The 57,671-nt window shown below is 42.9% G+C and carries 58 protein-coding genes and 1 pseudogene; 51 read left to right on the forward strand and 8 right to left on the reverse strand.

Translation table 11 applies throughout. The annotated features are described in order from the left end of the window. Positions 1 to 456 precede the first annotated feature (456 nt). Positions 457 to 1,272 carry a hypothetical protein gene (locus tag R7E78_RS09230; protein ID WP_032073040.1) on the reverse strand — a complete coding sequence of 272 codons (816 nt, stop codon included), beginning with the start codon at positions 1,270 to 1,272 and terminating at the stop codon, positions 457 to 459. Positions 1,273 to 1,622: 350 nt separating this feature from the next. On the opposite strand from R7E78_RS09230, the gene R7E78_RS09235 reads away from it, so the two are divergent. From R7E78_RS09235 to R7E78_RS09285, 11 genes and pseudogenes are all read left to right on the forward strand, one after another. After that, positions 1,623 to 3,260 carry a DUF1566 domain-containing protein gene (locus tag R7E78_RS09235; protein ID WP_046224259.1) on the forward strand — a complete coding sequence of 546 codons (1,638 nt, stop codon included), beginning with the start codon at positions 1,623 to 1,625 and terminating at the stop codon, positions 3,258 to 3,260. Beyond that, positions 3,260 to 3,811 (forward strand): DUF1566 domain-containing protein, encoded by a 552-nt coding sequence (locus tag R7E78_RS09240; protein WP_014386830.1) that lies wholly within the window; start codon positions 3,260 to 3,262, stop codon positions 3,809 to 3,811. The genes R7E78_RS09235 and R7E78_RS09240 overlap by 1 nt, the downstream gene beginning before the upstream one ends. Before the next feature lie 56 nt (positions 3,812 to 3,867). Then, positions 3,868 to 4,359 (forward strand): hypothetical protein, encoded by a 492-nt coding sequence (locus R7E78_RS09245; RefSeq protein ID WP_318057868.1) that lies wholly within the window; start codon positions 3,868 to 3,870, stop codon positions 4,357 to 4,359. A 59-nt stretch (positions 4,360 to 4,418) separates the two neighbouring features. Further along, entirely contained in the window at positions 4,419 to 4,739 is a 321-nt protein-coding gene (gene tnpA / locus R7E78_RS09250; protein WP_004394070.1) for an IS66 family insertion sequence element accessory protein TnpA, read from the forward strand. Then, positions 4,736 to 5,089, forward strand: a complete 354-nt coding sequence (gene tnpB / locus R7E78_RS09255; RefSeq protein WP_025794881.1) for an IS66 family insertion sequence element accessory protein TnpB — start codon at positions 4,736 to 4,738, stop codon at positions 5,087 to 5,089. Before tnpA ends, tnpB begins: the two co-directional genes overlap by 4 nt. 59 nt (positions 5,090 to 5,148) lie before the next feature. Then, a complete protein-coding gene (gene tnpC / locus R7E78_RS09260; RefSeq protein WP_181382975.1) occupies positions 5,149 to 6,681 on the forward strand; it encodes an IS66 family transposase in 1,533 nt (510 codons plus the stop codon). Between the two features lie 100 nt (positions 6,682 to 6,781). Continuing rightward, positions 6,782 to 6,961 (forward strand): annotated as a pseudogene (locus R7E78_RS09265) (UvrD-helicase domain-containing protein); the annotation flags it as partial. 18 nt (positions 6,962 to 6,979) lie between these two features. Beyond that, positions 6,980 to 7,774 (forward strand): 3'-5' exonuclease, encoded by a 795-nt coding sequence (locus tag R7E78_RS09270; protein ID WP_318057876.1) that lies wholly within the window; start codon positions 6,980 to 6,982, stop codon positions 7,772 to 7,774. A 119-nt stretch (positions 7,775 to 7,893) separates the two neighbouring features. Further along, the gene (traF, locus tag R7E78_RS09275) at positions 7,894 to 8,898 is read left to right on the forward strand and encodes a conjugal transfer protein TraF (RefSeq protein ID WP_220769851.1); all 1,005 of its coding nucleotides are present in this window, start codon (positions 7,894 to 7,896) and stop codon (positions 8,896 to 8,898) included. A gap of 1 nt (position 8,899) precedes the next feature. Further along, positions 8,900 to 10,339 (forward strand): conjugal transfer protein TraH, encoded by a 1,440-nt coding sequence (locus R7E78_RS09280; protein ID WP_014386833.1) that lies wholly within the window; start codon positions 8,900 to 8,902, stop codon positions 10,337 to 10,339. 6 nt (positions 10,340 to 10,345) lie between these two features. Further along, entirely contained in the window at positions 10,346 to 13,987 is a 3,642-nt protein-coding gene (locus R7E78_RS09285; protein ID WP_014386834.1) for a conjugal transfer protein TraG N-terminal domain-containing protein, read from the forward strand. A 50-nt stretch (positions 13,988 to 14,037) separates the two neighbouring features. On the opposite strand, the gene R7E78_RS09290 is transcribed toward R7E78_RS09285, so the two are convergent. Further along, positions 14,038 to 14,424 (reverse strand): hypothetical protein, encoded by a 387-nt coding sequence (locus tag R7E78_RS09290; protein WP_109320325.1) that lies wholly within the window; start codon positions 14,422 to 14,424, stop codon positions 14,038 to 14,040. Between the two features lie 702 nt (positions 14,425 to 15,126). Here R7E78_RS09290 and R7E78_RS09295 point away from each other — a divergent pair. The 4 genes from R7E78_RS09295 to R7E78_RS09310 are packed head-to-tail and all read left to right on the forward strand — an operon-like array spanning position 15,127 to position 17,144. Continuing rightward, positions 15,127 to 15,384, forward strand: coding sequence for a transcriptional regulator (locus R7E78_RS09295; RefSeq protein ID WP_032073043.1), 258 nt, complete (start codon positions 15,127 to 15,129; stop codon positions 15,382 to 15,384). Between the two features lie 45 nt (positions 15,385 to 15,429). Next, on the forward strand, positions 15,430 to 15,972 hold the full coding sequence (locus R7E78_RS09300; RefSeq protein ID WP_014386837.1) for a transglycosylase SLT domain-containing protein: 543 nt from the start codon (positions 15,430 to 15,432) through the stop codon (positions 15,970 to 15,972). Position 15,973: 1 nt separating this feature from the next. Then, the gene (locus R7E78_RS09305; RefSeq protein WP_014386838.1) at positions 15,974 to 16,579 is read left to right on the forward strand and encodes a hypothetical protein; all 606 of its coding nucleotides are present in this window, start codon (positions 15,974 to 15,976) and stop codon (positions 16,577 to 16,579) included. Between the two features lie 37 nt (positions 16,580 to 16,616). Next, positions 16,617 to 17,144, forward strand: a complete 528-nt coding sequence (locus tag R7E78_RS09310) for a FlhC family transcriptional regulator (RefSeq protein WP_342749706.1) — start codon at positions 16,617 to 16,619, stop codon at positions 17,142 to 17,144. A gap of 76 nt (positions 17,145 to 17,220) precedes the next feature. On the opposite strand, the gene R7E78_RS09315 is transcribed toward R7E78_RS09310, so the two are convergent. Then, positions 17,221 to 17,496, reverse strand: a complete 276-nt coding sequence (locus R7E78_RS09315) for a hypothetical protein (RefSeq protein ID WP_014386840.1) — start codon at positions 17,494 to 17,496, stop codon at positions 17,221 to 17,223. A gap of 13 nt (positions 17,497 to 17,509) precedes the next feature. Beyond that, on the reverse strand, positions 17,510 to 18,487 hold the full coding sequence (locus R7E78_RS09320; protein ID WP_014386841.1) for a ParM/StbA family protein: 978 nt from the start codon (positions 18,485 to 18,487) through the stop codon (positions 17,510 to 17,512). A gap of 472 nt (positions 18,488 to 18,959) precedes the next feature. Between R7E78_RS09320 and mobI the strand changes: the two genes are divergently transcribed. Then, on the forward strand, positions 18,960 to 19,514 hold the full coding sequence (gene mobI, locus R7E78_RS09325; RefSeq protein WP_014386842.1) for a conjugative transfer protein MobI(A/C): 555 nt from the start codon (positions 18,960 to 18,962) through the stop codon (positions 19,512 to 19,514). A gap of 24 nt (positions 19,515 to 19,538) precedes the next feature. Next, the gene (locus tag R7E78_RS09330; protein ID WP_014386843.1) at positions 19,539 to 19,829 is read left to right on the forward strand and encodes a hypothetical protein; all 291 of its coding nucleotides are present in this window, start codon (positions 19,539 to 19,541) and stop codon (positions 19,827 to 19,829) included. 863 nt (positions 19,830 to 20,692) lie between these two features. Here R7E78_RS09330 and R7E78_RS09335 read toward each other — a convergent pair. Then, the gene (locus tag R7E78_RS09335) at positions 20,693 to 21,154 is read right to left on the reverse strand and encodes a hypothetical protein (RefSeq protein WP_014386844.1); all 462 of its coding nucleotides are present in this window, start codon (positions 21,152 to 21,154) and stop codon (positions 20,693 to 20,695) included. Between the two features lie 400 nt (positions 21,155 to 21,554). Between R7E78_RS09335 and R7E78_RS09340 the strand changes: the two genes are divergently transcribed. The 12 genes from R7E78_RS09340 to R7E78_RS09395 all read left to right on the forward strand — a co-directional run bounded on the left by R7E78_RS09340 (position 21,555) and on the right by R7E78_RS09395 (position 30,980). Further along, positions 21,555 to 22,367 carry a hypothetical protein gene (locus tag R7E78_RS09340; protein WP_318057869.1) on the forward strand — a complete coding sequence of 271 codons (813 nt, stop codon included), beginning with the start codon at positions 21,555 to 21,557 and terminating at the stop codon, positions 22,365 to 22,367. Positions 22,368 to 22,421: 54 nt separating this feature from the next. Continuing rightward, positions 22,422 to 22,811: a hypothetical protein gene (locus R7E78_RS09345; RefSeq protein WP_014386846.1), complete on the forward strand. Its 390-nt coding sequence runs from the start codon at positions 22,422 to 22,424 to the stop codon at positions 22,809 to 22,811. Further along, positions 22,801 to 23,205 carry a hypothetical protein gene (locus R7E78_RS09350; RefSeq protein ID WP_014386847.1) on the forward strand — a complete coding sequence of 135 codons (405 nt, stop codon included), beginning with the start codon at positions 22,801 to 22,803 and terminating at the stop codon, positions 23,203 to 23,205. The genes R7E78_RS09345 and R7E78_RS09350 overlap by 11 nt, the downstream gene beginning before the upstream one ends. 776 nt (positions 23,206 to 23,981) lie before the next feature. Then, a complete protein-coding gene (locus R7E78_RS09355) occupies positions 23,982 to 24,455 on the forward strand; it encodes a hypothetical protein (protein ID WP_014386849.1) in 474 nt (157 codons plus the stop codon). 10 nt (positions 24,456 to 24,465) lie between these two features. After that, a complete protein-coding gene (locus R7E78_RS09360; protein WP_014386850.1) occupies positions 24,466 to 24,759 on the forward strand; it encodes a hypothetical protein in 294 nt (97 codons plus the stop codon). A 5-nt stretch (positions 24,760 to 24,764) separates the two neighbouring features. After that, a complete protein-coding gene (locus tag R7E78_RS09365) occupies positions 24,765 to 25,895 on the forward strand; it encodes a hypothetical protein (protein ID WP_014386851.1) in 1,131 nt (376 codons plus the stop codon). A 2-nt stretch (positions 25,896 to 25,897) separates the two neighbouring features. Beyond that, complete coding sequence (gene sppA / locus R7E78_RS09370) at positions 25,898 to 26,860, forward strand: signal peptide peptidase SppA (RefSeq protein ID WP_014386852.1); 963 nt, start codon at positions 25,898 to 25,900, stop codon at positions 26,858 to 26,860. Positions 26,861 to 26,872: 12 nt separating this feature from the next. Then, a complete protein-coding gene (locus tag R7E78_RS09375) occupies positions 26,873 to 27,748 on the forward strand; it encodes a DsbA family protein (RefSeq protein WP_032073044.1) in 876 nt (291 codons plus the stop codon). An 18-nt stretch (positions 27,749 to 27,766) separates the two neighbouring features. Further along, positions 27,767 to 29,341, forward strand: coding sequence for a hypothetical protein (locus R7E78_RS09380; protein ID WP_046224250.1), 1,575 nt, complete (start codon positions 27,767 to 27,769; stop codon positions 29,339 to 29,341). A gap of 196 nt (positions 29,342 to 29,537) precedes the next feature. Continuing rightward, positions 29,538 to 29,948 (forward strand): hypothetical protein, encoded by a 411-nt coding sequence (locus R7E78_RS09385; RefSeq protein WP_131815226.1) that lies wholly within the window; start codon positions 29,538 to 29,540, stop codon positions 29,946 to 29,948. 10 nt (positions 29,949 to 29,958) lie between these two features. Beyond that, positions 29,959 to 30,468, forward strand: a complete 510-nt coding sequence (locus tag R7E78_RS09390; protein ID WP_041154785.1) for a thermonuclease family protein — start codon at positions 29,959 to 29,961, stop codon at positions 30,466 to 30,468. Continuing rightward, complete coding sequence (locus R7E78_RS09395) at positions 30,465 to 30,980, forward strand: hypothetical protein (RefSeq protein WP_032073046.1); 516 nt, start codon at positions 30,465 to 30,467, stop codon at positions 30,978 to 30,980. Before R7E78_RS09390 ends, R7E78_RS09395 begins: the two co-directional genes overlap by 4 nt. A 4-nt stretch (positions 30,981 to 30,984) precedes the next feature. Here the strand turns inward: R7E78_RS09395 and R7E78_RS09400 are convergent, their stop codons facing one another. Further along, a complete protein-coding gene (locus R7E78_RS09400) occupies positions 30,985 to 31,260 on the reverse strand; it encodes a hypothetical protein (protein WP_032073047.1) in 276 nt (91 codons plus the stop codon). Positions 31,261 to 31,639: 379 nt separating this feature from the next. Here R7E78_RS09400 and R7E78_RS09405 point away from each other — a divergent pair, with 379 nt between their 5' ends. The 4 genes from R7E78_RS09405 to R7E78_RS09420 are packed head-to-tail and all read left to right on the forward strand — an operon-like array spanning position 31,640 to position 33,590. Continuing rightward, positions 31,640 to 31,903, forward strand: coding sequence for a hypothetical protein (locus R7E78_RS09405; protein ID WP_226977602.1), 264 nt, complete (start codon positions 31,640 to 31,642; stop codon positions 31,901 to 31,903). 39 nt (positions 31,904 to 31,942) lie between these two features. After that, on the forward strand, positions 31,943 to 32,893 hold the full coding sequence (locus tag R7E78_RS09410) for a DNA-methyltransferase (RefSeq protein WP_046224247.1): 951 nt from the start codon (positions 31,943 to 31,945) through the stop codon (positions 32,891 to 32,893). Positions 32,894 to 32,918: 25 nt separating this feature from the next. Further along, positions 32,919 to 33,161 (forward strand): hypothetical protein, encoded by a 243-nt coding sequence (locus tag R7E78_RS09415; protein WP_014386860.1) that lies wholly within the window; start codon positions 32,919 to 32,921, stop codon positions 33,159 to 33,161. A gap of 57 nt (positions 33,162 to 33,218) precedes the next feature. Further along, positions 33,219 to 33,590, forward strand: a complete 372-nt coding sequence (locus tag R7E78_RS09420; protein ID WP_180827199.1) for a hypothetical protein — start codon at positions 33,219 to 33,221, stop codon at positions 33,588 to 33,590. A gap of 209 nt (positions 33,591 to 33,799) precedes the next feature. Here R7E78_RS09420 and R7E78_RS09425 read toward each other — a convergent pair whose 3' ends face one another. Beyond that, on the reverse strand, positions 33,800 to 34,174 hold the full coding sequence (locus R7E78_RS09425) for a hypothetical protein (RefSeq protein ID WP_052715035.1): 375 nt from the start codon (positions 34,172 to 34,174) through the stop codon (positions 33,800 to 33,802). Positions 34,175 to 34,523: 349 nt separating this feature from the next. On the opposite strand from R7E78_RS09425, the gene R7E78_RS09430 reads away from it, so the two are divergent. The 11 genes from R7E78_RS09430 (at position 34,524) to R7E78_RS09480 (ending at position 46,271) form a co-directional block, all read left to right on the forward strand. Beyond that, on the forward strand, positions 34,524 to 35,633 hold the full coding sequence (locus R7E78_RS09430; RefSeq protein ID WP_046224245.1) for a hypothetical protein: 1,110 nt from the start codon (positions 34,524 to 34,526) through the stop codon (positions 35,631 to 35,633). Continuing rightward, positions 35,630 to 36,715, forward strand: coding sequence for an AAA family ATPase (locus tag R7E78_RS09435; RefSeq protein WP_046224244.1), 1,086 nt, complete (start codon positions 35,630 to 35,632; stop codon positions 36,713 to 36,715). Before R7E78_RS09430 ends, R7E78_RS09435 begins: the two co-directional genes overlap by 4 nt. Before the next feature lie 496 nt (positions 36,716 to 37,211). Next, entirely contained in the window at positions 37,212 to 41,399 is a 4,188-nt protein-coding gene (locus R7E78_RS09440) for an RHS repeat-associated core domain-containing protein (RefSeq protein ID WP_181382978.1), read from the forward strand. A gap of 353 nt (positions 41,400 to 41,752) precedes the next feature. Further along, positions 41,753 to 42,637, forward strand: a complete 885-nt coding sequence (locus R7E78_RS09445) for an RHS repeat-associated core domain-containing protein (protein WP_318057870.1) — start codon at positions 41,753 to 41,755, stop codon at positions 42,635 to 42,637. After that, on the forward strand, positions 42,630 to 42,914 hold the full coding sequence (locus R7E78_RS09450; RefSeq protein WP_104975143.1) for a hypothetical protein: 285 nt from the start codon (positions 42,630 to 42,632) through the stop codon (positions 42,912 to 42,914). The genes R7E78_RS09445 and R7E78_RS09450 overlap by 8 nt, the downstream gene beginning before the upstream one ends. Then, positions 42,892 to 43,311, forward strand: a complete 420-nt coding sequence (locus R7E78_RS09455) for a hypothetical protein (protein WP_342749707.1) — start codon at positions 42,892 to 42,894, stop codon at positions 43,309 to 43,311. The genes R7E78_RS09450 and R7E78_RS09455 overlap by 23 nt, the downstream gene beginning before the upstream one ends. Positions 43,312 to 43,526: 215 nt before the next feature. After that, positions 43,527 to 43,781: a hypothetical protein gene (locus R7E78_RS09460; RefSeq protein ID WP_046224241.1), complete on the forward strand. Its 255-nt coding sequence runs from the start codon at positions 43,527 to 43,529 to the stop codon at positions 43,779 to 43,781. Between the two features lie 360 nt (positions 43,782 to 44,141). Then, positions 44,142 to 44,441 carry a hypothetical protein gene (locus tag R7E78_RS09465; protein WP_046224239.1) on the forward strand — a complete coding sequence of 100 codons (300 nt, stop codon included), beginning with the start codon at positions 44,142 to 44,144 and terminating at the stop codon, positions 44,439 to 44,441. Between the two features lie 303 nt (positions 44,442 to 44,744). Beyond that, entirely contained in the window at positions 44,745 to 45,377 is a 633-nt protein-coding gene (locus R7E78_RS09470; protein ID WP_128740502.1) for a hypothetical protein, read from the forward strand. Between the two features lie 83 nt (positions 45,378 to 45,460). After that, entirely contained in the window at positions 45,461 to 45,787 is a 327-nt protein-coding gene (locus tag R7E78_RS09475; RefSeq protein WP_226977600.1) for a hypothetical protein, read from the forward strand. Positions 45,788 to 45,995: 208 nt separating this feature from the next. Next, positions 45,996 to 46,271: a hypothetical protein gene (locus R7E78_RS09480; RefSeq protein WP_014386655.1), complete on the forward strand. Its 276-nt coding sequence runs from the start codon at positions 45,996 to 45,998 to the stop codon at positions 46,269 to 46,271. A gap of 36 nt (positions 46,272 to 46,307) precedes the next feature. Here the strand turns inward: R7E78_RS09480 and R7E78_RS09485 are convergent, their stop codons facing one another. After that, a complete protein-coding gene (locus R7E78_RS09485; RefSeq protein ID WP_046224237.1) occupies positions 46,308 to 47,402 on the reverse strand; it encodes a hypothetical protein in 1,095 nt (364 codons plus the stop codon). A gap of 231 nt (positions 47,403 to 47,633) precedes the next feature. On the opposite strand from R7E78_RS09485, the gene R7E78_RS09490 reads away from it, so the two are divergent. The 7 genes from R7E78_RS09490 (at position 47,634) to R7E78_RS09520 (ending at position 57,436) form a co-directional block, all read left to right on the forward strand. Further along, complete coding sequence (locus tag R7E78_RS09490) at positions 47,634 to 47,879, forward strand: hypothetical protein (protein ID WP_046224236.1); 246 nt, start codon at positions 47,634 to 47,636, stop codon at positions 47,877 to 47,879. Positions 47,880 to 47,898: 19 nt separating this feature from the next. Further along, complete coding sequence (locus R7E78_RS09495; RefSeq protein ID WP_046224235.1) at positions 47,899 to 48,159, forward strand: hypothetical protein; 261 nt, start codon at positions 47,899 to 47,901, stop codon at positions 48,157 to 48,159. 145 nt (positions 48,160 to 48,304) lie between these two features. Then, a complete protein-coding gene (locus R7E78_RS09500) occupies positions 48,305 to 49,024 on the forward strand; it encodes a hypothetical protein (RefSeq protein WP_032073007.1) in 720 nt (239 codons plus the stop codon). 62 nt (positions 49,025 to 49,086) lie between these two features. After that, positions 49,087 to 49,809, forward strand: coding sequence for an NYN domain-containing protein (locus R7E78_RS09505; RefSeq protein ID WP_041154780.1), 723 nt, complete (start codon positions 49,087 to 49,089; stop codon positions 49,807 to 49,809). Between the two features lie 192 nt (positions 49,810 to 50,001). Continuing rightward, entirely contained in the window at positions 50,002 to 52,872 is a 2,871-nt protein-coding gene (locus R7E78_RS09510) for an ATP-dependent helicase (RefSeq protein WP_181382979.1), read from the forward strand. A 42-nt stretch (positions 52,873 to 52,914) separates the two neighbouring features. Beyond that, on the forward strand, positions 52,915 to 54,756 hold the full coding sequence (locus R7E78_RS09515; RefSeq protein ID WP_181382980.1) for a site-specific DNA-methyltransferase: 1,842 nt from the start codon (positions 52,915 to 52,917) through the stop codon (positions 54,754 to 54,756). After that, positions 54,749 to 57,436 (forward strand): DEAD/DEAH box helicase family protein, encoded by a 2,688-nt coding sequence (locus R7E78_RS09520; protein WP_181382981.1) that lies wholly within the window; start codon positions 54,749 to 54,751, stop codon positions 57,434 to 57,436. Before R7E78_RS09515 ends, R7E78_RS09520 begins: the two co-directional genes overlap by 8 nt. Positions 57,437 to 57,671 lie beyond the last annotated feature (235 nt).

Genomic DNA, 57,671 nt, shown 5'->3' on the forward strand with positions numbered 1-57,671 from the left:
ATATCGAGTTCGCACATTTTGTTGTCTGATTATTGATTTTTGGCGAAACCATTTGATCATATGACAAGATGTGTATCTACCTTAACTTAATGATTTTGATAAAAATCATTAGGGGATTCATCAGTGCCAAGCCCCCAGTTAAATGAATCTGCATTAACACGGTTAGACATTTGCAAAGATAAAATCACCTGTTTCACAGGGCGGTCTAGTCAAAAGACTGGTCAAGGACTTGAGCATATTTCAGCGCGAAATCGTAATGACCCCAGAATGATAGCAAGTACATATCAAATGACACACTGTAGAACTGCCCGTTGAGGGCAATCAGGCAGAGAACTGATACATTCACACACATAAATTTGGTTCCCTCATAGATGAGGGAACCAAAATCCATCTGTTCAAAATCCAACCATCCGGAATTTCCGGATGGTTGGTAATTACGCAATTTGATAGTGGAGCCTATCCAAAGAGAGGTCTGTAAACACCAGCCAATACAGGGATGTTTCCTTCAATAGAACTTAAAAATTCCATAAGCTCATCTCGATCCATTACCTTATGATTGCCTTCACTATCAAAGTAAGCGAATTGCTCCACGGGAGAAAAATAGTGAAAGCCAATGCTGTGCTCCAGTTCCTCATTAAAAAAAGCACCAATGGCATTATCGAGACGGTAGTAAAGTGTATTAAGACGAGGGTTATCATAGACCCCAAAATAATCAAGCTGAGATTGTTTTTTCAGTTCATAAGAATCAGGTTCACGCTTTAATTGCGATAAAATGGATAACTTTGCTCGCTCCGCGATCTCTTCGTGAGTCATCATAAAACGCTTGGCAACAACAAATGAATGGATCACACCTCCATAGTTTTCGATATGGAAGTCGTACTCGTCATCCGGCCTCATATGCTCGATAGCTTTTTCTAGTGTAGACAGCACCTTACTACCACATAAATAAGCTATTTCGCTATCGTTAGCTCTAACTTCATCAATACAAGACGCATCTAAGAACTGAATTGGAGTGCGCTCCTCATGAGAAACAAAGAATTCATCATCCCCATTATCACCTGATAAATACATGAGATCAGATTTGGAGCTAAATGCAGAGCCACACCAGTGATTCCAGTTTTTATACCCGAGACATTTAGCCGTGGCGTGAAGCAGTTTTATTGGTTTGAGCGAGATGCTATGGTCTTGTTTCAAAACTGAGGAAAGGTTATCAGCAAATGAATTTGCAGCCTCTTTAGAGGCAAAAGTTACGTCATTAGATAGGTTTTTCATGTCAACTCCAATAGAGCGAGTTTATAGGATGCCCTGATTACCTAACATCGCTCCGGTTTACACGAAACATATTGGTTTAGATAAAAACACCTTTTTCACAGGGCGGTCTAGTCGAAGGACTGGTCAGAGATTTGAGCATCTTTCAGCGCGAAACCAAATTGACGATTAGATTTTCCTTTTCGTTACTCCATTTTTCCACTCCCAAACTGCCCAAAATGGACCATTACACGAAGTCTCTAACCTTTGCGACGTATTTGCCCAAAATGGGCTGATACAGAGTCATAATCTATGCACCTACCCTATTAGACTGGAAACCTCAAACAGGTCTAATTAAAGAGGGCAATACATTAATGAAACGTTCAGCATTGGCAATTGCTTTGATTGCAGCATTAAGCGGATGTGGTTCCGGTGGAGAAGATGGAGGAAGTAGTTCCAATACAAACACCAACCCAGGAACAAAATCTGGCTCTATTAAAATTGATAACATCTCGATAAAAGAAGGAAATTCAGGTAACAGTGATGCCAAAGTGCGTGTTACTCGTAGCGGTGGTAAAGATGGTGTAATTAAAGGTAAATACCGAACTACCCCTGGAACTGCATTATCAGATCAAGATTACCTGGAAACTGTTGGAGAATTTGAGCTTCAAGATGGCGTTACTCGGGTTGATTTGATCATCCCTATCATTGGTGATGTAAAGGATGAATATGATGAAACATTCTCCGTTCAAATTTTCGATGTTTCTGGTGCCTCCAGCATAGAGAGAGATACTGCTACCGTAACAATCACCAATGATGACTCCTCTCCAGAAATATCATTTACCTCAGAAATCAGAACCACATCAGAAGGAAGTGGTCGCGTTAAAATTCCGCTACAACTAAACACTTCATCAGGAAAAGATGTAAGCGTCAGTTACGAACTCAGTGGATTAGCTATTAACGGCCAAGATTATAGTGTCATCAGTGACAGCACTATTGTTTTCCCGGCTGGAACTACTGAGCAGTTTCTTGAGTTAAATATTGTTCAAGATGACGTTCCCGAAGGCGGTGAAACAATAAAAATTAAACTTACCGAGGCTAACAATGCCACACTCAGCAAACAGTTTGAGACCAGTGTTATTATCCTTGGAGACTTAGTGTTAAACGATACTGGCGTCACCAGATATGTAAATGGGAATGACTTCGATGCCCAAGGCGCACCTAATGATCTTCCTGGGCAAGATGCTGAATTTGGCGCTGATACTGACTCACCAAACTACTTAGATGGTTATGCAGGTTTCTCTTTTACAAAATTAGACGTTTCCGGAAACCACCTTCCTCATACAGCGACGGCATGGTCATGTGTCTTGGATAACCGAACAGGGATCGTCTGGGAAAACAAAGGTGATGCAATTACTGATATTCCATCTTCACTTTCGGAAGCAGAATTCAAAGCCCTAGTAAATGATGCTTGGCGTGCCAGCAGAAACCCAAGCTCAAAGGATTATGTTCCTTACCCTTATTATCACTGGCATCAAAACTGGCAAGCTAAAAACTACCTATACACCTGGTACAGCAAAGATAGAACTAATGACGGTGGCAGTGCTGGTGGCGCTTCACTAGAATTCCAAAACCGTAATGCTCCTGTTCACGATAAGGCACAATGCGCGTTCCCTACGACAGATAACGCTGGCTATGTAAAAGTCACATCATGTAGTACCGATGACTACATTCGTGCGGCCAACGAGCTAGCCGTTTGTGGCTATAAAGATTGGCGATTACCTTCCATTGAAGAGCTACGTTCTATTGCCAATTATGAAAACAGTCAAACACTGCTCGATACCGACTATTTCTATAACTACGAAGGTGGCGCACCGATTTGGTCTGGAACCCCGAGTTCAAATGGTGAAGGTACAGCATGGTGCATGGACTCAAGCAATGGACAAGCTAAGTTGTGTCATAAACAAAGCAACTCGGCGAGCATTCGTTTAGCAAGAGGAGGGAAACAGTGATGAAGTCCAAACTAACCGTTGCGGCAAGCATTCTTTGTCTTGTAGGGATATCAACTCAAACTTACGCACAGACTTGTAAGTCAGATATTATCGCTCCCACCACCAATATAGAGCAATTTACAGTACATAAAGACGGCACAGTTACTGACGCCGCAACAGGCTTGATGTGGACCACTTGCACTATGGGACAAAGATATAGTGCCGATAACTGCATTGGAACTCTAAAATCATTTCCTACTTGGTCTGATGCGTTACTAGCTGTGGACGACGCTAACAGCAGCAATTTACTAGGGTACTCTGACTGGAGACTACCCAACATTAAAGAGCTTGGTTCCATTGTCGAAAGGTCATGCTCAGCTCCTGCGATCAGATTGGAGGTATTCAAAAGCACCCCAAAAGTACTTTATTGGTCAAACACTCCTGACAGCAAGGTTAACCCTCAGTTGAAAGCGCGAGTTATTGATTTCAATGAAGGAACTGAGTTCGCATCGTTAGCACAATCTAATATATATCTGCGGCTAGTTCGTGACCTTAAAGAAACGTCCAACTAATTCCATCGTAAGCCCCGGATTTTATTCTGGGGCGTTCCCATAGTGAAGTACACGCGATGAACAAAACATTACCACCTGATACCCCAGAGCAAGCCCGAATCACCAACTATCAAGGAAACCAACTGATAGTTAGGGCCTATGCTGGCACGGGAAAGACAACAACCCTCATCAAATATGCTCTTGCTAATCCTCGCCTAAGAATGCTGTATATCGCGTACAACCGAGCGATAAGAGATGAAGCTGCGGAAAAGTTTCCCCGAAATGTTACGTGCAAAACCTCTCATCAACTAGCATTCGCATCTGTTGGACGTATGTTTGCGCACAAATTAGTGGGAAACATTCGCCTGACCGATATAGCACAAGCGTTAAACACAAAAAACTGGACTCTTGCAAGAGACTGCCTGGATACGCTAAATGCATTTATGTGCAGCGCAGATGACCAAATTCTGTATGACCATTTCGAAAGAGCAGATACTGGATTACTACTAACAACAAAGCAAGAGAGATACGTAATAGAAGGTAAGCGCATCATAAACCCCGCATTCTAATCGTCTAGCCCGAATAATAAGATCAAACCTCCAACCCAAAGCAGCAAAGGAGATTTGAAATGGCCAAACGACGCACTAACCAAGAATGGCGAACCCTGTTCGAACGCTATGAATCCAGCCAACTATCACAACGATTATTCTGTGAACGTAACGGCCTCAGCCTTTCCACTTTTTACGCTAAGCGCCAACAGTTAAAGCACATCGAAAAACCAAACACGGTTGGCTTTGTTAAAGCAGAAGTCGTTGAAAAGACCACAAAGTATCAAGCCACTCACCTTGCCGTTGCCAATATGACACTGCTCGTCAATGATGTTGAACTGAGCATCCCACAAGGCACGCCAGCGACCTATCTTGCAGAACTTATCGGTGCGCTGTCATGAAACGTATGCTCAGTGCTCCCGAAATCTATCTCTATCGCGAAAGCGTCGATTTTAGAAAGTCCATCAACGGCCTCGCTGCGATTATCGAAAATGACACCGACTTGCCCTTGGGCAGCGGTGCACTATTCCTGTTCACCAACAAACAGCGCGATAAAGTCAAAGTGTTGTACTGGGATAAAACAGGCTTTGCTCTTTGGTACAAGCGCCTTGAAAAAGCCAAATATAAATGGCCTTCCAAAGAGAAAAATGACGTGTTTACCCTGACTCATTTCGAGCTTGATAGGCTGCTTTCAGGCTTCACGATTATCGGCCATAAACCCGTTAAAATAGAAGATTTTACAATGACTTAATCGATAATATAGTCTTATCTACCAAGCGTTAACGGCATGATTTTAGTATAATAAATGCCATGAAAAAGACGCCAAATATCAACCCAGAAAGCCAAGATGTTGCCGAGCTACAAGCGATGGTGAAAGCGCTGTTGGCGTCAGAAATCCAATTGAAACAAGAGCGCCAATCGCTGCTTGAACAGCTCAAACTTGCCTTCGACCGTCAGTTCGCTAAACGCTCGGAGGCGTTAAAGCCTTACAATGAATCCCAAGGTGACCTCTTCAACGAAGCGGAGTGTGAAGCTGCTAAAGAAGAAGAGGTTGACGTTGTCACAACGACCATCACAACGAAGAAACGCGGTAAACGCAGACCACTGCCAAAGAGCTTGCCTCGTGAGGTTATCGAACTCGATTTAGACGACGATGAAAAGCAGTGCGCTTGCTGCCAACATAGTCTGCATAAAATCGGTGAAGACCGCAGTGAAAAGCTTGAGTTCACGCCAGCGGTACTCAAAGTGTTGGAATATGTTCGTCCTAAATATGCTTGCCGCCAATGCGAGCAAACTCAGGACAACAGCCGCATTGTTCAAAAGCCAGCGCCGCAAAGCATTATCCCGAAGAGCTTCGCCACAGAAAGCTTGTTGGCCAATATCATCCTCGGCAAATACCAATACGCGATGCCACTTTATCGACAAGAGTCGTTGTTTACCCAGTCGGGTATCGAACTCTCACGAACCACGATGGCAAGGTGGATTATCCAAGTCAGTGAGAAGTTCGCCCCGCTTTACGCGGCCTTGAAAGCGCACCTACTTGAGCAAGTGGTGATTCAGGCGGATGAAACGCCGCTCAATGTCCTCAAAGAAGATAAACAGTGTTACATGTGGCTCTACTGCTCGGGCGCAGACTCGCCAGATGCCGCACTCCCCAATGTGAAAAATATCGTCTTGTACGACTATCAAAACAGTCGCGCGAGGGCGTGCCCCGTTGCCTTCTTGGGCGACTATGATGGGTATCTGCAAACCGATGGCTATGGTGTTTATGATGGGCTTCATCTCGTCACCAATGTCGGTTGCTTCGCGCATGCTCGGCGCAAGTTCATGGAGGCGAAAAAGCTTCAAGGCAAAGGCAAGTCAGGTAAAGCGGATAAAGCGTTGGCCAAAATCCAGAAGCTTTATGGAATAGAATCACGCTTAAAAGGTGCCAGTGCCGAAAAACGGAAAGCAGAGCGCCAAGAGCATGCTAAGCCGATACTGGATGAGCTTTATGAATGGATAACAACTCAGAAAGTGCTTGAGTCTAGCCCGCTGGGTAAAGCAATAAAATACACGCTCGGTCAGTGGCCGAAGCTCACCCGCTATATCGATGACGGTCACTTATCGATAGACAACAACCGAGCTGAACGCGCAATAAAACCGCTGGTTATTGGGAGAAAGAACTGGCTCTTCTCGACCAATCCCAATGGAGCTGAAGCGAGCGCGATGCTTTACAGTATCGTCGAGACAGCGAAAGCCAACGGCCTTATCGTTTACGACTACATGGTCAAGTGCATGCAGGAGTTAGCGAAAGCGGAACCTGATATCGATGCACTCCTGCCTTGGAACTTCAAACACTAACAATATCGCCCCGTGGGTTCATGGCGCGGATACAATAGAAGTCGTTCAAAGTGCAGAAGATATTTGGAAGAGGATGTGTGAACCTCAAGATCCTTTCCCTATGGTTCATGATGGATACTTAAAGCTGTACCAATTATCTCACCCCAATTTATCATTGAGATACCAGGTAATCCTCTTTGATGAAGCACAGGACGCTAACCCAGTAACTAGTGACATTGTAATTAGGCAGCGCTCAAGGACTATTCTTGTTGGAGACGTCCACCAGCAAATCTATCGTTTCAGAGGTGCAAATGATGCGATGAATAACCCCCGCTTCTCGAACGCAGATCAACTCTACCTCACACATAGTTTCCGATTTGGGCCTAATGTAGCGATGGTTGCTAATGCCCTTCTCGAACTAAAAGGAGAGACCAAGCCGGTAATTGGGCGCGGAGCTAAAGATCAGGTTCTTATGATGCTACCTCAAAATATCGGGCATCATGCTGTGTTACACCGCACGGTAATGGGAGTTATTCAAACTGCTTTGGGCTACACAGGTGCGGGACATAAAGTTTTCTGGGCTGGTGGTATAGAGTCTTACCAAATCGACTATCTGGAAGATATCTTTTGGTTCTCACGTGAAGAAAGAGAACGTGTCAGAAACAAGCAGATACTTAATGATTATGAGGACTATCAAGAGTTCACCGAGATAGCTCGTGCGACTCAAGACAACGAGATGTTTAGAGCGATGGCAATTATCGAAGCCTACGAAGATCTTCCTGAACATCTTGCGATATTACGCCTTAACACCGTAAAAGACGAATTGGTTGCAAATGTCACTGTGTCTACCAGTCATAGAGCAAAGGGACTGGAGTGGGATTATGTCCAACTATTTGATGACTTCCCTGACGTTTTGGACCCCGAGCTAGAACCTGAGGCACGGGATGATGAGATCAATCTACTTTACGTTGCAAGCACGAGAGCCATGCGAGCACTTGCGCTTAACGCTTCAGTGGAAATGGTGATCAGGTACATCACCCATAAGCGTCAACTTGAAAAGATTCAGCAGGAAGAAGCAACTAACAATCAGTCAGAACACATAAAAACAGCCTAATCGACCAAAAATACAACAATAAAACCTCCCCTAATTGCCCTAAATGGGAGGTTTCAGATGCATTCCTTAATCCTCCCCCCCGTTACCATATGCCTGAATGGGAAAATATGTGTGGTGACATGAACAACAAGACTTTAAAGAAAGCTACTTTAGCGCTGGCATTGATAGCCTCAATGCCAAATATCTCCGTAGCAGAAGACAGTAGGCCCGGCTTTTACGATAGAAAGGCGGAAGGATGGTTTTTCTATGAAGTCGAGCCAGAAGAAAAAGAAGTACCTAAACCTAAGCCAGTAGCAGTGCAACCTCCCCCACCACCTCCTGAGCAAGAACAGATGGCCCAGAGTGAAGGACCTGAATATTTTTCTGCTGCGTGGTTTAGAGAGAACTTACCTAAATACAAAGATGCTTGGTGGGATAACCCAACCATTGAGAACGCTAAAGCTTTTGCTTACATGCAGCGATTCGCAATGGATCGTTCAGAACAAGCGCAAGATGCATATGAACTGGCTATTTTAGGTGATCCTTATCTTGATGAAGTGTCCAGAAGACCTTATGCCACGTTCGCATCTCAGCAAGTAGATAGTAAGGCTGGGAAGGAAAGGCAGACATTACTTGGGACTGTAGCAAGTCGTGTGGGTCTATTTTTCTTCTACCAGCCAAACTGCGAAATGTGCGAAATACAGGCTCCAATAGTCAAAATGCTTGAGCAAGGATATGGATTTACTGTCGTGGCAGTATCTTCTGACGGCACCCCTTTCCCAGGAAACATTTTCCCCGAGTTCAAAGTAGATAACGGCCATGCCGAACAGCTAGGTGTCGTCACCTACCCAGCTTTATTCTTAGCTTCACCAGATGGGAGTTTTGCTCCTGTTGGGCAAGGGGTAATGTCACTTCCAGATACAGCCAATCGAATTCTAGTTACTGCTCGCCGAGCAGGTTGGATCAGTGATGACGAATTCAACAAAACAAGAGCACTGGTTAATACCGACAACAACATTGCGGAAATTCTTACCGATAAAACAGGTGAGGCTTCCTTAGAAGAAATCATGACGGATGATAAAGGGAACTATATCCCGCCGGAACAATTGATGGACTTCATCCGCGAAAAAATTAAGGAGAAATAAGATGTTCAGAAAGAACAAGCTGCGGAAGAAAGCTCTCGCTATTTGCGTAGCATCCGTTCTGTGGACAGTACCGAGTATATCTACAGCTAACGGCTTAAAGTCTGAAATGGACGCCCTTTTCAATGAAATGAGCAATGTCACTCAACCAGGTGTATTTGAAACACAGCGTCGAGGGGTTCTGGCTGGTGGTCGATACACCACGAAAACACGCATATTTAATGAAAACCTAGTGTCATTCACACCTCCATCATGGAAAGCTGGTTGTGGTGGTGTTGACCTATTTGGGGGCTCATTGAGCTTTGTTAACGCAGAACAAATCGTCACTTTGCTGCGTTCGGTAGCTGCAAATGCAAAGGGATACGCATTCCAATTAGCATTGGATAACGTCTTTCCTGATGGTGCAAAATGGATAGAAAACTTCCAAAAGAAAATACAACAATTAAACCAATATTTGGGTAATTCTTGTCAACTTGCACAAGGTATCGTAAATGACGCTACCTCTTCATTCGATGTTAAACACAAAACTGACGCTTCCATTACAGCTACCACAACGGGTCTGTTTGACGATGTATTCTCATCTAAGCAAGAGCAAGGCGGTTCTACACCACTCGAACAATTGAAATCAAACAACCCAGATGAGTACAAGAAAATGATTGGTAATATCATCTGGAAGCAATTGAAGAAAAATAATGCAAACGCATGGTTCACATACGGAGACAACACATTACTAGAAGCCATAATGTCTGTGACGGGAACAGTAATAATCGGTGATATTGTTAATGATTCACACGCAAGTATTACGGAAAAAACGACACCAATCACCACTTTACCTGGCAATAAAATCCAAATTTCAGATCTAATCACTGGTAGTAACGTTGAAATATACTCATGTGGTTCAGATACTGAAAATTGCCTAAGCGCTGGGGCAACTGGTGGCGGTGTTAAAACCGTCAACATCACAGGCATAAAGAGCCAAATTGAAGATATGCTTATTGGTTCAAGTACATCTACAGGTATTATTTTCAAGTTTGCTAGTAATGCTGGAACACTATCAACTAGCGAGCAAAACTTTTTAGCTAGCTTACCTGTTGGTATAGGTGCAATCATCCGAAATCTTTCTGTTCTATCTAAAGACTCTGCAATGTTATTTGCCTCAGAGTCGTCTGGAGCGATTTCTCTAGCAATGATGTATTCATTTACTAATGAGCTTTTCAGAGCTGCATTTATTGCTATATCAAACAGTGATAGTCCTTATAAACAGCAAGCGTTGGAAGTATTACGTGAATCTCAAGCCAACATGAGAGCCGAATACTCAATTCTTACAGCTCAATATGGAGATCTCTCTTCTCAAATCGAAAAGTACAACAACCTCCTAAATAACGTTCGAAAGCAAAAATATATGTTATCGACGCTAACTAAAGCACCAAGAACAAAGGAGTAAAACTTCATGCCTGAATTTACTATTTACTCCATTGGCGACTCAGCATTTCTTGAGCAGATATTAATTGCTGTAGCCATGATCACGGGGACCAATGACTTCACCAAGATGGTCAGTGTTGGGTTGCTTATTGGTGTAGTGATGATAACCGTTCAATCTGTTTTCCAAGGGGCAAAACAGATCAATATTCAGCAAATTTTTATGGGGTGGCTACTATACGCCTGCTTCTTCGTACCGACTTCATTAGTCAAGATTGAAGATGCTTACACCGGGCAAGTTCGTCCTGTGGCAAACGTGCCGATTGGTATAGGCTTTGCCGGAGGTGTTATATCGAATGTTGGCTACACCCTAACAAAATTATTTGAGACTGGTTACGGCATTATCGTACCCAATGTTACTGAAACTCACTTTTCTGAAACACTCAAGCTACTGAATGATGTAAGACGCGGTGTGTACGATAGCGCTATTTTTACAGCCCTAAACCAAGAGCAAGGTGGTGGCTATGTTGATGTTCGTCGCTCAGTTTCTAATTACATTAGAGAATGTACGCTAACAAAAGTAGATCTCAACCTGATGAGCTTAGATGAGCTTCTAACACTCCCTTTAGATCAAGCCTTACAATTCAATTCTTCACTATACGGAACGCGTGTATATCTAAACGCGTCGAATCCCGATGGTGGTGATTTTACTTGTAGTGAGGCATGGTCTACAGCTGAGGGGGTTGGCATTGTTGGGGCATTAAATAACCTAAGTGGGTCCAATGTAAATAACGCTTTAAACAATCTACTTGGTGTAGATCCTACCTATACAGGTGTAAATGCTCTAACAAAGATAGCTGACTCATTACAAGCAGTAGGAGCAATTTCCACCTCAGCAGTAGAATATACAAAAGTCGCTCTACTAGAGCCTTTGTATTATGAAGCAGCTGCCGGACGATACCAGGACCTTCAAGACTATGGTTCTGCATTGATGATTAACCAAGCGATTCAACAGCGAAACACTCAATGGGCAGCAGAGCAATCTATGTTCATGTCAGTCGTCAGACCGATGTTAACGTTCTTTGAAGGTTTTGTTTACGCGATAACTCCTATAATGGGCTTTATCATCGTTATGGGTTCAATGGGAATGACGTTGGCAGGAAAATACTTCCAAACGGTTCTCTGGATACAGCTATGGATGCCAGTTCTATCTATAACAAACCTATTCATTCATACAGCAGCGACTAATGAAATGGCAAGCCTGTCTACACCAGGCTTAAACTCAATGTATGCATTATCCTCAACAGGAGACATTCTACAGAACTGGATCGCTACGGGGGGAATGTTAGCAGCAGCCACTCCTATTATTTCACTATTCATAGTGACAGGATCAACATACGCATTTACCAGTCTAGCTAACAGGGTTAACGGTTCTGATCATGTCAATGAGAAAATTCAGTCGCCTGACGCTTTGAATCAAGGCCCAGTAATGAACAGTCAACCTGCATATAACCACAACCAATTTAGTGGGACGATGGCAACAGGAGCGGAAAGCATGATCAGTTCATTTTCTCTTGGCTCATCTATTGGAAGCGGGGTTAGCTCAGCAAGGGCAGTACAAAGCCAGAAGTCAGAAGCATTCTCAGACACCCTTGGCCGAGGTTTTTCTCATGGCGTATCACAAGACCAAGCATACTCCCGTCTTTCTAGCATTGGCCGAACAATCGGTTCACAAAACACTCAACAAAGCCAGTTGGTTAATCAACAAGCTAAAAGCTTCATGGATAAGTTTCAAGTTGATGATCAACATGCCGATGCTGTAAAAGGCGCGTTCGCAATGCAGGCTACAGGCTCTTTAGATGTAAAAGAAGCTGCGGCAATGGTAATGCCACTGATGGGCACCGCTCGTGCAGCAGTAAAAAATGCAGTTAAAGGTCCCTCCAAAGGAACTGGTTTGGCAACTATACCTTCTCAAGAGGATGGAGCCAAAGGCGGTGGTGGTGATATTGTAGGTCTAACTGCTCAAGCCCAGGGAAAAACGGAATCGTCTGCAACAGATACGTCAACATGGTCTGCCAGTGATGTATCGCAATTCATGAAAAATGTTTCATGGGGGAAGACTGATTCTCAGGCACTTACCAATCAATTAGCTCATGGCATTAATAGACAAGGTGGCGAATCCTTTAAACAGTCATGGGGTGATAATTTATCTCAAAATCTATCTAAGTCTGCACAAGAGCTTGTTTCTGCCACTAATGCATATACAACAATGGATCAATTGCAAAACTCTATGGGCTCGATGACAAATAGCGACTTTAAAACATTGGGTGGCGAAGTCGCTCGCTCGCCAGAAGCAATGGATTACCTCAACCAACATTATCAAAATGCACCGGACTCAGTTCGAAAAGAAGCGGCAAATCTCGAACAAAGATATCGTGGTTATGGCATGGACCCAGGTGTAGCTAAAGCGGCAGCTAGACTGACAGCTATGACAAATACCAACAACTATCAGCCAGGGCAACAAGTTGGAGGCTTCCAAGCTGCTGTTAGTGCAATCAACTTAGCTACCGGGAGAAATAGCGGATTTGAAAGCGACCCTCTACAGTACAGCGGCCTCACTCCTCCGACTGTGCCAGAGAATTTAGGGCAGACAGTTGGCAGCAACGTTGGAAGCGGTCCTGTTTTACCTTCCAATTTTAGGGAGAACACAATCAGTACGTCTGGCACAGCTCCGGTAACAGAAACGCCACCAACACCTCCTGTTACTCCGGTAACTGGCGAACATGATGCAAACCTCCAACAATTAGGCAATCTTGCAAATCAGACTAACCGAGCTGTTTCTAGCCCAGAAGAGCAAAAAGCAAGAAATAATATGCTCAATGCTTTGCCGGATATGTCATGGAGCGCTTCCACTTGGGGGGCAGTAGACAATACTGGAGACTGGTTGGCTCGAAGAGCTGAGCAAGTTGGTGGTGCAGCAGTAGCTGGTGGACAGGCGACAGCGAGCGATTTTTCAAATGCAATGGATCAGTTGCGAACCATGACACCAGAACAAAGGGACCAGTTTATCGAAGCGACTCAACGTGGTGACGACTATATATCCGAAGAGTACGGCTTTGGCGGAGAAATGGCAGTTGCAGCGGCAAAATTAGGTCGTAATGTTATTGGCGCAGCAGCTAGCGGTTACAACGCAGCCAAAGAGTGGTTAACGGGAGAGTCGGATCTCTCAGAAGCAGCTAAAGGAATGAGCTTAGAACAACGAGGGGCATTCTACGCAGCAGCGGCAGCGTCGGCAGCGGAAGCTGGCGGTAGTGCAGCAGCTAATTTCATGGAACAATATGGAGATGAATTCAAGCAAACTATGGCTGAGCTCGGGACATCGAGATACGGTTTAACAAACGAACAAGCGGCTGTTTATGCTGAATCTTTTGATACTAACCAAGATAGAATGAGTCAAGCTGTTAACAACTTAAAAATGCAGTATGCTGAAACTGATGCTAATGGTTCAGTAATGATGAATGAAGATGGCAGCCCTGTTTTATCTCAACAAAACCAAGAGTTTACAGACCAACTTGTGAATGTTTTACAAAATGCAGGTGACGCTGGAGATAGATCAGGAAGTTATCTTACTGCCGTTCGTGGCTACAACATTGCAAATCAGCAATTCGATTAATTCTTCCCTTTCACCCGAATCCAAAAGGAGCACCAAGTGCTCCTTTTTATTTAGAAGGTATTAAAAGGATTACCATTTGAATCTACATCCATACCTTTGTGGCCCATCATTGGCAAACCTGTAGCGGGATTGTGTCGTTTTTTCTTTGCGCATCTCCCAGTTCCTATTTTATTAACACCACCAGAATAAACAGCGCGCATCCCAACGAAAAGAATAAAAGCCATCATTGCTACCAATGCTACTTGCCACTGTATGTATGCGACAGCAGACCAGAAAACAATCGCTGCAAATGGACTTTTATGAACCAATAACACAAACCCCAACGTCCAGTACATTACAGGAACAGACATCAAAGCCCATCCCCAAGCAGTATCCGCTGCCATAACAAACCCCAGCAGCAACAGAAACAAACCGATAATATTAATGACATGCTTCATGCTCTTACCCTCAACGAATTTCATAATACCAATATAACACAGAATCAAATAATGCAACCATGAATCCGTCTTCTACTACTCACTTTCACATGTGAAAGTGCCTATAACGCCATCTTCATATAGAAAAATATGAAAAATGTGACTTTCACTCAGCAAAAATGTGATGAATACGCTAAATATAATAAAGAACCATTTGTGAAATCAGTTGATTATAATTTTATTAGTGGTTAAAATGCACCCTATTCGGTCAAATGTAATGGTTGCAATTGCATCTGATCCCATCTGCAAGTCAGAGTATTAATAAGAATCACCCTTAGGGTTAGTTGTGAATTTATTAGGAACCAGCGCCCGCTCGGTTCCTAAACCTTATTTAGCTTACTACACACACGTAGAGTACATTCCTTTTTGGTACTCTGCCTCTTCGTACCACTCCCCCGAATGGTACGCCTATAGCCCATGACTCCAACCCAACTGGGCATAAAATTCTAGCAGGTCAAAAGCACCTGCATAAAAATTAAACTTCAAATTTCAATTCGCTTACTGCAAAAAACGTTACCACGCAAGATAAAACTATTTTTAAAGTTTTTTTCTGTTGATAGGCTCACTTTATGATCCTATAAATAAGGTCATAATACGTCAAGAAATGTCAACAAACGACAAGAAAGCAACTTTAAAAAGAGTTTGGTAATAGAGAGACAAAGGATGTATTTGAATAGCGAAATTCCCCAAAACGAAGAACAGAAACGCAGTTGGATAAAGTATCAATTAAAGATACAAGGGAAATCCCTGGCATCCCTGGCAAGGGAGCACAAAACATCTCGACAAGTACTTTCTAACACTTTGTACGAACCGTCCCCGCGCTGGGAGTACGTTATCGCACAAGCGTTAAACAAAAAGCCTACTGAGATATGGCCGGAAAGATACGAAGACGGATTACCAAAAGAAAAATTGAAAGTTTAAGGGATCACCCCGAAGGACTGGCTAGGAAAATAAGGGTTTTCATATATGGCAAGGGTCAAGAAGTTTATAGCAATTACGTTGCTCGGGATGTCTAGCGTAGCAAACGCGATTGACTTAACTGGTACAGTATTCGAAAAGGCAGCAATAAAACACGGTGTAGAAGCGAAGCTTTTGTACTCTGTTGCGTTGGCTGAGTCAGCTACAGGTCGAGGTGATGGAAACATTAGCCCTTGGCCTTGGGCATTAAGGACACTCAAAGGTGGTCCTCATTACGAGACCTCTCTCGAATCAGCCAAGTTAAAACTCGATGCACTTCTCGCTCAGCACGGAAGAAATGTTGACGTAGGTATGATGCAAATCAATCTGCGTTGGCATGGAGATAAAGTAAGTTCTCCAGATGAGCTCTTGGACCCTGCTAAAAACGTTGACGTCGGAGCTGGTTACTTAGCCCAGTGCATTTCGTCCGCTCCTGGAGATTTGGAGCTAGGCATCGGTCGTTATTACACCTGGTCTGATGAAGCTAGAGCAAGAAATTACGGCAGTCGAATCCTTGCCATTTATAGAAACTTGGATACTGAGGGCATTTAGGATGGACTACTCATGTTCTTACAATATGAATATTGCCTCTCTTAGTGAATCCCAGGCTGATAGAAATGTTTACGAATTTGATCTGTCTTTATGGACATTGTTGAAGCACCTAGCAGAAATCCACCCACGAGAAGTCTCGGAGCAATTTTCTCTTCCACTGGAAACAGTGGAAGCACTTGCGGATGCTACAAAGCATCAATTAGAGCTCTTATCATCAGGTGTAATCCTTTCTTTTAAGCTTTCCTCGCCAGAAAAAATCTATATCTCACACTTGGAGCAATCCTTCGATCAAATTTGTTTGACGCCTTCTTCTGACTCTGGATTTGGGGCTGCATATTGGCTGCTTATGGGAAAAGTGTCACAGCAAGACATTAATATTGCAGCGCAAACTTTCGGGGTCTCAGTCAACCTTACAAAAATCGTATCTCAAGCCTCTGATAATCAACTAAGAAACTTAGCATGTAGCCAGGACATGCCATTTTCGATCAGGTTTTCACCTGAGCTGGTGAGAGAAATTCTGGACAGTGACGAACAAAGGGTTACACACCTCATTTTAAAGAAGCATCAACAATCTATAACTACAACGGGAGGCGGCAATGAGTTGTAATTCAAACTCTTTGGCCCGATGGATATCGGCTAGGAACATGGCTTTGGCTGGATACATTACCAAGATCATCATGGTAGAAACAGGACTTACCTACAAGCAAGTACGTAGAATGTACAAAGAGCTAGAAGATGAAGGTCTTGAAATTTGCAGGAAGAGTAGAACTGCGCGTGGAGGTGCAACTTTGATTCATAGCCATACATCAAAGATTGAAGCGTCTCTATTGATGCAGCTTTATTACAATATAGCTGGCGAAGCGGCCCTTCGTTCAATAAACATTGATGCACTCCATGTGGCTTACCAAATGTATTGCGCTATTAGAAATGAGACGCCTGGAATGAAAGGAACTCGTTGGCAGATGCTCGACATCACCGATGCGTGGTGTTTAGCCCAAGAGCTGCGTTCTGGTGAAGCTATGATAGAAACTTGTCATAGCTGCAAGTGCAACTACTTCACATCAGTTAATCAAAGAACAAGTGTGGATTGCCCTTTCTGTAAAAACCAAGCATGTAGCGGAAAAAATGAAGAAGAATCGCTCACCCATGAAAGCAACTATTCTTATGCTTGATTTGCTCATTGATTAAAAAAGGGGTGAGATTTCTCACCCCTTTTCTATTGGAACAACGCTCTATTTACAATCTGCGTCATACACTTTGCAGCAATTTACCTTTCAACCCATTCCTAGCTTTGTCTAACTTATTATTTTTCTCTTCAACCTGCTCTTCAAGTGGAGGGCTAAAGTGTTGGACTGTAGTCATTGCCCCACCTCTAAGAGCATACATACCTAACATAGCTAAACATCTAAGACGGTCACAACGTTCCTTATGATGCATTTGAGATAGCTCTTGATAAAGCTCGGGAAATGCCTGCTCTGAGACTTTGAAATTACTAATTTTCCCATCCCAATCACTACTAGCCATATGTCCCCCTTAACTAGCCGCAGAACCAAAAACCACGAGCATTCGATGCCACTGCGTTGGAAGGAACCACAACCTTTGAATGAGGGAACAGTTCTTTTGCAGCTTCTTTGTAAGCCGAAGCTCCTCCACCAGCAAGCAACACAGCATCAGCAGCCATACCTTCTTCACGCATAGACTTCTTCATAGGCGTTAATGCATTTGGAGCAACCTTAGACGCAGCCTTATCGAAGTACTCACTAAGAGGAACTTTCGAACCGTGTAGAAGCAATTCTTTCTTATTCGAGCGGATAGCTTTTTCGATTTTTTCTAATCCAGGTCCCGTACCATAGTCCTCTTGTATTAGTCTATTTAGTTCCTGTAGAAGAATAGACATTGCTTTCAGAGACGTACCAGAAGATTGATAACGTACCTCCCCCTCTTCGAGAGCGACCCAATCAACACTAAAAAACCCAGGGTCAATAACAACTGTTCGACCTTCATTTATGATTTCTAACAGTTCCTCATCATCGCAAGAACTAACCACATCCATATACGCTCCGGCAGGCTGAGGCACGACTACAACTGATTTCACCAGCACCTTTCTTTTAGGTGAAATTTGATGCTCACCAGTAAGACGTTCAACAAGTGCATCTCTCTTAGACTTATCCATAAACTGATCAACAGGAAGACCAGTTACAAGAACATCAATCTCTGAACGTCCGCTCAAAAGTAAGCCAGCTAAAAATAAAGCCTTATACGATTTGGTTGAGGGATAATCACCATGTAACTCTCTTTCCCAACCCTGCAATCGATCTGGCTCTACCCCAGCGACCCATTTTTCTCCGTCTATGTCCACCAGGATACAATTAGACGCGCCTCCCATTAACTGCTGAGGCATAAGCTCTGCTGGCCCAGCGCCTACAGGCAGAACTTCAACCTTAGGCTCTTCCCCCTTCTCTCCGTATGCAAGTTTTAAGTTTGAGTATCCAATATCTAGACCAAGAACAAACATGCCCCACTCCTATTAAATCAAAAAGTAATCACAAGATGGCTTTTAGATGCAATTCAGCCGATGAGAGACAATTTACATCACGACATTTACCAAGACCGCCTCCACAATTGCCCAAAAGGGGCGTTTAGATTGCTTTTCGATTAAAAAAACCAAAAAAAAGCAACAATCGAAGCATTTGCTCAAGACTCTTTAATAACCTCGCTGGTGTATAGTGAAATATTTATGAGTAGAAATCCTATATCTATCTGGATAAAACCGATACATAATCATAAAGATTGCAATATCTAGGATATTGGTAACAAATTATCCAGATAGATAGAGCGTTGACAAAAATAATTCACGAGCTATCGTAAGAGAGTACCTATCTATCTGGATAAAAGAGTTAAATCCTCCAGATAGATAGGTATTTGGATAGGAATTGGTTAGGAATTTTGCTATTAGCCACGCTAAAGCCAGCTCAGGAGCCTAAGAAATGAGTACGGATAAAACCAGTAAGAAGGCAAATATAGACTGGGATCTTTTGTTAGATCCCAAAAATGAGGATGAAAGATCTGAACTGTACCTTGATGACATTGAAGCAATATCAAGAGACTTTGTTCTAGAGATACAAACCGCACTAGAGCAAGAGATGAAAGTTCTTATCGTTGAAGCAAAGAAAAGAGCAGACGTACATTGGGCATCAAACAGAATAGCCAGAGAAGAAGAGGACGAAAATAATCAATGGCGATTCGGAACTAGGGCAAGAATGAATGGAAGAAGCCTATCTGCCGAATGGTTTTTAAACCGTTTCAAGCCAGATCCAAAGGGGGGTAAATCCCAAGTGTATTCAACATACCTCAAGAAAGGGACAGGCAATCAATACGACTTGTCAGCATTCAAAAAAGCCACTGACGATGAGTTCAAGTCCATAAAAATGACCGAAGAATACTACGCAGTGCTAAGACAACGCTCAAATGTACTAATGAAGATCCGTAGGCTTCTGAATGACTACGAAAAACTTATTGATAAGCGAAAGGTTGAACTATAAGAACAATGAACCAAGGAGACCAACATGAATTCTGTATCAGCCACTGAAATGGCAAAATTAGGCAAATGTGAAAAAATGATCAAACGATCACGAGTGAGTAAAAGGATCAACGAGAGAGCGCCTAGAAAGCTCTCTAACGCTTTTAACGGAACCAGTGATACATTGCGAGGTGAATTTGCTCACTTCTCCTATGAGAGTGCCACACAGCGCTTTATGACAGACAAACAAGTTAAATGCCGTCGTGTGCTGCAACTATGTTTAAGCGGTGCGTTCGCTATGGGATTGCTATCACTAGTAGCTTTATACGCAAGTTAAGCAAGGGTAATTTGCACTCACAAGACACAGAGGAATTGGTGTTAGTACAAAACTTATCCACTTTTTCTGTGGATAAAAACATCATTTGTCACCTCACAACAAACCTTACTGATACACAGAATTTGCACGTTGTTAAGAGCAGCATTGAGACACAGCAAAGGTTTTAATGTCAGAGTCGAAATAATGGCTTACATCCTCTCGGCTTACTTCCATTAGGTGATTACCCCCAAACACAACGCTGCCCTCTACAAATCACCAATCGGATACTAAACATGATTGCCAGGTAAAATTCGAACGAGACGAGAGCTCTAACAATGTCACAGCAGAACATAGCGTGACAAAACACAAATGACGCACCAGAACACACCAAGCCAATTAACATACAGACCCGATCAGTTAACCGATCGCGCCTTATGTCTATGAATCAATATCAAACCTACCCCAAAACCAAATTAGGGAGCTCTACCAATTAGCAACCTAAAAGACTCCAACAGTGCAGGTCCTAGAGTTAACGAAACCACTTGCTGGTCTTACGTTAATCCAGAAAATCAATGTGTATACTTGCCTTGCGGCCAGCTCAGAAGTTCTATTCTCAAGTATTGCGAGCTTTATTACCTTTGCAAACGCGGTATCCAGCTCACTATCGCCATACGATGAACGTCATAAAAAATGATGCAGATATGAATGTCTTGAAGATACCGAAGGATTTATGTAATGCTTGGTACTACCTAGTTGTGTTTCCTTCGGTCCATAGGAACTGCTTTGGTGAAAGCAAAGAAGATAAATAGCACTAGAGGCTAATCAATGAATTAGAACCCGGTTTGGTGATGTTTCCGAGCACCGAAATAACATCACACATCGAATCAAGACCGGATAGACAACTCAGAACCATTACTCGCCATAACCTCCACAATACCAAACAGAGCTAACGAAAGAACAAACACTCCAGCAAGCAGTAACATAAAGTACCCTATCTCTTTGACTGCGAACTTGAGAGCTGACAACAGAGAGACCTGTTTGCCGGAAATCTTTGAGTAACCCCACTGAAATGCCAGGAACGAAGCTAGGCCGCAAAACGCAACTATACCTGCAACAACCAGAGGTTGTTCTATCAAAACATCCTTATTCAGAAAGCCTTTTGAAATCGCTACTGAGAACAATCTACCAATCAAAAACCCAGCCCCCACAGCCACTCCACTGCGAATTAAGACGACCTTAAAAGACTGGGAATAACTTAGCGTTGTTCCGTTAGTACGCCGAGAAGTGTATTGCACCACCAGCGTGGATATAGCTAATCCAAAGAAAGTAATAACGACAAATTCCATACAAGGCTCTCCAAGCCAATTCTGAGCGTCCAATAAAAAGCATAGGACACTGATTTTCTTTAATCGACCGTACTGACATTTACTTTAACCAGCCGTGAATTAGTGTATTGCATCATCTTTATAAGGTCATATAATGAGCTTAAAAGGCAAACCGAAAACGGACTTGGCTTTTCAATGTGAAATATCGAAAAGCAACCCAAAGACGACATTTAGATTGAATGCTGGGTATGCATAAAAATAGATTGAATGCCGTCAAGAAAAGCAAAGTGCCTTTAAGGTAGTGTTTTGATAGATAAGGTAAAGTTGCATTGTTCACTAAAGGAACACAAAAGCAACCTAAAAACAACTTAGGAGTTAGGTAATGATAAATGGAAAACTAATAGGTTTAGGCGTGTCAATAATGTCGGTAATAATGACTGGTTGTGCGTCAACTTCCCAACCAGTGTCATACGATGAATCACACAGTCGTGCATATAACATCGCGCAGGCTGGTGGATTGTACGATGTAAGTGACAAATACGTCCCAAGAGAGAATTACGAGTCTTTGCAATTTGCAGGCAGCGCTGCGACAAACTCTCTTTTGTTTACCTCCTCCTTCGGTGCGAACCTAGATTTAACATCAGGGTTAGGATTGGGGCTTGTCACCTCTCTTTTAGAGCAGCCCGACACAACATCCAGAAACAGCGTAATTGCATGGATGCCAAAGTCCGAAGCGTCATCCACCAAAAATGCTCAAGAAAAACTTTTGTCTGAAATGAAAACGGCCATTGAATCAACGCTAGAAGAAATGGGATTAGAGTATGAAGCAACAAATGGCAATTCCGAACGCAAAGTAGAGTTCTACTTTCACAGTGAAGAGTACGGTTGCCCCATATACAAACCAGGCATGACAAATGTGGATCTCTGCTACATAGCAACCGAAGTCTTTGAGCCCCGCGAAGCAAAGGCCCCTAGCTTTGTCGGAGTCGATGAAATTGATTCGTATGCTTTTGAATCAAACCACAGTGTTTACTACAACCGATTCCGAGTTACTCCCGGCAAAGGTAGCCATGTCCCAAGCGACAAAATATATTCACTTGTAAGCGGAAAACTTCCCTCTTGGGCTTATGTTTACGTAGCATCTGGGAACATACAGGTAGGTGAATCTAAATTTAAAACGCCTTATCTACTCGACAATGGCGAACCTCTATTGTTCATACACCCAGAGAACTAATTAGCTCTCCCCAAGCATTTTGCTTAGGGAGATTGCCTTTTTCAGGAGGTAGACATGCAGCAGCAGAAAGAACAAATTACACGCTCAACAATTTCATATAGAAACAAAAGAGCTAAAGAACAAATCCAGCACATACTCCAACTTGCCGAAAGGATTACCTCTGACGTCGAAAAGGAAAAACGAGAGTCCATGCATTTGTGTTTATGTTGCTATTACGCTCGTTCTCAACGAATAGGAGGAGCTGCGATAACATCAAAACCTTGTGGTGTTTGCGAAGAAACAATGCAGTTCGGCTCAACTGCTACTGATGCAGTCTGCGACAGCTGTGCAAAGGAACAGGGGTTATGTAAACAGTGCGGAGCAGACATTGAATTGGCGGAAAGAAGAAAGCCGTACCCTTTTGAGAATGAGATAAATAAAAAGGAACTTTCAAATGATCAATGAGGAATGGTTTTCTGAATTAGAAACAGTTCTGTTTGTGTTGGAGGACTGTCAGGTTGACTGTGATGGAATGACTTATCTAGTAAGCCATCTTCTGAAACAAGCCAACGTTGAACACTGTTGCATGTTCGGCTATGTAACAGAAAAGTCGTCAGGAGACGTAGTAACCCCTCATTGCTGGATTACATTGCCAGGAGACTACATCGTTGATCTCAGACTTAGAATGTGGCTTGGGGATTTCGATCATATTCCCCACGGCGTATTTAAATCAAGCTGCACACCAGATATCGTCTACGAAGGAAAAGGGCTAAGAGACTCAAATTTAGATGTAGACACCTTAGATATGATGTCTGACGGTAGACTTTCACATGTGAAAGTCCCCTCTTTGCTTCACTAGTGCTCCACCAGCTGCAATAGCCCCTTCTACACGGGGCTCTTCCCTGCCCTAAAAGTCTTTCACGCTACCCCTTCCCTCATACCGAACCTAAATGCTTAGTACTTCCTAAGTGGCTACGTGACAAATATTTAAGGGGCTATATAATGATACTATAAAGTAATCGAGAGTATCTTATGAATATAGTCTTGTTGTTAGTTTCACTGATTGTCGCTCCATTTCTAATTGCCAAAGTAGACCTATGGCGGAAAAAGCATTTGCATGAGGTGCTCAGCTGGTGGAGTGAAGAAAACATGCCAAAAGAGTTGAGAAACGCAACTCTGTTTCTTTGTGAAGAAGATGTGGCAACAACACTACCTGTACCTCTGCATGGAAGAGTTGATCAGGTTTTTTTATCAAAAAAGAAAGTCCTTATCCCTCTGGATACCAAGTTAAGGAAAGATAACAGGATCTTTGAATCGGATGTAATCCAGCTATCTGTATACCGAGTGATTCTTAAAAATCAATACAACTTAGAGGTATCCGATTACGGGTACGTTAGAACGGTTGTCCCACAGCCCGACGGAAAGAACAAGGTTCGTTACATCAGAACAAAGTTACTGAATGAAAAAAAAGTCGTCTCTCTCTACTACAAATATCAGGCTATTAGGCAAGGACTAATAAAGACGTCCTGTTCGTGTGAGGGATTGTTTCATTGAGTTCTCAGTTGCCCTTATTGGGCATGTTGCCGTGAGAAGCTTTTGCTGTTTATCCGTTACTCTCATGGCAAAGGAGGGCTTATGCCATTAACAAGAATCAATAAAGCAATGATGTTGCTGATATCTATCGGCGGAGTAATTGCTGGTCTTGCAGGTAAACCTATCGTCGCCTGTACAGCATTAGGGGTAGTTCTTTGGCTTGCGGCCAAGAATGGAGGCTCAAACTCCATCATAGAAATCCGCAAAAAAGCAGCCAAATCAGCGTTCGACAATATGGATCTTGTCATTGATAACAAACGCTGGCTCGGGAAGGATGCAACGGTTGTTAAGGTTTCAAACATCACTGCGGCCAACGAGATAAAAGTGCCTTGGAACCTACAAATTCTTGCTAAATCGGTCAGAGGCACTTGGTTCACTGTAGATATGAGTGTGATTGGGAAAGACCAAATCCTAATCATGGCAATTAATGAGATTGATGAAAGCACAGTCAAGCGTCTGTTAGCGAATGATCACGACTTATACCGTCAATACTTCGGTGAACCAGAGTTGGCGTAAGGAGCGAAATGTGGAAAGAACTCAAACACCAGAAAAAAGTGAAGAAAACCTTAGTAACAAGCCATTGAATCAAGCTGGCTATGCTCAATGCCTGTTTATCCTTATCCAATCAGTGCTTTTCCCTGAGCTTGGCGCTGGTGGAGCAATGATCGCTGCCTTATGTGCAATGATGCCTTGGATGGTTATGTACGCTAAAAAAATGCCAGCACGAGTATTCGGTATGGTCATGGCATCTCTACTGCTAACCCCCTTCTATTCAATGCTATGCCTATTTGTCTTGAAGGTCATTGGAGTTGGAGTGTAGTGCGCATGGATCTATTGGCCCCATTCCTAATATCCGACTTGGAGAGACATGGCGCGAGTCAAGAGCTTATTCGTAATGCACAAAGCTTAAAACACTCGGCTTTCCGTTATAAACAAAAAGATATTGAAGAGCTGTCCAGAAAGCTTGGTATAGAAAGCCAGGAGTTGATGGATGGGCATGTTCAATATATGACTTCAAGATTCACGAGGAAAATGAGCGGCATCATTTCATCATACCTAATGAAAGATACCGGACATTTCGCTATTCAATGTACAGAGCTTTGCCGAGAAGCAGAAGCACTTAGCCTTAAACGCAACCGCGAAGGAAAGCTGGTTCCGTATAGTGCAGCAAATGCTGTGGCTGTTGATCGAATGCTTGATGTCGTCATAGCCAGGGCAACGGAGCTTAAAAATAGAATAGCGGATGAGTTCTTCAACGCAGAAACTAGCTCTGTCTTCATAGAACAAAGAGAAGCTGGCACATTTTGCCCAGAAAAAAAGACTAAAAAACGTAAAGCAAGGCGAAGAAAGAGTTCACCTATTTACGTCAAAGGAAAACCCTACGCTAGTTTAACCGAACTGGCCCAACAAACTGGTAAAGCAGAAAGGACTCTCTATTCAAGGATTAGGGATAAAGGGCTATTAAAAGCCTACCAAACCAACACTATGACAGATGAGAACTGGAACTCAGTCTTATCTGAACCACCAGCTCCAAACAAGGGCCCAAAGGCGGCCAACAAACCTATCACCTATAAAGGTGATTCCTACCCCACGTTAAACCATCTAGCCGAAGCCGCTAACTTAACGTACTCGGCTCTCTACCAGAGACTTCGACATCGAGAATTATTGGAAAAGGCACGATGTAACGAGCTTTCAGATATGGACTGGGAAAAGGTACTCAACGCTATTCCCCCTAATCGAAAAGCCGATGTTGAAATTGTGATAAATGGCAAGGGATACCCTTCCGTTGCGGCAGTCGCTACTAATTTCGGGTTAGCGGAATCCACGTTATCAGAGAGGTTAAAACAAGCCGACAAACTTGAATTAGCGAAAGAGAACAAATTAACCGAGGAAGAATGGGAGCTGTTTCTGGTTCCACCTCACCCAGGTCGAAAACAAACCACAACTAAGGAATAAACATGAGTGAAAACAATAAACCAGAAGCATGGGAAAAAGACATGATTAAAGATCTGGTCTTTACCCTCCATAAGGAACAGGTAAAAGACAGAAGATGGCGAAGAGGGATTCAGTTGATTCGCTCCCTTGGCTTTGTCCTTATGATAGTTGCATTTCTAACCGTAGCTTCAAATCCAGGAGGACTACCTTGGCAGACATCCAAAGCTGACACTCCACATGTTGCATTCATTAATATCAAAGGAGAAATCGCTGCGGGTTCACTTGCAGATGAAGATCATCTAATACCTTCCATTCAGGCTGCTTTCAAAAATCCCCATGCAAAAGCTGTCGTTCTACGAATAAACAGTCCTGGTGGAAGCCCTGTGCAAGCAGGTCGAATATACGAAGAGATTCAAGCTCAAAAAGCAGAATACCCAGAAAAACAAGTTATCGCTGTAATTGATGATATCGGTGCATCTGGTGGCTATTACATCGCCGTGGCCGCAGACAAAATTTATGCGGACAAAGCAAGTATGGTTGGCTCTATTGGTGTCATCAGTTCTGGCTTCGGATTTACCGGGCTCATGGAAAAATTGGGTATTGAAAGACGAGCTATAACATCTGGTGAAAACAAAGCTTTGTTAGACCCATTCTCCCCTCTTTCAGAAGAGATAACTAGCTTCTGGAAGGAAGTGCTATCGAAAACCCACCAGCAGTTCATCGAGCGAGTAAAAGAGAGCCGTGGTGAACGACTCAAAGCCGATCCAAAAGTGTTCTCTGGATTGATCTGGAATGGAGAGCAAGCACTTGAGATTGGGTTAATTGATGGTTTAGGAAGCCTACACTCTATTTCTCGCAATGTTATAGAAGAAACAAACCTCGTTGATTACTCACCAAGTGAAGACATCGTTAAGCGCTTAACACAACGCGCAAAAATGGAAGCTTCAACCCTGATTCATGAATTGGCAACTGTAAAAGTTTACTAAGGACAAAATGTAATGTCAGAACAAACCACACCACAACAACAAAAATCATTCAGTCCAATGCAGAAAAAGCTACTGGCCGTTGGTGCTGCTATGACCCTAATTTTGGGAGCGTCTGTCGCTACAGTGGGATATCAAATTTACCAGACCAAAGAGTTGCTCATTCAAGAGCGCGATTCTCTCCAGTCGAAGATTACTCAACTAGAAAGTGACTATCGCTTTAAATCAGAAGAGCGCTTTAACAATGCAGTTCAAAAAGCACTGGAACATTTCGTTCAACAGAAACGCGAACAGGATATTCAGGCTAAATACGCAAAATACGAATCAGCTCCCGAACAAGTGCCTGACGATAAACGCATATATGGAAACCTGAACGCTCGATTCACGCTGGTGGAATTTTCTGACCTGGAGTGTCCGTTCTGCAAAAAATTCCACGACACACCAAAAGAAGTGGTGGATGCAAGTAACGGGAATATCAACTGGCAATGGAAACATCTGCCATTGAGTTTTCATAACCCAGCGGCAGAAAAAGAAGCGTTAGCAGCGGAATGTGTTGCTGAACAAAAAGGCAACCGTGGATTCTGGGTGTTCTTAGACGAAGTATTTGCCAAATCACAAGGCAATGGTGGTGGAGTGCCTAATTTGGCAGAAGTTATTGAGAGTGTTGGTGCCGATGCTTCCCTAGTTCGAGAGTGTTTAGCTTCTGGCCGTTACGACCTGAAAATAGCAGCAGATGTGAAGCAAGCTACTGAAAATGGCATTTCAGGTACACCAGCGACTTTCATCGTAGATAACCAAACTGGGAAAACTCAGCTTATTCGTGGGGCACAGCCATCACAAGCTATCGCGGCCATCATTCGAAAAATGATGATTGAATCCGAAAACAACTAACAACAGAGGATGTAATTGATGTTAAGAAGAACAGCTTTAGCAGCTGCTCTACTATCAGTGTTGGCAGGATGTGGTGGTTCCAGTGGAGGCACTGGAACTACTTCCAATGGCAATGGTAGTGAAAGCAATAACCAAGACAACTCAACAGAAACAACAACGGTCGCTAAGCGAGAATGGCAAAAAGAAGTGTTACTGAGCTCTCCAACAAGAGATGCAACACTTCCTGTCATCCAGCTACAAAACGAAAATGGTTCGGCTGTTCTATACAGTGCCTGGGTCGAAGAAGCCAACAATGACAAACCGGATGAGCTATATGCTTCTGTAGCCCCTATCGAAGACTATGCGAATGGCAATGTACCTAACAAAGTCAAGATAAGTGCCGATATTGGTGAAATACTAAGATCAGACTGGCAACCATTCATTGTCGATGAAAACCACTACAAGAGCTCTGTTCAAATGAGCCTTTCAAATCATGGTAATGCCTATATTACATGGGTACAGAGAGACAATAGTAACAACCAGAAACTGAACGTTTCCTATTACGACGCAACAACACAAGAATGGTCCCCACCATTAGAAGTTGATCATGTACTTATGACTGACGCGGCAGCTACGAATGAGGAAAGTCGAGTAAAAATCACCGACAACACTCTCTTCACTGACCCGTCAGGACAAAGCATCGTTATCTGGCAAACTCCGATTTTTGGCTCCGATACAAATGCATTGGCAATAGCCTGGTTAAGCAACGACGGCACAAAAGCCAATATCATTGCAACGACAGAACTTTCGAGAAATATAAAAACAAACAGTGACGGTGAAGTTAAAAGTGCTATCTCGATACATTCAGTAGAAACTTCTCCTGGCGTACTTGAAATCCTAAGTATCGAAAAGGGCGCTGATGATGAAAATGATGTCCTAGCCAAACATACCGTCAAACTTGGTCCATTCAATACGCCTGTAGTGGAACGCAGCGTTATTGATGATGATGGAGTCAAGAGTGGTTTAGCATCTATCAACACTAACCTTACTAGCTATGCGCTATGGTCTGAAAGCCGAGGGTCGGGTTCTTCTGACCTAATCGGCGTAACATGGCGTAGTGACAACAATGGTTACTCTCCTATCTCAGGCATTCCCAATATAAGTGCCGATGCAGGGCAAGCTAGCTTAACCAGTACCAATGGAGATGTTCATGCTGTGTGGCGTCAACGCGACAATGTTGTTGGCAATACCATCAGAACAGAGAAGCTAATGTTTGCCACATTAGAACAATCCATAGCAAGTAACGTCACAGAGCTCAATTCAAACGGTGCTATATATCCACGTTTGTTTTCTGGAAATGACGACAAGTTATATACAACTTGGAATGGCGAGTACTTCCATATCAAAGAGGCATACATCGAATCTGGAGATATCCATTGGCAAGAAACATATCGTCCATCCTGTGACCCAACAACAGCGATTGATGACCTCTTGTGTGGTCTAGGTGTGCGGGAACGGTACAGCGCGATGGTCGATGGAGATTATGGTGCAATGTCATGGCTGAAAGATGTAAATGGCACAAAGTCAGTATTTATCTCTATCAGCACAAATTGACTTTCACATGTGAAAGCGGCCCCAGTAATTGGGGCCTTTTTGATTGGAGACTACTAAGTCCCCATCCAAAAAGGGCTTCTGGTTCAACGATGACAGTATCCGTCACAGCTATGGATCGGAATTAAATGAAAAAACAACCTAAAAACAACTTTCACATGTGAAAGTGGAATAGGTAAGGAGTGTTATGAAACCACAAATGATGATAAAAATGGCAGCAGCCTACATGATGGCATCAGCTGTAATTTGGAGTGCTGGAGTATGGTTACTAGAACTACCCTCGCCTCTTGGTACTCAAACATGGACGACGTGGTTGGGAGGTCCAATTTTAGTTCTAGTATGCGCATCTTTCATTTCGTACTTGCTTGTAACCTATCACTCAACTGGATTGCTCTTCACTAAAATTTGGATGCTGTGCAATGTCTGCTTGTCTGGGTACAGCCTATTCATGACGTTCAATGATCTAATGCTGGCTGGTGGATGTTTAGCGATTCTCTTAGGGTCTCTTTGGTTCTTGAAGGAACTGGAGCGACCAGAAATGAAAGGGGCCTATACCGCTATTTCGGCATTACACAAACAAATGTGGAATGCTCTATCAGGACAACAGTAAGGAATTAATCATGCTTAAAAAAATTCTAACTACCACCCTTCTCTACTTCGTTTTTAATGCACCAATTATGGCTGAAACCTTTTATGGGAAGGTGGTACGAGTCAGCGATGGTGACACTATAAAAGTCCTCACAGATGCCTCATGCACTGGCACCTATCAGTGTACCGATGGTAAAAAAGAACACCGTATTAGACTTGCAGAAATCGACACACCCGAGTCGAAACAACCCTGGGGAAAGAAAGCAAAACAAGCCCTTCTTTCTATAGTGGGTGGGAAAGTCGTTCGTGTAGAACAAACCGACGTTGATCGTTATGGCCGCATTGTTGGTCATATCTACGTCGATGATTTGTGGGTAAACGGACAACTGGTAAAAACGGGTAACGCATGGGTATACAGGCGGTATGCAAAAAGCACTGAACTGTTTTCTTACGAGCAAGAGGCAAAACAGAATGGTGTAGGCTTATGGGCATTGCCGGAGGCAGAAAGAATGCCACCTTGGGAATGGAGACGTAAAAAGTGAAACTATCCATTAACAACCAACTGGGTAGGGATGTAAGCACATTGGCTTTGAATGTATTTGGTATTTTTGTCTATATCAGCCTGATCCGGATATACCTCCACCAGCTGACGCTTCCAGAGCCACTACTTTTTGCTCTTATGTTCTCCCTTGTATTCAATATCTACTATGAGTTTAAAGCGGGGATATCCCGCTTAACCCATGTAAGAATACTGTGTACCATCATTATCTTTTGTGTTGCGGCATTCCTTGCCCAAGAGATTAGAGGTGTCTATCTAACAACTATGACCGAACTTACAAACTACGAGAACGCAGAAGAACTCATAGGGCAAGAGTACTTAAAAGCTGCTCAAAATAGAGTTGTTGGTTACGGTGGGTGTTTTGCAGTTGGTTTGGTAACGGCGAGAATGTTGCTCTACAAAATCTTAGTTAACGTGGCAAGTAGAGTTTTGGTATTGCCTAACTATCGCGGTAACGTTTGTCCAATGTGCCAGCAACCGACACAAATCCACTAAATCCTCAGCCGACTTTCACATGTGAAAGTCGGTACTTCATCATATCACCTGACGATAGAAGCCCTTTCTCCACAAAGCATTTCATCAAAGACATACTCAAAAAAAATCGCTCTCGCTCACTAAGGTTCAAAATGTTGGCGTTATGCATTTCACGATATGCAATTACCGTCATCATACTTGCTTCAAGCGGTTCTGCTTGGCCTATTACTGCTTTAATGTCTGGCAGGCTATCTAGATCCACGCCAGGCACAGCTTCGTGCAGTGTATTTAATTTAAACACTAATATTTACCCAATAAATAAGTTGCTTTCAAAGGTTCACGATAAGTAATAGTTAATATAGTAGATCTTATCAATGAACATAAAATGTTCTGTCAGAACATCGCAAGGATCTCATTATAGATAAAGAAGATCCAACTCGCACTTTCACATGTGAAAGTCTGTGGCATAAGTTGGCAGGAATCTCATATTTTACAAAACGTTACCCTAGCTAAGTCGCCATAAACTCAACAATGAATCACTTTAAAGAGCTCCCATTATCCAATTAGTTCAATTCCATCGAAGAGATATACCGACATCTCTACAGGATTTAGATATTGCCATTTCATTTAAAGAACTATAAAATGATTCTATGAATTATTAATATTGGTCTGGAGCATAAATGAAACCAAACATGCAGGGGCAGCTGGAGCTTTTCCATGTGGAAGAAGCTTATGCACAAGCTGATGGTCCAATGACCAATGCCGAGCTATATGCGAAGGTAGCAAGTATAGCCGGGCTATCAGAGGCTGAAATCAATACTAAAGCCGAAATCGGCAAAGCCAAGGCACAACACAGCCCTATCAAAAGAAAAATTCGTTGGTTTCAGCAAACATTAAAGTCCATGAATATCATCCAAAAAGTGGACGGTGAGCGTGGCGTATAGAAGCTGGCAAACAAAAATAAAAAAGGGCTTCATGAAGCAATGGGCGAAGTAAAGCTTGTCGCATATTCAACAAATCTAGGCATCGCTATTTGGGGAAATAGCAAAAAGGTATTCACAGAGCTTGGAGAACCGATCCACCTTTGTGTGACATCCCCTCCGTATCCTTTAAAAATCGAGCGCGGGTATGGGAATGTTAGTGAACAGGCATGGGTGGACTTTATCACCGAGTCTTTGGAACCAATTGTAGAAAACTTGGTGCCAGGGGGTTCTGTGGTACTCAACGTGAGTAACGACATTTTTGAAAGTAAACGCCCTTCGCGTTCAACTTACCTTGAACGTATGGTCTTAGCTCTAAATGATCGATTAGGGCTTTCATTAATGGACCGTTGGCCCTGGATAAACACATCCAAGCCACCAGCTCCAACCCAATGGGCTTGCGTTAACCGTATGCAGCTTTGTTCCGCGTGGGAACCTGTTTACTGGTTTACGAACGATCCAGACCGAGTTCGCTCTGATAACCGAAGAGTTTTGGTAGAGCACACTGAGCAACATAAGAAATTACTCGAACAAGGGGGCGATAGTCGTATCGCTACTTACGGTGATGGTGCTTACCGATTAAGAGGGAATGCCTTTTCCAATAAAACGCAAGGCAAGATCCCTAAAAACATAATCCAACGAGGTCATCGTTGTGCTGATACATCAGCAGTAAGGAAGATAGCCAAGGAATTGGGTTTACCACCACACCCTGCAATGTTTCCTACAGACATTCCATCATTCGCTATTGAGTTCCTAACCAATGAAGATGAGCTGGTGGTTGATCTCTTTTCTGGTAGCAATAAAACCGGACTGGCAGCGGAGAGAGCGGGGCGACGTTGGGTTGCATGTGACTTAATTTTAGAGTACGTGCGAACACAAGCTGAGTTGTTTAGCTCGTTTGCTGGCTTTTGGATGAATCCTGCTTTGGCCTGTGTCGGTCGAAGTGTTAAATAAACTCGTGATTACTGGAGAGTACATTATGAACAAACCTTCAAACACACCAAGCACACTGGTTGTATCCATGCTTTGTATTTTAGTCCTGGCTCTGGAGTTTGCTGCTGTAACCCATTTTACTGGTTCTACTTCACCTTTAGATTGGGATCGCATCACGCTTATCTCCGTTGCTTATTTAGCCGCAAGCACCATCTTAGGTGCCACATTTTGCTTGGTTAAAAGCAAGTTGCGTTTCAATACTCTGCAACATCAAAAAAATCTGGGATAGCAAGAATGCCAGAGCAATGTGATAAAGCAGGACTAAGCCGTTGGTGCAATAACCAGGATGTTCGACAGGTTCAGCAAAGGGCCTGTCGTACATATGTGTAGTGAGTATGATTTCGACCATGCTGTTGGTTATATCGTTCAAGTACGAGAGAAGCGTGACGCATATGGCTCTGAACAATATCTTGTGCGTCATCCAAATGGAGAGCTACACACACATGAAAACCAATCCTTCTGGCTACTAAACGAAGAGCATCAAGGGCAAGCTTTAGCTTTATTTGCCCAAAAGCCAACAGAAGAGGGGAGCGATACTGTTTACACGGTAGCCGAAGGTTTTCCAGAATCCGGCTATATCATTCCTTTTAAAAAAGGTGCGCCAGAGAGCGAAAATCAGCATCTAACTATGGCAATTACTATCACGGAGAACAAATAGAATGGACCCTAAAAAGAAAGAGCTTGCGGAAATGTTCATTCAGAGTTGTATTGAGCAAGGCTTAACTATGGACGAGTCAGCTGAATTGTCAGCTCATATACTCATATCAGCTGTTAGTGCAAACGGGAAAAGTCATACGAGAATTGAGATTGCCAATCTCGGCTCAGTGGAAGTAGATTGCTAAGGGCTCTAGGAGGCAAGGATGGCTCCTAGAGAATGGCAAATCCATTGCCAGCGATATCAAAGTGTTTGTTCTTCATCACCAGACCAGAAGAAGGATTAACTATAAACCGTTGCTTTTTAATAGCAGGAGTATTTGGAACGCGCTTGATTGAAGCTGTGGCCGAAAAAACAACAAACGCCAAAAGAGCAACTACGGCAACCTGCCATGAAAAGTAAGCTACGCCAGACCAAAAGACGACCATTACTACTGCATTTTTATGAACAAGCCTAAGCAGAGGCATCAACCAGAAAACAACCGCTACGCTGATTACAGCCAAACCCCATTGATTATCGTTAGTTTCAATCATAGCAACGCCAAGAAGAATCACTGCTAAAGCAACTAGGTTAAGTATGTGTCTCATTTTTCGTCTCCTTAATTGACTCTGGAAAGCTATCTCGGCATCACCGTCAAGCCCTCATTCAATTCAACTTACACTTCCATAATATCATGGAATTAAAAAATGCAACCGTGACCCAGAAACACGCTTAGCCCACTTTCACATGTGAAAGTCTTATGTAGCAATGCCTAAGAGCGTGATCTGGCTTTTCCTAAAATTAAGGTATGGTCGAACATTTCCTAAAATTAAGCTATAACGTGAAATGTAAAGCGTTCTATTGTCCTTTTTTAAGGTATAAATCACATCTATTTGGCTTGTTTTCCTCTTTTTAAGGTATGTGGTATGCTTCAAAAAAACATTACGGTATTAAAAAATGAGTAGTAACACAGACAATTTAGAAGGGTATTTCCCTGCTGAGATAGTCAACGAGGCATTTGGCAGCAGGCCATCGACTACTACGTTAATGGATTGCATCTTTTTGCCAGGTAGAATTCCGCGAGACTTAATTACAAGGATCAGTGGTAACAAGGCTGAACTTGAGCAACAGCTACTGGCACAAAAGCCTCTTCTATCCACCAGCTTGTCAAAGCCATACTGGAAGAAGGGGACTAATAAACGTGAATTCGATGCCGTTAGAATCGACGTATACAGTGCTGTCTGCTTGGCCGATGACAGACATCTACTGGAAGGGATCGTTAGTGTAGGGGGGATGTACGTAGACCTATCTGGCTTAACGCTTCGCCAGGCTATTGAGCTCGCGCAGATTAATGTCGAACTGGATAAGTTGTCACACCAATACCACAACCTTCTCGATACAAAAATGTTTAGTGGGGTATACGACTACTTCCTTTGTGACTTCACAACACTGTTTGAGTTCTTGAACCTGAAAAATCAAAAGGCCAACAAGAACACAGTAATGACAAGACTTCAAAGGCTATCACAAATGTTACTGGTCTTGGATTACGAGAAGGATGGTGAAACGCTACCTCACTACCACACGCGAATGAAGCTGGTGGACAGCAACTACATTCCATTGCTGGTTCTGGATGGGATTAAAAATAAAGGATCTATCAGGGCAGATACGATCACTCACTTCATAGTTGGAGTGCATAAGACTTTCACTGCGTCTTTGCGACAAGAGGGAGCTATTAGCCGGAAACGTTTTTTAAAAGTCTACCCGCAGCTAACGGGCAAACATGCTGTTACTGACTTCTGTAAATATATTGATGCTCATAAGCGTGAATATGTACATGGTAAGTATCTGAGTCACCTTATTAAAGATTACTATGCCAACAAGGTTAGAGTGTCTAAACAGCATCTGAGTCGCCATATCAATAACACTATGGCCGAAGTCATTTTGAAAAAGGATGTGTTATTGCGAGATTTCCGATTGCTACTCCAAGAGAAAGTACGTGACGATGGTAAGCAAGATATTATGCTGTTGTACCTGGGCGATGAAGAGAAAGAAGAGGTAACGACATGACAACAACACTCCACAATGAGGATGTTATCGCTCTAAGCGAAGAAGACATTAATGAAAGTTTAGCCAATTCCAACAAAGAACAGATTTTGAAAGGTTTGTTTCGAGGCAGTGTCGGATTTCTGATCGCTCCACCTGATTCTGGTAAGAGCTATTTGTCTTTATCAATAGCTTATGAGATGGCTTTGCCAGAGTACCCATTAATTGGTGTACGGGATGAGGAAAACAAAGTGCTTAGAACTTTGATATGGCCGATCGAAGATTCCTTGCCCGGAACACTTCCGCGTATCAAAGCACATTTGACTGAGTTCTCCACCAGCATCAAAGACCGATTAAAATCGAGCATTGGGATATACAAGCATTCTGATCCAATTTGTAGTTCAGGCTCATCTAAACATACTAAAGAGTGGGAAGAAGCATCCAGTGCACTGGAAAAACTTATTGCCACGGCCAAAGGGTACGACTTGGTAGTTATAGATACATTGCGTGATGCAATTGGCTCAGCTGACGTAGTAGATGATGACTATTACATCAGAATTGCTTTGGAGAGGCTTGCCAATGAAGCGAATGTCGCGGTTCTTGTTGTTCACCATCCGACAAAAGATGTGAGCAGAGGAAAGGAGATAATCAACAGCGTCTCTGGCTCTGGTTTATCTTCCACTCTCTCAAAGTCAAAACTTCATCTGTATTTAGATCAGTTGATAGACAAGAAAGATGGAACGGTACAAGAGACTCGTTTGCGTCATATCAAAGCTAACTATGTGCCTTTTGACCAGCAGTGGAGAAAACCGATAAGGCTGCACTGGAGTAACAATTCACTATTGCACGTTGATCAAGAAGTCGTTATCCAACTTAGAAATGATCAATTAGACGGTGATAGTGATAATGAGAAAAAGCCAGGAGCAGATAAACCAGTTAAAAGACGGTTATCGCGTCTTTCAGAAGAGCCAGGATTGATACACAGAGATGACTCCCTTCTATCTGAGGAATCGAAGCGCTTGGCCCAACAAACCAGTCATGGCCCATTTGGTGGTGGCATGGCATCAGAGCTCTCCGAACTTCGTACTGGTAAGTCCTCCAAGTAATCCAATTCCTTAAATTAAGCTATTGCTTAACGCCTTTTTCCTAAAATTAAGCTATATATACGGATTAAGGCGTTTCCTCATTTTAAGCTTAGATATAGGTGTGTTTCCTAATATTAAGCTATGTGATAGAGATGAACTTCCTAATATTAAGCTTCAATTTCCTAATATTAAGCTTTAGCTTACAGAAACAAAGCTTAAAGTTAGGAAATTTCCTGATATTAAGCTACCTAACACGCTGCATGATCTTATGATCCTATGGATCTATATATGATCAGTAGCGTTCACCGCTGATGCGGCTTCGCTGATCACTCAACTTCGTTTCACTGCTATGAGCAGTAAAACAAAGTCGAGCGATTCAATTAAAACCCGCTTCCATATTAGCCATTGTTTCATGTCTGTATGCGCCCGTATAGGGCAGTTAAGCATGAAGTTAATCTCTTTGATTAAGTTGATAATAGAGTCCGTGTAGAAGGTAATTAATGGACTTTAGAAACCAGTGGATCATTTTCATACTAACTTAATTGCAAGAGCTTGTTTGTTAGCACTTATAGTTCCTAGTGCTGTTTCTGCTCAGTGGCGTATCAATGCCAGTGGTAGTTCAGAAATTGATGCAATGAGATTTGATCTCCCAGAGCAAGCGCATGAATTTTTAAGGGACTATAGAATTAACGAGCTCGCAAGCACACACAGCTATGTGAGTGAAAAGCTATACCCGAGTGAAACGTATAGTGATGGAAGACTAATCTCATGGCTGTGTATGCATCGTAGTGATGCTCCAGGTAGTTATGACCCTGACACTTGTTACTTTGGAGCTCTCTCTGGAACTACACTGACAAAATTCATAATTCCTGGGGAGATGACTGATTCTCCACTTCTCAATAGAGATCTTGGTAAACCAGAGACAGAATTGTGCGTTGGAAACCCTATCAACCTAGCTACTGGTAATAAATATCAGCAAGAAACCGATTATGTAAGCGCTGGTATGGAGCCTCTTGTATTCACAAGACATTACAACAGCCAGTTAGCGTTGAGTGGTAAACAAAGCGATGTTGGTATTGGATGGAGCCACAACTATTCAAACAAAGTGATTTTTGACAAAGAAAGTCACGGAGAGAATATGGTTGTCTTGCATCGGCCAGATGGGAAAGAGTTAGCATTCTACCGGACAAATGCGGTTTGGATGACAACATGGAAAAGTGATGATCGGTTATACAAAGATTCTGGTTGGAGATATCAGAGAGCTGATGGTGTTGTCGAACTATATGATAGTAATGGTCAGTTGATACGTATTGTTCATCCATCGGGAAATGAGCTGGATCTGAATTATACCAACGGTAAGTTAGACTCTGTTTCTGACAGTTTTGGCCGGACTTTAAGGTTTAGTTATGATCAAGGGAAGATCATAAAGATGATCGACCCTGCTGGACAAATCTTCTCTTACGATTATTCGAATGAATTGTTAGTTGCAGTGCATAAACCGGATGCCAATCAGCGACGTTACCACTATGAAGACAGTTTAAACCCAAGCCTTTTGACTGGCCTTACGGATGAAAAGGGAAGCAGATTTGCTACGTGGTCTTATGATCCTTCGGGTCGCGCTGTTCTTAGCGAACATAGCAGTGGTGTTGATAGGACAAGTGTTACATACAACCCTGATGGCTCGGTTACGGTAACGAATGCTCTAGGTCACGAACAACATTATCTGTTTAGTCGTTATAACGGAAAACTAAAGCCTGACAGTATACAGGGTGCTGCATGTACTGGTTTTGCTGGTGGTACGAAGTCGTTTGGCTACGATGCCAACGGTGAGTTGAAGTCTATTATCAATGAAGAAGGCCAATCATTCTCTTACCAATATGACCAAAGAGGACTTGAAATTTCGAGGACAAGCTCGACTGGTGATACGATCACAACACAATGGCATTCAGAGTTCCCAAAACCAACCAAAATTACATCGTCATACTTGGTCCAAGAATTTACCTATGACGACCACCAGCGGCTGTTAACGCTTAAATTGATTGACCGAACCAACTCAGATGTCAGGCAGTGGACATTTGAATATTATCCAGACTCTCTCGGTGTTCCTGGACAACTGAAATCAGTGGATGGTCCTCGGGTGGATGTTGATGATGTAACGCGCTTTGAATACGACGCTCAAGCCAACCTAAGCCGAGTTATCAACTCTCTTGGGCACGTAGTGTCATTTGACAATTACGATGCTCATGGAAGGGCTCAGAGCGTCACAGATGCCAATGGAGTAAGCTACTCGCTTAACTACAACACGTTAGGTCAATTGATTTCTTCTACTGGTCCAGACGGAACTACATTGTACTCTTACGATGAATCAGGACTCTTGGTATCTATCACCTTACCAACCAACAGCACTTTCACTTATGAGTACGATGCAGCTCAGCAGCTTATGGCCGTGATTGATGCAAATGGAAATAGACAAAGCATTAATCGAGATTTACTAGGAAATATTGAGCAAGTTGAGCTGAAAGATAACAGTGGTATTGCTCACTGGAAGCAACTGCATAGTTACACTTTGAATGGTTGGCTTTCGTCAACAACAAATGGAACGGGCAATGTTTATACCTATTCCTATGACAAGACAGCCAACCTGACTGGCAAAGTTGATCCTTCTGGAAATGCTTATGCCTACCGCTATGATGGTTTTAGCAACCTGCTCCAATCAATTGACCCTGTTAACCGCGCCACTGCAATGCAGTATAACGATAATGCCTTAGTAACGAGAGTCACTGATCCAAGAGGGCGGAGAACTTACTATTCATACAACGGATATGGCGATGTTCTCTCAGTACAAAGCCCAGACACAGGCACGGCTCATTACACTTATGACAAGGCTGGAAACCTGATCGGTAAAACAGATGCCAAAGGTCAGGTTTTCACTTATCACTACGACGCGCTTAATCGCCTTTCTTCAATCACTGTGGATGGTCAACCTAATGCTAGTGTGACATTCCGCTACGATGAGCCAGAAGCGCTGTATGGGGTAGGGCAGCTTACTTCCATTACAGACGCTTCTGGCGTATCAAAATACAGTTACACAGCCAGTGGTGAGATAGCCAGCCAAGAACTAATTGTGGATGGCCGCACCTTGTTAACCAATTACACCTATGATGGTGCAGGGCAGTTGGTGAGTATCGAGTACCCGAGTGGCCGCAAAGCGGTATATCAGCGAAATGTAGCTGGTGAGGTCATTGGCGTTACATTGAAGAATGGTGTTAACAGCAGAACATTAGTCTCTGACTTGGTACGGAAACCTTTTGGGCCTGTAACTGATCTGACTCATGGAAATGGGCTTTGGGAAGAGCGCCATTACGACATGAACTATCAATTGGAGTCTGTACAGGTTGCTGGTGCAATGCACCGCAGTTATCTCTATACGGCCAATAGCAATGTCGATTCAATTACAGACTTAATGGATAGTAGCTATAGCCAAACTTTCAATTACGACAAGCTGAGCCGCTTGATTGAGGCTACTGGTGGTTACGGGACCCGAGAGTACACCTACAACTACAACGGCAACCGGACGGCTATCTACCGCGACGGCGTGAAAGATTCGTACAGCATTGTGTTCAATAGCAATCGCCTAACCAAAACAAGTATTGGCTCGATCACCTACAGCTATGATGCAAACGGAAACACGATTGGCCGAGGAACGGATGTCTTTGTCTATGATGCTTTCAATAGATTGACTGAGGCTACGGTCAATGGCGAAACATCAATCTATCACTATAACAGTGCTCATCAACGAGTGAGGAAGTCAGCTGGTGGCGTGGATGTGCTTTATGTTTACGGCCTCGATGGCGAGTTATTGGCTGAGGTGGATGCCGGAACCGGGCAAACCCAGCGCGAATATGTTTGGCTTGACGGCCAGCTGGTGGCTTACCTAGTCGATGGCACCGTCTACCACGTCCATAACGATCATTTGGGTACGCCGCAAGCATTGACCGATGAGACCGGAGCCACGGTATGGAAAGCCAGTTACTCTCCGTTCGGCAAAGCGACTGTCACGACAGAACAAATCAAGTTCAACTTACGTTTCCCCGGCCAATATTACGACGCTGAGACTGGGCTTCACTACAACTGGCATCGCTACTATGACCCGAATACAGGGATGTATATCACCAGTGACCCAATAGGGCTGGCTGGTGGGATTAACACCTATGCCTATGCATTGAATAATCCTGCTATTTACACCGATCCTACTGGTTTATGGGTTCCGCAAATTATTGGGGCAATGGTTAACATAGGCTTTGAAGGATACAGACAATATCAAACTGGTTCGTTTGATGCGGGGCGACTTCTTGTGGCTGGTGCTACGGGGACACTTGGAGGGTTTGGAAGCACTCTAAGGAGAGCTGTATTTTTTGGTGCATCATCAGGCGCTATTGGCAATATGTATATTCAGTTAACTGAAAAGTCTTCTGGTTGTGATCAAAGGTATCAAAAGAGCCTTGATTTATATCAGGTAGGAAGAAGTGCAATTCTTGGCTCGTTTGGTGGAGCAGTTGGTTTTGGAGGGGGAATATTAGGCAAAAATATTTTGAGACCACGAGACATAATCGGGGTGGATTTGAAAAAAAGGGTTAGTTTTAACTACGAATCGTATGGTTCGGCTATAGGTTCTGCTGGGGGAACAACAATTGGAAATCAATAATTGGCTTGACTTTGTTTTGTACACATTCATGACTTTAGGTGGGTTGCTTATAGCAATTCCATTAGGGATAAGATGCCTTTATGTAGGTCTTGTTGCACTATTTAAATACAAGATTGTGAAATTCAAAAAAGATAGCAATGTGTCAGTGTATGCAAACACATCTATAGAGCTAGTTCTTTTAGGTATTTTCTGTATTGGAGCTTCTATTTGGTTTCTGTTCTTCGATAAAGGTGGCCACCTCTTACATTACCTTCCGGAAGTGATGAGGTTCTTCGCTGGAACATAAGGCAGGTTACGCTGGTGGTGTGGATGTGCTTTATGTTTACGGCCTCGATGGCGAGTTATTGGCTGAGGTGGATGCCGGAACCGGGCAAACCCAGCGCGAATATGTTTGGCTTGACGGCCAGCTGGTGGCTTACCTGGTGGATGGCACTGTTTATCACGTCCATAACGATCATTTGGGTACGCCGCAAGCATTGACCGATGAAACAGGGGCCACGGTATGGAAAGCCAGTTACTCTCCGTTCGGCAAAGCGACTGTCACGACAGAACAAATCAAATTCAACTTACGTTTCCCCGGCCAGTATTACGACGCAGAGACTGGGCTTCACTACAACTGGCATCGGTACTATGACCCGTCTCTGGGGCGTTACCTGCAATCAGACCGCCTTGGCTTGTTCGATGGAATGGATACCTATGGGTATGTGCGTGGAAATCCTTTGGTATGGAGTGATCCCACCGGGCAGTTTGTTCCACAGTTAGCGGGATTTATTGCTGGTGGAGGGGTTTCTGCTTTTAGTTACTGGGAAAAATATAAATGTGGAAGTATTTCAGGAGCTGAATATCTAGCTTCTATCGCTATAGGTGCTGGTGCTGGTGCGATTAGCTCTGGAGCATCTGTAATCGACGGAGCCTTAATTGCTTTAGCGGGTAATGTTGCAGAGCAATATTTCGTTGGAGATGAGTTTAGCTACTCAAGTATGGGGATGGCTGGCGGAATAGCTGCGCTATCTGGTAAGGCCGGACAAGTCTTAGGTAAATCCTTGTTCCCAAGTAAATACATTACTGTGACAGAGCGCAGATGGTACACATTGTTCCTGTATAAGCACAAAAAAACACAAGAGGTCTTCAATGCTGATGGCAGGGCAATAACAGGAAGTGTTGTAGCGGGTGGTGTCACTGGTGGGATTGCGGCATCGTTTGGATCAAAAGATAAATGTGGGTGTTCAGGTGAATAGTGAAAAGTTTTTTCAGAAGATTGTGATATTTGGTGCATATAGCCTGATAGCTTTGATTGTTGTCTTTGCTATTGGTGCATTGCTCTATGTTAACGAGGTTAACAATGGAGTTGGGGATATAATGTCCCTGATAGCTAAAGCAGGCGTGTTTATTTTGGTTGTGACACCAATTCCTTTGCTTGTAAATAACTATCTCCGGAACAAGATAACCTTGTTTCAGTTTGTTTTTTCTCTTCTTTTATTGGGAAGTGTTGGTGTCGGATTTTTCTTTGGCTGACTGGCCCACCAGCGGGGTTAAGCCTGCTGGTGGCGTGGATGTGCTCTATCTTTATGGCCTAGATGGCGAGTTATTGGCGCGGCTTTGGGGACTGTTTATGGAAATCAATAGTTGGTTCGATTTTATTATATACACAATTTATTTTTTTGGGGTGGTGGTGATTATCCTACCTGTAGGGGCTATTTTTCTTTGGTTAACATTGAAGAACCTAATAAAAATGAGACTACCTAAATATGAAAGAAAGCACTACAAGTATTTCTTTGCAAGAAACGTACTTGAAGTATGTATTGCTGGGGGGGGGTCCGCTATTTTTTCTGTTTGGTATTTGTTTTTTGCTAAAGGCGGAAATTTATTTCTCTATCCAATGGAAGTAATGACATTTTTTTTAGGCAGTTGATGGTGTGGTTCAGGCTCTGGCATTGTTCCAACGGCAGTTTGATATTGGTAAGTGTTGGTGTCGGATTTCTCTTTAGCTGACTGGCCCACCAGCGGGTTAAGCCTGCTGGTGGTGTAGATGTGCTCTATCTTTATGGCCTAATGGGTCGCGCTGGGTGTTACATCCGGGAACGTAGCAAGTAATGTGATTGCCAATCTACCATAAGGGTTTCAGCTATGAAAAATAGAAGCATTACAACATTCATTTTGATATTTGTTGTTCCCATCTTTCTTATAGGAGTGGGGATTGGGTCAATTGGAGGATTTATCGCGCAATGGCTTGCGCAGATATTTGAGCTATATGAGAACGAATCTAAGTACGAAATGGTTTTTTGGGCGTTTTTTATTATAGGGGCTGTCATGGGCGGAGTTGGTGGAATCCAAGCTCTATTCCAATTCATCAGACAGAAAAAGAATGGTGCCAGGAAATGATCTGGCTTAATACCGCGCTTTTTTTTGACGTACTCGCTGGTGTTTGTCGCTGGATTTATTGCTTATGCCGGTATCCTTTCTATGACAGGAAGATCTGCAAAGGTAGTTAGGGTGATAGGAGGAGGGTCGGCATACTTATTTTTTGCTGCACTTCTTGTATCGCCATTGTTTTGGAGCGCAGATTTCACAAGCGAATTTCGTAACATGGTTAAAGCCGACGACATATACTTCGTCTACTTTTTTGTCTGCTACGCATTATCCATTGTTCCAGGAGCGCTGATGTTTAAAAGAAAATATCTGCCTGGCCTGAAAAAGCTAGGGTATTTCGCTAAGCGAGGTGGGCGGTAAGAGGAGCAGCTTTTGGAAATCAATAATTGGGTAGATTTTTACCTATATACAGCCTACTTCATAGGGGTAATTGTGGTTCTTATTCCGTTGGGAATAAATTTTACTTATGTGGGTATCGCAGGTGTGATAAAGCATAAAAAAATCAAGTATGACAAAGGGACAGACATTTATCGTCTTGGCAAGAATGTTTTTGAGATTGTAGGTGTGGGAGTTTTTGCAATCGCGTTCTCTATTTGGTTCTTGTTCTTCGACAAAGGTGGGCACCTATTCCATTACCCAGCGGAAGTGATGAGGTTCTTCGCTGGAACATAAGGCGGGTGACGCTGGTGGCGTGGATGTGCTCTATCTTTATGGCCTAGATGGCGATTTATTAGCGCGGCTTTGGGGACAGCTTATGGAAATCAATAACTGGGTAGATATGTTTTTATATACATTTATGACGGTTGGCGTTGTGTTTATTGCGTTTCCTACAGGGATAAGATGTATATATGTTGGGTGTGTGGCTTTATTTAAACACAGGGTGATTAAATTCGATAATAGGAGCAGGCTTACTATTTATTCGAGAACATCAATAGAAATGATTCTTGCGGGGGTACTCTGTGTGGCAGCTTCTATTTGGTTCTTGTTCTTCGACAAGGGTGGGCACCTATTCCATTACCCAGCGGAAGTGATGAGGTTCTTCGCTGGAACATAAGGCGGGTTAAGCCAGCTGGTGGCGTAGATGTGCTCTATGTTTACGGCCTCGATGGCGAGTTATTGGCCGAGGTGGATGCCGGAACCGGGCAAACCCAGCGCGAATATGAATATCAAGGAGATAAAATGGCTAGTCAGTATCAATACAATCCATTTTTAATAGGGAAAGACACATTTACCACCAGCAAAGTAGAGCTTTGTGAAGATGAGGTAAGACAATCGAAGCCACAGTATCAGTTAATTTGTTTCGGTAGTTCTTCCCGGTATCCTCTATGGATAGAACTAGGGACTAACCAACTAGTTGGTGGTAATTATCATTGTTTCTATAATGATGATGAACTAAAAGCGTTGTACACGTTATTTCAGCAAGATGCGCAACGACAAGGTTATTCTGACCAGAAGCAAAACTATTGGGCTAAAACACCTAATCCTTTTCCTATCGAGTTTCTTGAGGGGATGCCACAAAGTCTATGGGCTTACTTTTACGAAAGTGGCCGTAGACAAGCCGCTTGTGAAAAAAGCGTTCAGGAATTACTACCCATGTTCGAAAAGTGATAAGTGCTTGACTGAATGTAATATTTAGCTTGAAAATCAGTCGAGTAAATAATGCCACTTTGAACAATGTAACAGGAACAAGAATGATGAAGAAAATTGGACTACTGCTAGCGACGTTAACTGCATTTTCAGCTCAAGCGGATGTTTTCCCTAAAACAGAAGTTGATGCGTATCTAATGGCGATGCACTCTATGGCCCCAGTTAACGCGAAATACACCATTCAATACAAGGCCGCAGTGGAAAGTAGCTGTAAGACAAAGCTTAGTATTGAACAATTAAGCTCACGCGACTTTGCCAATGTTGTACAAGCTCTTGTTAGTAGTGAAACCGTTGACCGCTTAGGGCTTGATGCTAGTGGTGGTTCCCTCACTGACACGCTTCAACTGGTAGGGGCTAATATTGTCAGTTGAACTAATTGTGCTATATTGCTGGGGGATGTGTTTGAGACTTTGGACAATTAGTTAAAGTTTGTGCAAAATTACATCACTGACCTGGCTGATGGCGTTTCTGCTTCGAACCTCAGCTTATTACTTATCGTGCCCCAGCAATAAAACCTCTTTGATTTCCCCCTTTAAATCGACATAATGAGCATATGTAGTCAACATAATGGTGATATGTATGTCTGGAGTCGTTTTTCATCAAGTAAAAGAAGGTGAGTTCCGCCGTCTCGCGGAGACTCGAACAATGACCAAACTAATTGCGCAGGAATCTAAACTGCATCCTAACAAGTTTCATTTGGTTGGGATTGATAGTGGTAAAGGAATCGCGTATGCAATTAGACATGGAAGAACCAGTGACTTGAGAGTGTGGAGGCTTGATATCCTGGTAAATCAGGTTAGAGACATGGGGTTTGAGAATATAGAAGTACAACTCATAAACAAAACCCACGCATGAAGCATGGGCTAATAGTCTTAACATGCCGAAAGGCACTTATTTTTCAAGAATATAATCACGAAAATCGTGGTTCTCAATTTCCAACTTCCCACGCTCTGGGCTGTAAATTAGCTCAAGCGACTTCAATCGTGTGACTGCATTTTTCACCGACCATTTTGTAACGTCTGTTTCTGGGTCGCCAGTGAAAGCTTTTACTTTGTCTAGTCCTGCTTTGGTATAAAGACCTTTTGACTCATTGGCAGCAACAAGCTTTAGGATCGCCACTTCGATAGGTTTCAGTTGTTCGTATGTTTTTGAAAAGTGGTCCTCTGACTCGATACGATCAACGTCATAACGATGGACACCAATATCTAGGTCATGAACCATGTTCAGGGCCATATTCTTTAACATTTCAACAAACCGAGCGGGAGCGCGATTTTGTTTGATTAAGATTTCTAGGGCTTTGTGTTTGTCGAGTTCGACACCACCAGTGACATTTTTGAATGCGGCCAACTCGAATTCAACGAAATCCATATCCAGCTCTTCAAATATCTGGGTTTGGCTGGAGTTGTAGAATGGAGCCTTGTTGTCTTTGAATAAGCGACTTAACCCCTCTCTACTTGAACCTGTGAAGATGCATTTGACGTTGTTATCCTCTCTGTTCACTACAAAACTGCGTAGAGCTGCCGTAAACGAGTCAAATTCTTTGCGAGTAGCCAAATGTTGAACTTCGTCAAGCAACAGTAAAACAGGCATATCCAGCTCGTTTAAGCGTTGAAATACAGCGAACAAGTCAGCTCTCAGTTCTCCCTGAGAACGCTCTACTTCAACTTTGCCACCAGCTGCACTAAAACCTAACTTTTTGAAGTTGAGAGCTTTGCCAAGCTTATGTAGAAATCCTTCATTCCTTTCACAAGCATCAATGACGGATTTAATGAAGATGCCTTCTGGGTCGTCTTTTTGCATCCAAAAATCTACATAGATAGGTAAGACACCAAGTTCACGAGCCATAGGAATGATATCTTTTTGAATGAATTGAGTTTTTCCTCGCTTACGTGGAGCGAAGATTGAAACACGTTGAAGAAGACCTTTGTCCATCCCGTTAAGGATAAACGTAGCAAGCTGTGTACGAGGATAGTGCCAGATATCCATTGTCGTGCTCCTTTGGTAAATTGTGTTATCAATGATACCACAAAATAGAATTGTGGTAGATTATTTAACACAACTTACCACAAATAGGATTGCCATCCTAAAGCAGATCACTCTTTTACTAAGTAGCTCTTTGTCATGTCCCTCAATTTGCACAAAAAAGGGCAAGTTCTCATCTCTTAAAAAAATGTCATGTCGGTACACTAAGAGCATGATGCTCTGGAGATTGATCTTATGGATATGATAAACGGCTGGCTATATGAAGTTCAGAGAGCCCTTGATAGTTCTTTAGGTGATATACCCTTTGATTGGCGCTGGATTGCTGCTGTGATTGGGTTCTTTTTAATATGGAGGCTGTTCTCTTTTGGCTTTGCCATCGTTAAGTTTGTCATCGTTGCGGCAATAGCTGCTGCCATTTATGCTGCTGTTGTTGGCGATTCGGCAGGACTTGCTGGTGGTGGTAGTTTCTTTGGATTTTAGTACAGTTTGGTAGCTAAATATGAGCATTCTGATATCGGATGGAAGTGAAACGCTCGATGCAGCAACCGCAATTTCTGAGTTGCCAGATTCGTACACGGGTCATTGTTCTGTCGTAACAATCAATGAAGAAATAGTTGCCACTATACCTAACCCTCAAATTGCATTTTCTATTGCGTGTTACGCGATTGGAACAGAAGGGGGTTATGGAAGTGTTTATGTTCGTCCGGCCAAAGACGGTGAAATTCTCACCCATACAGATTTTGACAGTTGGGCGTACTAGCTGGATTTCTACTTAGACTTTCACATGTGAAAGTGGAGGGGAGGGGTTGCGTTTTCAAAAAGCATGATAAAGTAAGTATGAATATTAACTAAATGAGGTCCTTACGGCGATGCCGGAAGGGATCTTAAATACCGGAGATAAGACTATGATGATTCTAACCACTCTTTCTGAAAAACTAGATGACCAAACGAGCCGAGTATTCTGGCGTGTGGGCACTAAACGCAGTGGAATTCTTGATGTAAAAATCGACTTTTCCCATGAAGATTCTGATTTGATTTCAGAATTATCAGCCATTCAATACCTACTCTTTGAAGAAAAAGTAATGGGTCGAGAGCCGGGTTCTGGTTCTGGCTACAAACTCGTTGTGTCAAAGGGAGCAATCAAAAAGCTTGCCCGTGGTAAATCTACGAAAAAACATGCACAAAAGTTTGCAGCATTTCTTCAAAACCGAATGGCTGGAGTGCAAATAGAGGTATCACAAAGTCGTGAGTTCATGGCCGACCCAAAATCATGTGTAACAGTGCTCTTAGATGCAAATCGCCAGGAATATGCAAATACGCATGATGCCGTTGAAACACCAGCAATGGGGACCGTTTATGTTACCGCTCACGCTGTTGAACAGTATAAAGAGCGATTGAGCACTGGAGATCCCAAAAAGCCCTGGGCGAGTTTAGTCAATCGACTTAAACATCCTGAGTTGAGAATTCGAAATTTGCCTGCAAATGTTTTGGCCCATAAAGCGAAAAAATACGGTACTGCCGACAATGTAGAAGCTTGGGGGCATCCAACTTCCAAATTCACATACCTTATTGTTAACGATAATGGGCGTCGCACCTTAGTAACTGTTTTTGAGCGCGAACAATAACCTTGGAAGGAATAAAATTGGATAGTGCAACTAACTACATAAAGGATGGTCACGCACGGATTATGGGTAACAGAAAAATCGCTGTATTAATTGATTCAGAAAACACTCCACACTCAAAGCTAAACCTGATTATTGAAGAGCTTTCTAGTTTTGGGCAGATCATCGTTAAACGTGCATATGGCGATTTTTCTGCTGAACAACTAAAAAACTGGAAGCAGCCTTTGAATGAGTTAGCGATTCAAGCTAAGCAGCAATTTGCCTATACATCTGGAAAAAACTCGACAGACTCTTTAATGATTATTGATGCAATGGATCTCTTGTACAGCCAAAGGTTTGATGCTTTTGCTTTGATATCCAGTGATAGTGACTTTACAAGTCTTGCTACGAGATTAAGAGAGTCGGAGATACACGTCATCGGTGTAGGAAAAGCGATGACTCCGACTTCGTTTAAAAACGCTTGTGATGACTTTGTAGCGATAGAGAACTTAAACGCTGATGTTGATCTTGGGGAGGCACAACCAAGCTCTAATCAAGACTCAGAACGCGAATTATGGCGATTAATGCATCAAGCTTGGCAGAACTATCGAGATGAATCGGGCTGGGCAAAACTAGGTGAAATAGGCAAGTACTTAAAGAGACTGAAGCCAGATTTTGACCCTCGAAACTACGGGTTGAAGAAGTTATCTGACTTTTTTGATAAATATCCAACGCGCTATAGAACCCGTAACACTAAACGCACTGGTATGGAGTTTCAGCTGATAACAAAGGCAAGCAAACAAAAATGATGTGCTGCCTTCGCTGACGACATACTGCAATCGGGTAACTCAAAAATGCCCCATTATTGGTTTCGACCTGCTCTATATTGAAAATATTACGATTAATTTTTATGCAAAAGCATGTTTCACAGATATTACTTATGCCTCTTATACTATAAGATTTGTTGGTTAACCATTATTTGCATATGGTAAGGAAATCTGGTGACAACATCGAACTCTGCGCAGAAAAAAGCAATTCTTCACCATCAAGGCCCTCTGCTGATCATCGCAGGTCCAGGCTCAGGTAAAACCTATACCCTGGTTGAGCGCATCATGAATTTGATTGATGAACATGGTGCAAAACCTGAACAGCTCTTGGTCGTGACTTTTACCGAAAAAGCAGCACAGGAGTTGAAAACCCGAATCTCGAATAGACTCCTAGAGCGAGGTTCCTACTTCAACGTCAACGAAATGTATTTAGGTACGTTCCACTCTATATGTCTTCGTATCCTAGAAGAGTATCGTGAGTTTACGCGTCTCAAGCGCAGCTTTGTGCTCATGGACCAATTCGACCAACAGTACTTCCTTTACCAGAATTTACGTGAATTCAAGGAAATAGATGGTATTGAGTTCATTCAGGGTGAGAGTAAGGTTCCGGCTTGGGCTAAATCTGAGAACTTATTAGGATGGCTTAATAAAGCGTCAGAAGAAGTTCTTGATATCGAACAACTGACTCAGTCAGATGATGTCGCGATCTCAGCTCTGGGTGAGGCTTACGCAACCTATCAAGAATTGTTGAAAAAGCACAACTCGCTCGATTTCTCATGCATCCAACTTGAGACACTGGTGTTGCTTCAACAGTACCCAAAAATTCTTGAGGAGCTGACAATAAAGATCACCTATTTGATGGTCGATGAGTACCAAGACACCAATACCATTCAGGAGCAACTTTTACAGCTTCTGATGGGCTCAAAGCGTAATTTGTGTGTAGTTGGTGACGATGACCAAGCTCTCTATCGCTTTCGAGGGGCGAGTGTTCGTAATATTCTGGAGTTCCCGGCTAAGTTTGCGCCAGGAGAGTGTGAGCAAGTTAAGTTATCCATCAACTATCGATCGCATCCGGACATTGTAGGTTTCTATGATACATACATGGGAGACAAGCCTTGGCTACGTGGCGGTGTGAACTACCGTTACAGTAAAACCATCGAAGCTCGCGAGGGAGGTTTTGACGCAGGACCAACGGTTGTCAGTGCTGTGACACCAGAAGGCGATGACTGGCATGATGACGTCTATCAGATGCTTATGCACCTAAAAAACGAAGGCAAGCTTACTGATTGGAACCAAGCCGCGTTTTTATTCCGCTCTGTAAAAGCAGACAAAGTAAGAGCGCTTGCGCAATCTCTCGAAGAGAAAGGCATTCCTGTATATTCGCCACGTGCAAATCTATTTTTCGAACGAGAAGAGATTCGTCATTTGATCGGTGCGCTGCACATGGTTTTTCCTATGGTGATGCCAGAGCGCAAGAAGAAAATCCAAGAAGGTCGAAGACTCGCGATTTGGGATTATTACGAGCAGCATTGCATCGCGCCTTTCATTGAAAAACTGCGCCAACCGGAACAGGCTGATTTACTTGCATGGTGTAAGCGAAAAGCCGTAGCACACCATAACATGACCAAAAACGCGGAATCTGCTTTCCTCGGACTGTTTTACGAGCTGCTCCAGTTTCCGTTATTTTCGCACTTCTTAGAGCAAGAGAACGGTAACGAGCGTGCTCAGCGTAACTTAGCTCAGATGAGTCGCATGCTGGGTAAGTTTGAATACCTTCACCATATTAGTGTCCTAAGTCCAAAGTACTTATTACGAAACCTGGCGTCTCTATTCGATAACTTCTTGAAATTTCTTTTCGAAGGAGGGATAGATGAGTATGAAGATATGTCTGAGTATGCTCCTTCCGGCTGTGTTTCTTTCTTAACTATTCACCAGTCGAAGGGGTTGGAGTTTCCGATTGTATTTGTCGGATCGCTCGAAGCCGTGCCAAGAAAACAATACACAGACCTAGACGAAATCATCGAACACCAGTACATGGCCAAGCCACCATTTGAGCCTTTAGAAGATACTAAGCACTTTGATTTCTGGCGTCTTTACTATACGGCTTTCTCTCGTCCCCAGAACTTACTTGTTCTAACCGGACAGGAGAAATCGGGTCACGGGAAGACGCCATCAAAATACTTTACGGATTACACTTCAAAGCTCCCTTATTGGCGAGATGTGAAGCACAAACTTGCTTCAATAGAGTTTGAGCAAGTTAAAGACGTCAACATCAAACACGAATACGCGTTCACATCGCACATTACCTTGTTCGAGACCTGTGCAGAGCAATATCGTTTGTTCAAAGACCTAGAGTTTCAACCAGTAAAAGCGAGCCCAATGTTGTTCGGTACCCTAATTCACGAAACCTTAGAAGATGTTCACAAAGCAGCACTTCGCGGTGAAGAAGACAAGATTACCAGAGAAAACATTTCAGACTGGCTGCAAGATAACTACCAAAACCTGGCTAATCGTGAGCGAATGTACTTAGGAGAGTCCACGCTCGGGGCTGCGCTGCAGCATGTGATGCGTTATGTGGACCGAAAGGGCAGCTGTTGGGATGATATCAAAGAGACGGAAGTGGATATCTCATTGGTAAAAGATCGCTATGTGCTTACTGGTAGTGTTGATCTTATTAAAGGCGAAGGAGATACCGTCGAGATCATCGACTTCAAATCTGAGCGCAAGCCAAGCATGGAAAAGGATCGAGAGCGTATTTTGCACCATCAGCGACAGCTCGAGATCTACGCGCACTTGGTCGAAGAAAATACGGGTTACAAGGTGAGCAAAATGCACCTTTATTTTACTGGTGAATCTTCAGGCTTACCGACCATCAGTTTTAATAAAAATACGGCAGCGATCGGCCAAACCATTGAAGACTTTGATAGTATTGTCGACAAAATAGAGAACAAAGATTTTTCGCTCAAAGCTCGACCAGACAAGACATGTGTCGACTGCAGCGCTCGTGCTTATTGTGACCGCAAAAATTGGAAATTTTGTGCTTAGTAAGTGCTAAGTGACACATCAAAGAACAAAGAGAATAAGACCATGTCTAATGACCAGACCAACGTAGAAAACTACGAATTTGAGCCGATTAAAGGCTACCCGATGCTTAATTGGAAAGGTAAGCGTCCATTCCGCTCTACTCAGTATTTCCCTGCGCAGTTAAAAGAAGTGTATGGCCAAGAAGATGATAACGGCTGGATCAATAAGATTTTCTGGGGTGATAACCTTCAAGTGATGAGTCATTTGTTGAAGAGTTTTCGAGGGAAAATAGACTTCATTTATATTGATCCTCCTTTCGATTCTAAAGCTGACTACAAAATTAAAGTTAAATGTAATAACAAATTTACGACAAATGACAATATCGCATTTGAAGAAAAGCAATATACGGACCTTTGGAATAACGATGAGTACCTGCAATTCATTTATGAACGCTTAATTTTGATAAAAGAGTTATTGAGTGACAGTGGTGTTGTTGCTTTGCATACAGGATGGCAGAAATCAGCTCATTTGAGACTAATAATGGATGAGGTTTTCGGTAATTATGTAAATGAAATAGTTTGGCAAAAAATTCGCTCCTCTAAAGCTCAAAGCAGTTCATTTGGCAACGTCCATGATTTAATTTTTATTTATGCAAAAAGTGCTAACTACAACTTTAGAAAGTTATACAAAGATCAATCAGAGGAATTTAAATCAAAATTTGATCGCATAGAAGAAGGTTCGGGTAGAAAGTACCAGTTAGTTAGTATGGTTCAGGCTGGTCAGGGACCTAACCGTCGTTTTGGTGACATAGAGTTAAGCCCTGGCCCTGGACGCCATTGGATATGGTCACAGGAAAAAATTGATGAAGGTTTGATGAATGGGCTAATTGAGTTTACTTCTAATGGCACACCGAGAAAGAAGCAATATCTTGATGAAAATAAAGGAAAGCCTATTGATGATATTTGGAACGACATATTTCCAGTTAATTCACAGGCAACAGAAAACACAGGTTATCCAACCCAAAAACCGGTTTCATTACTTCAACGTTTAATTGAAGCATTTACGGACGAAGATGATTTGGTGTTCGATTGTTTTATGGGGTCTGGTACGACCCAAGCAACAGCAAACCAAATGAATAGAAGGTTTATTGGTAATGATATTAATTTAGGGGCAATACAAACAACCACGAAGCGATTAGTTGCGCAGCATGCAAGTTTCGAGGTCTTTAATGTAAACAACTATGATATTTTCCGTAACCCAGTTGAGGCAAAAGAGCTTTTAATTGAAGCGTTAGAAATCCAACCGCTTGGTTCTAATACAATCTATGATGGTGAAAAAGACGGCTTTAAAGTTAAAATTATGCCCGTCAACCGTATTGCGACCAAAGAAGATCTGAATGACCTGATCCAAGGCTTCCCTTATAAGCAATTCGAGGAACGCAAAGAGGCAAATCCAAATCAACCAGTAGAAGAGATCATGTTGGTTTGTATGGGACATGAGCCAGGATTAGGCGCAATTCTTGAGAATGAATCAGGCTACAAGATGAAAGTCGAAGTGGTTGATATTCTGCGCGATAAGTCTGACCTCACCTTTAAGTATGATTCGGAAGCGTCTATTGAAATAAAAGATGGCAAATTAGTCATCGAAGAATTCTACCCACGCAATTTGCTACAAAAGCTCAGTCAACAAAAAGACGACGTGACTGAGTGGCGTGAAATGGTGGAGTCTATCATGATCGACTGGAATTACGATGGTGCTGTGATGGAGCCTATTGTTATTGATATTCCAGAAAAAGACGAGTTTGTGGCTGGCGAATACGAAATCCCAGAAGACGCGAATAACATCAAGATTAAGATTACGGATTTACTCTCTGAATCTTATGAAGAGGTGATTGTGCATGGCTAAAAATGCCCAAGAGAACTTTGAACTCAACAATGCATTTTACGTGCATTTACACGAATTCTATAAGATTCACCGTGGTACGGTTCGTAAGCATTATTCTCGTTTGAGTAAGGCGTTTCTCGATTTTAACGACCCTTCTCGTCCGGGAAGCTTTTTGCGTACGCCGCAGTTCGAAGCGCTTGAAATTTATGTCTTCTTGAAAGAGTTCCTGGATAACAAACCAGTCTATCAGCTTTTCGAAGATTGGTACGGCAACAAAGGCCGCTTCGAAGAACGTGTCTCTGGCATCAGCGCTATCGATGGTCAGCTAATGCAAGGGGATATGTTTTGGGAAATGTCTGAAAAGGACTACAAGGGCATCTTCAAGAAGATGAAGGCCAGCAATGGTGGCCGATTATACCCTAACTATATCTTCGCTCTGACGATGGGTACCGGCAAAACCATCTTGATGGCCACTTGTATCTTCTATGATTTCTTGGCTGGTAACAAAAAGAGCAAAGACGATAACCGCTTTATTCAAAATGCGCTAATTTTTGCGCCAGATAAGACGGTGCTGCAGTCTTTGCGCGAGATCGAGTCTTTCGACCACACCAAAGTCGTGCCATCGGAATACATGCCGATTGTCGCAGAGTTTAAGTTTCACTACTTAGAAGATGCTGGGGTGTCGCTTAATACACTTGATGGCTCTAAGTTCAACATCATCGTATCGAACAGCCAGAAAATCATCTTACGCCGCGATAACAAGGGGAAATCTAAAGCGGATAAGTTGTTTAGCTCGGGTAAAGAAGCTTATCAGGGCATTGGTGGCGTTGTTGATGACATGATGGACGTTCTCGGTCTTGATTCAGAAACAATGAACGTCGCTCCAGAAGATGAAGCCGATCTTGTGACTAACCAGCGCTTTGAGAAAATCAAGCGACTTCCTCAGCTAGGGATCTTTGTCGATGAAGCACACCATGCTTTTGGTGCGAAGCTCGCAAAAGATATGGGCGCGAAATCCGATAATACAGCGAACTCTTTGCGTAAGACGATTGATGAACTGGCGATTAATTTAAAAGCATCCGGGACTCGAGTTGTGGGGTGTTATAACTACACAGGTACGCCTTATGTTGGTAACGATGTGCTACCAGAGGTGGTCTATGCGTATGGTCTGCGCAAGGCAATAGACAACAATTACCTGAAACAGGTGAAGTTGCACAGCTTTACTCAGACCCGTCAAAAGCAGTTCCTAGAGATTGCAATCGACAAGTTCTTAGAAGGTGCCGAAGAAGTAGGTCGCCCAGAAGATATGTTGCCTAAGATGGCTATTTTCGGAACGACGATCGAAGAGATAAACGATGTGGTTCGCCCTGCAGTAGAGGAAATTCTCGCTAAACGTGGGATATCATCAGACCGAATCTTGGTTAACGTTGGAGATAATAAGCTCACTACGGATGACGACATTCGCGAGTTTAACCGCCTAGATACTCCAAAATCGGAAAAACAATTTATCTTGTTGGTGAATAAAGGCCGCGAAGGTTGGAATTGTCGTTCGCTGTTCTCTGTGGCGATGTTCCGTGAGCCGAAGTCTAAGATATTTATACTTCAAGCTACCATGCGTTGTTTACGGGCTGTTGGTGATCGCCAGCACACTGGTCAAGTCTTCTTAACCGATGAAAATATGAAGCTGTTAGATAAAGAGCTTCAAGCGAACTTCCGCATTTCTGCCGACGAGATGAAAGAGCCGGATCCGAACAAGGTGACGGTGAAAGTAAAAGTCGAGCATCCGAGCATTAAGATTCCGATTAAGCGCGTACGTCGCCAGTTTAAGTTGATTGAAAAAGAAGATTTGGACAAAGGCTATGAGCTTGGACTAAAAGATGTGGATGTTGACAGATATCGCATTATCCACTCGACCCAAGACGGCCTGCTGATGCCAGATGATCTTGGCTCCGCGAAATCTCGAGTGCACAGCGATATTTCACATATAAAAGAACAGCGCACTTTTTCAAAGCTTACACTGGTTGCCGATATTGCTCGTTACCTGAACAAACCGTGCTTGGAAGTCGAGAAAATAGTTGCGGGTACCAGCGAAGGCTTCGAAGGTATCTTGAAGATGGTGAATGAGTTCAACGAGGTGCTTTACGATGAGGTTATTCCTCGTCTGTTCAAGGCTATCTATGACATCGAAGCCGAAACTATTACTGAGGAATTCGAAGTCGACCTTGTGAAAGAACCACCAATCGACCCAGGCTATTACCCTGTAACGGTATCGAAAGATAAGGTTATTAGTAAGTCTAGCAATGAGTCGAATCCTAATGTCGCAAAAAGTTTCCACCTCGATAACTACTGCTTTGACTCTAATCCAGAGAGAGATTTCTTCTGGAGCATGTTACACGAAGAAAAAGTCGATAAGGTTTGGTTTACCGGTATGCTAACGCACGGCCAGAGCGACTTTGTGATTCATTATGTGGATAGCGAGACACAGCGCGTACGCAGCTACTACCCAGATTTCTTGATCAAGAAACAAGATGGCTCCTATGTGATGATTGAAGTTAAAGGCGAGCACATGATTGACTCTCAAAACGTGAAGGACAAGAAAGATGCCGCTGATCTGATGGGCGTCGCTTCTGGCATTGGCTACGAAATCATTGCGGGTAAAGCTGCTGAAAGTGGTTCATACGGAAGAGAATTCTTGAACTAAAAAAGTTAAAAGGCTATTTAGGTGCAATAAATAGCCTTTTAAAATGCATAACAACGCCAAATTTCAACATAAAGTATCTATTTAGTTTTGCTATTCATAAATGATAATTGTCCAAAAGTTTGCTAGAGATTGAACAAACTTTGTCATTTCCACAGTGCTTCTGGTAACAATGCACCTTAAAAATGATCAAACTTTAACTTTTGCATCCTGTCGCTGATATTGAACTAGCAAGGGA

The sequence above is a fragment of the Vibrio sp. YT-19(2023) genome (genome assembly GCF_033337395.1).

Bases quoted from the DNA above. Each gene is read 5' to 3' on its own strand.
- R7E78_RS09230 (WP_032073040.1), bottom strand. From the start codon at position 1,272: ATGAAAAACCTATCTAATGACGTAACTTTTGCCTCTAAAGAGGCTGCA.
- R7E78_RS09235 (WP_046224259.1), top strand. From the start codon at position 1,623: ATGAAACGTTCAGCATTGGCAATTGCTTTGATTGCAGCATTAAGCGGA.
- R7E78_RS09240 (WP_014386830.1), top strand. From the start codon at position 3,260: ATGAAGTCCAAACTAACCGTTGCGGCAAGCATTCTTTGTCTTGTAGGG.
- R7E78_RS09245 (WP_318057868.1), top strand. From the start codon at position 3,868: ATGAACAAAACATTACCACCTGATACCCCAGAGCAAGCCCGAATCACC.
- tnpA (WP_004394070.1), top strand. From the start codon at position 4,419: ATGGCCAAACGACGCACTAACCAAGAATGGCGAACCCTGTTCGAACGC.
- tnpB (WP_025794881.1), top strand. From the start codon at position 4,736: ATGAAACGTATGCTCAGTGCTCCCGAAATCTATCTCTATCGCGAAAGC.
- tnpC (WP_181382975.1), top strand. From the start codon at position 5,149: ATGAAAAAGACGCCAAATATCAACCCAGAAAGCCAAGATGTTGCCGAG.
- R7E78_RS09270 (WP_318057876.1), top strand. From the start codon at position 6,980: ATGAATAACCCCCGCTTCTCGAACGCAGATCAACTCTACCTCACACAT.
- traF (WP_220769851.1), top strand. From the start codon at position 7,894: ATGAACAACAAGACTTTAAAGAAAGCTACTTTAGCGCTGGCATTGATA.
- R7E78_RS09280 (WP_014386833.1), top strand. From the start codon at position 8,900: ATGTTCAGAAAGAACAAGCTGCGGAAGAAAGCTCTCGCTATTTGCGTA.
- R7E78_RS09285 (WP_014386834.1), top strand. From the start codon at position 10,346: ATGCCTGAATTTACTATTTACTCCATTGGCGACTCAGCATTTCTTGAG.
- R7E78_RS09290 (WP_109320325.1), bottom strand. From the start codon at position 14,424: ATGAAGCATGTCATTAATATTATCGGTTTGTTTCTGTTGCTGCTGGGG.
- R7E78_RS09295 (WP_032073043.1), top strand. From the start codon at position 15,127: ATGTATTTGAATAGCGAAATTCCCCAAAACGAAGAACAGAAACGCAGT.
- R7E78_RS09300 (WP_014386837.1), top strand. From the start codon at position 15,430: ATGGCAAGGGTCAAGAAGTTTATAGCAATTACGTTGCTCGGGATGTCT.
- R7E78_RS09305 (WP_014386838.1), top strand. From the start codon at position 15,974: ATGGACTACTCATGTTCTTACAATATGAATATTGCCTCTCTTAGTGAA.
- R7E78_RS09310 (WP_342749706.1), top strand. From the start codon at position 16,617: ATGGCTTTGGCTGGATACATTACCAAGATCATCATGGTAGAAACAGGA.
- R7E78_RS09315 (WP_014386840.1), bottom strand. From the start codon at position 17,496: ATGGCTAGTAGTGATTGGGATGGGAAAATTAGTAATTTCAAAGTCTCA.
- R7E78_RS09320 (WP_014386841.1), bottom strand. From the start codon at position 18,487: ATGTTTGTTCTTGGTCTAGATATTGGATACTCAAACTTAAAACTTGCA.
- mobI (WP_014386842.1), top strand. From the start codon at position 18,960: ATGAGTACGGATAAAACCAGTAAGAAGGCAAATATAGACTGGGATCTT.
- R7E78_RS09330 (WP_014386843.1), top strand. From the start codon at position 19,539: ATGAATTCTGTATCAGCCACTGAAATGGCAAAATTAGGCAAATGTGAA.
- R7E78_RS09335 (WP_014386844.1), bottom strand. From the start codon at position 21,154: ATGGAATTTGTCGTTATTACTTTCTTTGGATTAGCTATATCCACGCTG.
- R7E78_RS09340 (WP_318057869.1), top strand. From the start codon at position 21,555: ATGTCGGTAATAATGACTGGTTGTGCGTCAACTTCCCAACCAGTGTCA.
- R7E78_RS09345 (WP_014386846.1), top strand. From the start codon at position 22,422: ATGCAGCAGCAGAAAGAACAAATTACACGCTCAACAATTTCATATAGA.
- R7E78_RS09350 (WP_014386847.1), top strand. From the start codon at position 22,801: ATGATCAATGAGGAATGGTTTTCTGAATTAGAAACAGTTCTGTTTGTG.
- R7E78_RS09355 (WP_014386849.1), top strand. From the start codon at position 23,982: ATGCCATTAACAAGAATCAATAAAGCAATGATGTTGCTGATATCTATC.
- R7E78_RS09365 (WP_014386851.1), top strand. From the start codon at position 24,765: ATGGATCTATTGGCCCCATTCCTAATATCCGACTTGGAGAGACATGGC.
- sppA (WP_014386852.1), top strand. From the start codon at position 25,898: ATGAGTGAAAACAATAAACCAGAAGCATGGGAAAAAGACATGATTAAA.
- R7E78_RS09375 (WP_032073044.1), top strand. From the start codon at position 26,873: ATGTCAGAACAAACCACACCACAACAACAAAAATCATTCAGTCCAATG.
- R7E78_RS09380 (WP_046224250.1), top strand. From the start codon at position 27,767: ATGTTAAGAAGAACAGCTTTAGCAGCTGCTCTACTATCAGTGTTGGCA.
- R7E78_RS09385 (WP_131815226.1), top strand. From the start codon at position 29,538: ATGATGATAAAAATGGCAGCAGCCTACATGATGGCATCAGCTGTAATT.
- R7E78_RS09390 (WP_041154785.1), top strand. From the start codon at position 29,959: ATGCTTAAAAAAATTCTAACTACCACCCTTCTCTACTTCGTTTTTAAT.
- R7E78_RS09405 (WP_226977602.1), top strand. From the start codon at position 31,640: ATGAAACCAAACATGCAGGGGCAGCTGGAGCTTTTCCATGTGGAAGAA.
- R7E78_RS09410 (WP_046224247.1), top strand. From the start codon at position 31,943: ATGGGCGAAGTAAAGCTTGTCGCATATTCAACAAATCTAGGCATCGCT.
- R7E78_RS09415 (WP_014386860.1), top strand. From the start codon at position 32,919: ATGAACAAACCTTCAAACACACCAAGCACACTGGTTGTATCCATGCTT.
- R7E78_RS09420 (WP_180827199.1), top strand. From the start codon at position 33,219: ATGTTCGACAGGTTCAGCAAAGGGCCTGTCGTACATATGTGTAGTGAG.
- R7E78_RS09425 (WP_052715035.1), bottom strand. From the start codon at position 34,174: ATGAGACACATACTTAACCTAGTTGCTTTAGCAGTGATTCTTCTTGGC.
- R7E78_RS09430 (WP_046224245.1), top strand. From the start codon at position 34,524: ATGAGTAGTAACACAGACAATTTAGAAGGGTATTTCCCTGCTGAGATA.
- R7E78_RS09435 (WP_046224244.1), top strand. From the start codon at position 35,630: ATGACAACAACACTCCACAATGAGGATGTTATCGCTCTAAGCGAAGAA.
- R7E78_RS09460 (WP_046224241.1), top strand. From the start codon at position 43,527: ATGAAAAATAGAAGCATTACAACATTCATTTTGATATTTGTTGTTCCC.
- R7E78_RS09475 (WP_226977600.1), top strand. From the start codon at position 45,461: ATGATGAAGAAAATTGGACTACTGCTAGCGACGTTAACTGCATTTTCA.
- R7E78_RS09480 (WP_014386655.1), top strand. From the start codon at position 45,996: ATGTCTGGAGTCGTTTTTCATCAAGTAAAAGAAGGTGAGTTCCGCCGT.
- R7E78_RS09485 (WP_046224237.1), bottom strand. From the start codon at position 47,402: ATGGATATCTGGCACTATCCTCGTACACAGCTTGCTACGTTTATCCTT.
- R7E78_RS09490 (WP_046224236.1), top strand. From the start codon at position 47,634: ATGGATATGATAAACGGCTGGCTATATGAAGTTCAGAGAGCCCTTGAT.
- R7E78_RS09495 (WP_046224235.1), top strand. From the start codon at position 47,899: ATGAGCATTCTGATATCGGATGGAAGTGAAACGCTCGATGCAGCAACC.
- R7E78_RS09500 (WP_032073007.1), top strand. From the start codon at position 48,305: ATGATGATTCTAACCACTCTTTCTGAAAAACTAGATGACCAAACGAGC.
- R7E78_RS09505 (WP_041154780.1), top strand. From the start codon at position 49,087: ATGGGTAACAGAAAAATCGCTGTATTAATTGATTCAGAAAACACTCCA.
- R7E78_RS09515 (WP_181382980.1), top strand. From the start codon at position 52,915: ATGTCTAATGACCAGACCAACGTAGAAAACTACGAATTTGAGCCGATT.
- R7E78_RS09520 (WP_181382981.1), top strand. From the start codon at position 54,749: ATGGCTAAAAATGCCCAAGAGAACTTTGAACTCAACAATGCATTTTAC.